This is a genomic window from Leclercia sp. UBA1284 (assembly GCF_002308415.1).
GTDB classification, from domain to species: Bacteria; Pseudomonadota; Gammaproteobacteria; order Enterobacterales; family Enterobacteriaceae; genus Enterobacter; species Enterobacter pneumoniae.
Genome location: NZ_DBUS01000006.1, coordinates 1,465,431 through 1,522,507 on the forward strand (window position 1 = coordinate 1,465,431; position 57,077 = coordinate 1,522,507).

52 protein-coding genes and 2 pseudogenes are annotated in these 57,077 nt (G+C 53.7%); 25 read left to right on the plus strand and 29 right to left on the minus strand.

The genetic code is table 11. From position 1 onward, the window contains the following. Nucleotides 1-103: 103 nt before the first annotated feature. Nucleotides 104-2,470 carry a glucose/quinate/shikimate family membrane-bound PQQ-dependent dehydrogenase gene (locus tag B3511_RS10305; protein WP_286782198.1) on the plus strand — a complete coding sequence of 789 codons (2,367 nt, stop codon included), beginning with the start codon at nt 104-106 and terminating at the stop codon, nt 2,468-2,470. Between the two features lie 42 nt (nt 2,471-2,512). Here the strand turns inward: B3511_RS10305 and B3511_RS10310 are convergent, their stop codons facing one another. The 5 genes from B3511_RS10310 to B3511_RS10330 all read right to left on the minus strand — a co-directional run bounded on the left by B3511_RS10310 (nt 2,513) and on the right by B3511_RS10330 (nt 7,366). After that, nucleotides 2,513-2,953, minus strand: a complete 441-nt coding sequence (locus B3511_RS10310; protein WP_286782200.1) for an energy transducer TonB — start codon at nt 2,951-2,953, stop codon at nt 2,513-2,515. Nucleotides 2,954-3,063: 110 nt separating this feature from the next. Further along, nucleotides 3,064-4,764 (minus strand): methyl-accepting chemotaxis protein, encoded by a 1,701-nt coding sequence (locus B3511_RS10315; protein WP_286782202.1) that lies wholly within the window; start codon nt 4,762-4,764, stop codon nt 3,064-3,066. Nucleotides 4,765-4,924: 160 nt separating this feature from the next. Next, nucleotides 4,925-6,043 carry an S-(hydroxymethyl)glutathione dehydrogenase/class III alcohol dehydrogenase gene (locus tag B3511_RS10320; protein ID WP_040075519.1) on the minus strand — a complete coding sequence of 373 codons (1,119 nt, stop codon included), beginning with the start codon at nt 6,041-6,043 and terminating at the stop codon, nt 4,925-4,927. A gap of 29 nt (nt 6,044-6,072) precedes the next feature. Continuing rightward, nucleotides 6,073-6,348, minus strand: coding sequence for a metal/formaldehyde-sensitive transcriptional repressor (locus tag B3511_RS10325; RefSeq protein WP_040075518.1), 276 nt, complete (start codon nt 6,346-6,348; stop codon nt 6,073-6,075). 466 nt (nt 6,349-6,814) lie between these two features. Further along, nucleotides 6,815-7,366, minus strand: coding sequence for a GNAT family N-acetyltransferase (locus tag B3511_RS10330; RefSeq protein ID WP_286783676.1), 552 nt, complete (start codon nt 7,364-7,366; stop codon nt 6,815-6,817). 235 nt (nt 7,367-7,601) lie between these two features. On the opposite strand from B3511_RS10330, the gene B3511_RS10335 reads away from it, so the two are divergent. From B3511_RS10335 to B3511_RS10355, 5 genes are all read left to right on the plus strand, one after another. Further along, on the plus strand, nt 7,602-8,579 hold the full coding sequence (locus B3511_RS10335; protein ID WP_212475898.1) for a DUF1852 domain-containing protein: 978 nt from the start codon (nt 7,602-7,604) through the stop codon (nt 8,577-8,579). Between the two features lie 27 nt (nt 8,580-8,606). Then, nucleotides 8,607-9,638 carry a methionine synthase gene (locus B3511_RS10340; RefSeq protein ID WP_046885335.1) on the plus strand — a complete coding sequence of 344 codons (1,032 nt, stop codon included), beginning with the start codon at nt 8,607-8,609 and terminating at the stop codon, nt 9,636-9,638. Nucleotides 9,639-9,759: 121 nt separating this feature from the next. Then, the gene (gene yajD, locus B3511_RS10345; RefSeq protein WP_040075514.1) at nt 9,760-10,107 is read left to right on the plus strand and encodes an HNH nuclease YajD; all 348 of its coding nucleotides are present in this window, start codon (nt 9,760-9,762) and stop codon (nt 10,105-10,107) included. A 17-nt stretch (nt 10,108-10,124) separates the two neighbouring features. Then, nucleotides 10,125-10,748 (plus strand): glutathione S-transferase family protein, encoded by a 624-nt coding sequence (locus B3511_RS10350; protein ID WP_046885334.1) that lies wholly within the window; start codon nt 10,125-10,127, stop codon nt 10,746-10,748. Between the two features lie 1,107 nt (nt 10,749-11,855). Then, nucleotides 11,856-12,071: a transposase gene (locus B3511_RS10355; protein WP_286782207.1), complete on the plus strand. Its 216-nt coding sequence runs from the start codon at nt 11,856-11,858 to the stop codon at nt 12,069-12,071. A 459-nt stretch (nt 12,072-12,530) separates the two neighbouring features. Here B3511_RS10355 and B3511_RS10360 read toward each other — a convergent pair whose 3' ends face one another. After that, a complete protein-coding gene (locus B3511_RS10360; RefSeq protein WP_040075496.1) occupies nt 12,531-12,716 on the minus strand; it encodes a general stress protein in 186 nt (61 codons plus the stop codon). Between the two features lie 502 nt (nt 12,717-13,218). Here B3511_RS10360 and B3511_RS10365 point away from each other — a divergent pair. Next, nucleotides 13,219-14,412 (plus strand): zinc-dependent alcohol dehydrogenase, encoded by a 1,194-nt coding sequence (locus B3511_RS10365; RefSeq protein ID WP_040075495.1) that lies wholly within the window; start codon nt 13,219-13,221, stop codon nt 14,410-14,412. Between the two features lie 110 nt (nt 14,413-14,522). Here B3511_RS10365 and B3511_RS10370 read toward each other — a convergent pair whose 3' ends face one another. Together B3511_RS10370 and B3511_RS10375 are read right to left on the minus strand one after the other, a co-directional pair. Next, a complete protein-coding gene (locus B3511_RS10370; RefSeq protein WP_046885326.1) occupies nt 14,523-15,785 on the minus strand; it encodes a Y-family DNA polymerase in 1,263 nt (420 codons plus the stop codon). 1 nt (nt 15,786) lies between these two features. Next, entirely contained in the window at nt 15,787-16,206 is a 420-nt protein-coding gene (locus B3511_RS10375) for a translesion error-prone DNA polymerase V autoproteolytic subunit (protein WP_286782210.1), read from the minus strand. 636 nt (nt 16,207-16,842) lie between these two features. Here B3511_RS10375 and B3511_RS10380 point away from each other — a divergent pair. Continuing rightward, on the plus strand, nt 16,843-17,025 hold the full coding sequence (locus tag B3511_RS10380) for a general stress protein (RefSeq protein ID WP_040075491.1): 183 nt from the start codon (nt 16,843-16,845) through the stop codon (nt 17,023-17,025). A gap of 146 nt (nt 17,026-17,171) precedes the next feature. Continuing rightward, complete coding sequence (locus tag B3511_RS10385; protein WP_207291795.1) at nt 17,172-17,369, plus strand: hypothetical protein; 198 nt, start codon at nt 17,172-17,174, stop codon at nt 17,367-17,369. A gap of 76 nt (nt 17,370-17,445) precedes the next feature. Here B3511_RS10385 and B3511_RS10390 read toward each other — a convergent pair whose 3' ends face one another. Together B3511_RS10390 and cybB are read right to left on the minus strand one after the other, a co-directional pair. Beyond that, the gene (locus tag B3511_RS10390; protein ID WP_052452747.1) at nt 17,446-18,771 is read right to left on the minus strand and encodes an MFS transporter; all 1,326 of its coding nucleotides are present in this window, start codon (nt 18,769-18,771) and stop codon (nt 17,446-17,448) included. Nucleotides 18,772-18,993: 222 nt separating this feature from the next. Beyond that, nucleotides 18,994-19,524, minus strand: coding sequence for a cytochrome b561 (gene cybB / locus B3511_RS10395; RefSeq protein WP_040075490.1), 531 nt, complete (start codon nt 19,522-19,524; stop codon nt 18,994-18,996). A gap of 185 nt (nt 19,525-19,709) precedes the next feature. On the opposite strand from cybB, the gene gap reads away from it, so the two are divergent. Both gap and B3511_RS10405 read left to right on the plus strand, forming a co-directional pair. Then, complete coding sequence (gene gap, locus B3511_RS10400) at nt 19,710-20,711, plus strand: type I glyceraldehyde-3-phosphate dehydrogenase (RefSeq protein ID WP_286782212.1); 1,002 nt, start codon at nt 19,710-19,712, stop codon at nt 20,709-20,711. A 103-nt stretch (nt 20,712-20,814) separates the two neighbouring features. Continuing rightward, nucleotides 20,815-21,741, plus strand: a complete 927-nt coding sequence (locus B3511_RS10405) for an alpha/beta hydrolase (protein ID WP_286782214.1) — start codon at nt 20,815-20,817, stop codon at nt 21,739-21,741. A 168-nt stretch (nt 21,742-21,909) separates the two neighbouring features. Here the strand turns inward: B3511_RS10405 and aldA are convergent, their stop codons facing one another. Both aldA and B3511_RS10415 read right to left on the minus strand, forming a co-directional pair. Then, entirely contained in the window at nt 21,910-23,349 is a 1,440-nt protein-coding gene (gene aldA, locus B3511_RS10410; RefSeq protein ID WP_040075488.1) for an aldehyde dehydrogenase, read from the minus strand. Nucleotides 23,350-23,547: 198 nt separating this feature from the next. Beyond that, nucleotides 23,548-24,351, minus strand: a complete 804-nt coding sequence (locus B3511_RS10415) for a YdcF family protein (RefSeq protein WP_040075487.1) — start codon at nt 24,349-24,351, stop codon at nt 23,548-23,550. Between the two features lie 217 nt (nt 24,352-24,568). On the opposite strand from B3511_RS10415, the gene B3511_RS10420 reads away from it, so the two are divergent. After that, nucleotides 24,569-24,841 carry a CsbD family protein gene (locus B3511_RS10420; RefSeq protein WP_040075486.1) on the plus strand — a complete coding sequence of 91 codons (273 nt, stop codon included), beginning with the start codon at nt 24,569-24,571 and terminating at the stop codon, nt 24,839-24,841. A 39-nt stretch (nt 24,842-24,880) separates the two neighbouring features. On the opposite strand, the gene B3511_RS10425 is transcribed toward B3511_RS10420, so the two are convergent. Further along, on the minus strand, nt 24,881-25,702 hold the full coding sequence (locus tag B3511_RS10425; protein WP_286782215.1) for a hypothetical protein: 822 nt from the start codon (nt 25,700-25,702) through the stop codon (nt 24,881-24,883). A gap of 1 nt (nt 25,703) precedes the next feature. Next, complete coding sequence (locus tag B3511_RS10430; protein WP_040075485.1) at nt 25,704-25,901, minus strand: hypothetical protein; 198 nt, start codon at nt 25,899-25,901, stop codon at nt 25,704-25,706. A gap of 250 nt (nt 25,902-26,151) precedes the next feature. Between B3511_RS10430 and B3511_RS10435 the strand changes: the two genes are divergently transcribed. The 6 genes from B3511_RS10435 to B3511_RS10460 all read left to right on the plus strand — a co-directional run bounded on the left by B3511_RS10435 (nt 26,152) and on the right by B3511_RS10460 (nt 32,578). Next, nucleotides 26,152-27,804: an MFS transporter gene (locus tag B3511_RS10435; protein ID WP_040075483.1), complete on the plus strand. Its 1,653-nt coding sequence runs from the start codon at nt 26,152-26,154 to the stop codon at nt 27,802-27,804. Nucleotides 27,805-27,847: 43 nt separating this feature from the next. Beyond that, nucleotides 27,848-28,927, plus strand: coding sequence for an HlyD family secretion protein (locus tag B3511_RS10440; protein WP_046885320.1), 1,080 nt, complete (start codon nt 27,848-27,850; stop codon nt 28,925-28,927). Further along, nucleotides 28,924-30,306, plus strand: a complete 1,383-nt coding sequence (locus tag B3511_RS10445; RefSeq protein ID WP_286782217.1) for an efflux transporter outer membrane subunit — start codon at nt 28,924-28,926, stop codon at nt 30,304-30,306. The genes B3511_RS10440 and B3511_RS10445 overlap by 4 nt, the downstream gene beginning before the upstream one ends. An 11-nt stretch (nt 30,307-30,317) precedes the next feature. Then, nucleotides 30,318-30,977, plus strand: a complete 660-nt coding sequence (locus B3511_RS10450) for an O-methyltransferase (RefSeq protein ID WP_286782219.1) — start codon at nt 30,318-30,320, stop codon at nt 30,975-30,977. A gap of 15 nt (nt 30,978-30,992) precedes the next feature. After that, nucleotides 30,993-31,589: a DUF1349 domain-containing protein gene (locus B3511_RS10455; RefSeq protein WP_286782221.1), complete on the plus strand. Its 597-nt coding sequence runs from the start codon at nt 30,993-30,995 to the stop codon at nt 31,587-31,589. Nucleotides 31,590-31,729: 140 nt separating this feature from the next. After that, on the plus strand, nt 31,730-32,578 hold the full coding sequence (locus B3511_RS10460; RefSeq protein WP_286782223.1) for a DMT family transporter: 849 nt from the start codon (nt 31,730-31,732) through the stop codon (nt 32,576-32,578). Nucleotides 32,579-32,747: 169 nt separating this feature from the next. On the opposite strand, the gene hrpA is transcribed toward B3511_RS10460, so the two are convergent. Next, nucleotides 32,748-36,650, minus strand: a complete 3,903-nt coding sequence (gene hrpA / locus B3511_RS10465) for an ATP-dependent RNA helicase HrpA (protein ID WP_286782225.1) — start codon at nt 36,648-36,650, stop codon at nt 32,748-32,750. Between the two features lie 204 nt (nt 36,651-36,854). Between hrpA and azoR the strand changes: the two genes are divergently transcribed. Continuing rightward, nucleotides 36,855-37,460, plus strand: a complete 606-nt coding sequence (gene azoR / locus B3511_RS10470) for an FMN-dependent NADH-azoreductase (protein ID WP_040075472.1) — start codon at nt 36,855-36,857, stop codon at nt 37,458-37,460. A 49-nt stretch (nt 37,461-37,509) separates the two neighbouring features. On the opposite strand, the gene B3511_RS10475 is transcribed toward azoR, so the two are convergent. Continuing rightward, the gene (locus B3511_RS10475) at nt 37,510-37,782 is read right to left on the minus strand and encodes a hypothetical protein (protein WP_040075470.1); all 273 of its coding nucleotides are present in this window, start codon (nt 37,780-37,782) and stop codon (nt 37,510-37,512) included. A 90-nt stretch (nt 37,783-37,872) separates the two neighbouring features. Beyond that, nucleotides 37,873-37,986: pseudogene (locus tag B3511_RS20735) on the minus strand (DUF523 domain-containing protein); the annotation flags it as partial. Nucleotides 37,987-38,273: 287 nt separating this feature from the next. Between B3511_RS20735 and B3511_RS10480 the strand changes: the two are divergent. Beyond that, nucleotides 38,274-38,780, plus strand: coding sequence for an AAA family ATPase (locus B3511_RS10480; RefSeq protein WP_286782228.1), 507 nt, complete (start codon nt 38,274-38,276; stop codon nt 38,778-38,780). A 95-nt stretch (nt 38,781-38,875) separates the two neighbouring features. Here B3511_RS10480 and B3511_RS10485 read toward each other — a convergent pair whose 3' ends face one another. Further along, nucleotides 38,876-39,871 carry an alpha/beta fold hydrolase gene (locus B3511_RS10485; RefSeq protein ID WP_286782230.1) on the minus strand — a complete coding sequence of 332 codons (996 nt, stop codon included), beginning with the start codon at nt 39,869-39,871 and terminating at the stop codon, nt 38,876-38,878. 677 nt (nt 39,872-40,548) lie between these two features. On the opposite strand from B3511_RS10485, the gene B3511_RS10490 reads away from it, so the two are divergent. Further along, entirely contained in the window at nt 40,549-41,022 is a 474-nt protein-coding gene (locus B3511_RS10490) for a hypothetical protein (RefSeq protein ID WP_286782232.1), read from the plus strand. Between the two features lie 186 nt (nt 41,023-41,208). Here the strand turns inward: B3511_RS10490 and asd are convergent, their stop codons facing one another. Beyond that, nucleotides 41,209-42,327: an aspartate-semialdehyde dehydrogenase gene (asd, locus tag B3511_RS10495; protein WP_212475856.1), complete on the minus strand. Its 1,119-nt coding sequence runs from the start codon at nt 42,325-42,327 to the stop codon at nt 41,209-41,211. 410 nt (nt 42,328-42,737) lie between these two features. Between asd and B3511_RS10500 the strand changes: the two genes are divergently transcribed. Then, nucleotides 42,738-43,280 (plus strand): GNAT family N-acetyltransferase, encoded by a 543-nt coding sequence (locus tag B3511_RS10500; RefSeq protein WP_286782234.1) that lies wholly within the window; start codon nt 42,738-42,740, stop codon nt 43,278-43,280. 565 nt (nt 43,281-43,845) lie between these two features. Here the strand turns inward: B3511_RS10500 and B3511_RS10505 are convergent. From B3511_RS10505 to B3511_RS10515, 3 genes are all read right to left on the minus strand, one after another. Next, nucleotides 43,846-44,436, minus strand: coding sequence for a TetR/AcrR family transcriptional regulator (locus tag B3511_RS10505; RefSeq protein WP_286782236.1), 591 nt, complete (start codon nt 44,434-44,436; stop codon nt 43,846-43,848). Between the two features lie 123 nt (nt 44,437-44,559). Continuing rightward, nucleotides 44,560-45,441 carry an NmrA family NAD(P)-binding protein gene (locus B3511_RS10510; RefSeq protein ID WP_286782238.1) on the minus strand — a complete coding sequence of 294 codons (882 nt, stop codon included), beginning with the start codon at nt 45,439-45,441 and terminating at the stop codon, nt 44,560-44,562. 240 nt (nt 45,442-45,681) lie between these two features. Further along, complete coding sequence (locus B3511_RS10515) at nt 45,682-46,593, minus strand: LysR family transcriptional regulator (protein WP_286782240.1); 912 nt, start codon at nt 46,591-46,593, stop codon at nt 45,682-45,684. A 121-nt stretch (nt 46,594-46,714) separates the two neighbouring features. Between B3511_RS10515 and B3511_RS10520 the strand changes: the two genes are divergently transcribed. Continuing rightward, nucleotides 46,715-48,025: a serine hydrolase domain-containing protein gene (locus B3511_RS10520; protein ID WP_286783677.1), complete on the plus strand. Its 1,311-nt coding sequence runs from the start codon at nt 46,715-46,717 to the stop codon at nt 48,023-48,025. Here the strand turns inward: B3511_RS10520 and B3511_RS10525 are convergent. From B3511_RS10525 to B3511_RS10535, 3 genes and pseudogenes are all read right to left on the minus strand, one after another. Beyond that, a pseudogene (locus B3511_RS10525) lies at nt 48,022-48,210 on the minus strand (CDP-diacylglycerol diphosphatase); the annotation flags it as partial. The gene B3511_RS10520 and the pseudogene B3511_RS10525 overlap by 4 nt on opposite strands. Nucleotides 48,211-48,519: 309 nt before the next feature. Next, the gene (locus B3511_RS10530; protein ID WP_286782242.1) at nt 48,520-49,194 is read right to left on the minus strand and encodes a DUF2625 domain-containing protein; all 675 of its coding nucleotides are present in this window, start codon (nt 49,192-49,194) and stop codon (nt 48,520-48,522) included. Between the two features lie 365 nt (nt 49,195-49,559). Continuing rightward, nucleotides 49,560-50,012, minus strand: coding sequence for an acyltransferase (locus B3511_RS10535; RefSeq protein WP_046885275.1), 453 nt, complete (start codon nt 50,010-50,012; stop codon nt 49,560-49,562). A gap of 237 nt (nt 50,013-50,249) precedes the next feature. Here B3511_RS10535 and B3511_RS10540 point away from each other — a divergent pair, with 237 nt between their 5' ends. After that, complete coding sequence (locus tag B3511_RS10540; RefSeq protein WP_286782245.1) at nt 50,250-51,206, plus strand: sensor domain-containing diguanylate cyclase; 957 nt, start codon at nt 50,250-50,252, stop codon at nt 51,204-51,206. A gap of 96 nt (nt 51,207-51,302) precedes the next feature. Here the strand turns inward: B3511_RS10540 and B3511_RS10545 are convergent, their stop codons facing one another. Together B3511_RS10545 and B3511_RS10550 are read right to left on the minus strand one after the other, a co-directional pair. Beyond that, nucleotides 51,303-52,304, minus strand: a complete 1,002-nt coding sequence (locus B3511_RS10545) for an alpha/beta hydrolase (protein ID WP_286782247.1) — start codon at nt 52,302-52,304, stop codon at nt 51,303-51,305. Then, nucleotides 52,301-53,212, minus strand: a complete 912-nt coding sequence (locus B3511_RS10550; protein WP_286782249.1) for an MBL fold metallo-hydrolase — start codon at nt 53,210-53,212, stop codon at nt 52,301-52,303. The genes B3511_RS10545 and B3511_RS10550 overlap by 4 nt, the downstream gene beginning before the upstream one ends. 109 nt (nt 53,213-53,321) lie before the next feature. Between B3511_RS10550 and B3511_RS10555 the strand changes: the two genes are divergently transcribed. After that, nucleotides 53,322-54,284 (plus strand): LysR family transcriptional regulator, encoded by a 963-nt coding sequence (locus B3511_RS10555; protein WP_286782251.1) that lies wholly within the window; start codon nt 53,322-53,324, stop codon nt 54,282-54,284. A 65-nt stretch (nt 54,285-54,349) separates the two neighbouring features. Here B3511_RS10555 and B3511_RS10560 read toward each other — a convergent pair whose 3' ends face one another. Beyond that, nucleotides 54,350-56,305 carry a putative bifunctional diguanylate cyclase/phosphodiesterase gene (locus B3511_RS10560; protein WP_286783678.1) on the minus strand — a complete coding sequence of 652 codons (1,956 nt, stop codon included), beginning with the start codon at nt 56,303-56,305 and terminating at the stop codon, nt 54,350-54,352. A gap of 16 nt (nt 56,306-56,321) precedes the next feature. Continuing rightward, the gene (locus tag B3511_RS10565) at nt 56,322-56,816 is read right to left on the minus strand and encodes a molybdopterin-dependent oxidoreductase (RefSeq protein ID WP_286782253.1); all 495 of its coding nucleotides are present in this window, start codon (nt 56,814-56,816) and stop codon (nt 56,322-56,324) included. Between the last annotated feature and the right edge of the window lie 261 nt (nt 56,817-57,077).

Consider the following 57,077-nt stretch of genomic DNA (forward strand, 5'->3'; position numbering starts at 1 on the left):
CTAATAGTGCATTATTTATGATAAACCTCCACCTCTGCTATCCATTTGGTACGCAAGTCACTGGCAATGGTTTAAAGACGTTGAGGTTGTTCAGGAGATAGAAATGGCTTTAGGTAACACGCCACGCGGGATCCCCCGATTCCTGCTGTGGTTACTGGTCGGACTGATGGCAATTATCGGTCTGGCCGTAGGGGGGCTGGGCTTAAAGCTCGCCACCGTGGGGGGAACGTTTTACTTCCTGATTATGGGCGTGGTGATGCTTATCGCCGCGTTCTTAATTGCACGCCATCGCGTCAGCGGCATCATCCTGTACGCTGTGGCATTCATCGCCTCGCTGTTCTGGGCGGTAAGCGATGCGGGCTGGGACTTCTGGCCGCTCTTCTCACGCCTGTTCACCTTCACGGTGCTGGCGTTCCTCGCGGCGATTGTCTGGCCGTTCCTGCGTGGTAGCCGTAAAGGCCCGGCTTTTGCGATTGCAGCCATGCTGGCAGTGGCGATGCTGGTCAGTTTCGGCTGGATGTTTAAACCACAAACGCTGGTCGCGGCCAACGAGCCGGTACCGGTGAAACCGGTCGCCGAAGGGCAACAACAGAAAAACTGGGCGCACTGGGGCAATACCACCCACGGCGATCGCTTTGCGGCGCTCGACCAGATTAACAAGCAAAACATCAGTGAGCTGAAAGTCGCCTGGGTCGCCCATACCGGGGATATCCCGCAGAGCAACGGCTCTGGTGCCGAGGACCAGAACACGCCGCTACAGATTGGCGATACGCTTTACGTGTGTACCCCATACAGCAAGGTGCTGGCGCTGGATGTGGATTCCGGTAAAGAGAAATGGCGTTATGATGCCAAAGCGACCGCGCCAAACTGGCAACGTTGCCGTGGTTTGGGTTACTTTGAAGATAACTCTTCTGTGACAACGTCACAGAACGAGTCGCAGCCGGCCGCCTGTTCACGCCGTCTGTTCCTGCCCACGACCGATGCGCGCCTGATTGCCCTTAATGCCGATAACGGCAAGGTGTGTGAGGGGTTTGGCGAGCACGGTGTGGTTGACCTGAGCGTGGGCATGGGTGAGATCAAACCGGGCTACTATCAGCAAACCTCGACGCCGCTGGTTGCGGGTAATGTCGTGGTGGTAGGCGGCCGCGTGGCGGATAACTTCTCTACCGGCGAGCCGCCGGGTGTTGTGCGGGCCTATGACGTGCATACGGGTAAACTGGCGTGGGCCTGGGATCCCGGAAATCCGGACATTACCGGCCTGCCGCCGAAAGGCCAGACCTATACGCGCGGTACGCCGAATGTCTGGTCGGCGATGTCTTACGATGCGAAGCTGAACCTGATCTACCTGCCGACCGGTAATGCCACCCCCGATTTCTATGCGGGTGAGCGCACCGCGCTGGACGATAAATACAGCTCCTCCGTGGTGGCGGTAGATGCCACCACCGGTAAAGTACGCTGGCATTTCCAGACCACGCACCATGATCTGTGGGACTTTGACCTGCCCGCTCAGCCGCTGCTGTACGATCTGCCTGACGACAAGGGCGGGACCACGCCGGTGCTGGTGCAGACCAGCAAGCAGGGCATGATCTTTATGCTCAACCGCGAAACCGGCGAACCGGTGGCGAAAGTGGAAGAGCGTCCGGTTCCGGCGGGCAACGTCGAAGGCGAGCGTTACTCACCTACCCAACCGTACTCCGTGGGTATGCCGATGATTGGCAACCAGACCCTGACCGAGTCCGACATGTGGGGCGCAACGCCGGTTGACTTGCTGCTGTGCCGTATCCAGTTCAAAGAGATGCGCCATCAGGGGGTCTACACCCCGCCTGGCCTCGATCGCTCCCTGCAGTTCCCGGGATCGCTCGGCGGCATGAACTGGGGCAGCGTGTCGGTTGACCCGAACAACGGCCTGATGTTTGTGAATGATATGCGTCTGGGGCTGGCCAACTACATGGTGCCGCGCGCCAACGTTGCGAAGGACGCCAGCGGTATTGAGATGGGCATTGTGCCGATGGATGGCACCCCGTTCGGTGCGATGCGGGAACGCTTCCTCTCGCCGCTGGGGATCCCGTGTCAAAAACCGCCATTCGGGACCATGTCGGCGGTGGATCTGAAGTCCGGCAAGCTGGTGTGGCAGGTTCCGGTCGGCACGGTGCAGGATACCGGTCCGCTGGGTATCCGAATGCATATGCCCATCCCTATCGGGATGCCGACCCTGGGCGCATCGTTCTCTACCCAGTCTGGCCTGCTGTTCTTTGCCGGCACTCAGGACTTCTACCTGCGGGCGTTTGATACCGCCACCGGTAAGGAGATTTGGAAAGATCGTCTGCCAGTGGGCAGCCAGTCCGGCCCGATGACCTACGTTTCGCCGAAGACCGGCAAACAGTACATCATCATCAATGCAGGCGGCGCACGTCAGTCTCCGGATCGCGGCGATTACATCATCGCCTACGCCCTGCCAGATAAGTCGTAATCCGTTTCAACCCGCAACCGGCCACCTTTGTGGCCGGTTTTTTTACAGCGAATTCTCCTGCCAGGTAACCTCTTTGCCATTGCTGTAGCTCACCACCAGATTCTGCCTTACCCCCTCTGGCCAGCAGCTGCGAAGCACGGCGCGTTTCGTCTCCTCGAAGAAGGCCTTATCTCCTGCCGCGTTGTAGTCTGCCGCTCGCCCGTTCAGCTTGACGTTGAATGACACCGTGACCCGGCCCGAAAACTGCTGCGCCGCGGCCTGCTGCGGATAGCGTGGAGTGATCCGGTAAACGTCTCCCTCGCAATCTGCCAGGGCATCGTTATCCGCCGTGCTGCCGCCCACCGGAAACGAGAGCCCGACGCCCACCCCGCTACTGCCGCCGCCAATGCCAACGCCGCCGATCCCGACGCTGCCTCCTGACGAACAGCCCGCCACCAGCAGCGCCATACAGGCAACCTGCGTAATTTGTATTGATAGCTGCATCTTTGCGTTCCTCATCATCTCTTACACAGAGCATAGCTGTTGCTGACCGCAGGCGAAAAAAAAGGGCTCATACTGACGCATGAACCCTCTGGCGACTTACCGCGATGGGATTAGAACGTTTCCCAGTTATCGCTGGAAGTGGCGTTCACCGCCGCCGGGCGTAACGGCGTCGATGGCGCGCTGGGGGTGAAGGCGGTGCTGCTGCGCGTTTGCGCCGCGCCGTTAAGACGGAATGCGCCTACGGCTTCGGTCAGACGCGCGCCCTGCTCTTCCAGCGAGGCGGCGGCGGCAGAAGCTTCTTCCACCAGCGAGGCGTTCTGCTGGGTGACTTTATCCATCTCGGAAATGGCCTGGCTTACCTGCACAATGCCGCGGCTCTGTTCATCGGATGCGGCGGCAATCTCCAGCATGATGTCGGTGACGCGTTTCACCGCCTCAACGATCTCATTCATGGTGTTGCCTGCGGCAACGACTTCACCCGAGCCCTGATCGATCAAGGTAACGGACTCGTTAATCAGCCCTTCAATCTCTTTGGCCGCATTCGCGCTGCGGCTGGCCAGGGTACGGACTTCGCTTGCTACTACGGCAAAGCCGCGCCCCTGTTCACCGGCACGCGCCGCCTCTACCGCCGCGTTCAGCGCCAGGATGTTGGTCTGGAAGGCAATGCTGTTAATCACCGCGGTGATCTCAGAGATTTTCTTCGAGCTGGTGGAGATGTTACCCATGGTTTTCACCACCCCGGAGACCATCTGGCCGCCACGGCTGGCTTTACCTGAGGCATCTTCCGCCAGTTTGCTGGCGTGATGGGCGTTGTCCGCGTTCTGTTTCACGGTGGCGGTCAGTTGCTCCATGCTGGCGGCGGTCTCTTCGATTGCCGCAGCCTGCTGTTCAGTACGGGAGGAGAGATCGGTATTGCCGGCGGAGATTTCGCTGGTACCGCGATAAATCTCTTCTGCCCCCTGACGCACGGTGCCGACGGTTTTCACCAGGGAGTGCTGCATGGTTTGCAGATCCTGCGTCAGACGACCAATCTCGCTGCGCCCGGTCAGGTCGTCGGCCAGCGTCAGATCGCCTTTGGCGATATGCGCAATACGATTAGCGGCGCGCTGCAGCGGATTGATTACCGTGCGGCGCAGCACCAGGAAGGTGATGGCGGTTAAGATCAACGCCAGCGCGAAGGCACCCACCATAAACATCAGCCCGAGCTGCGTACGGGAATGCGCCTGTTCGGCAAGCTGATTCGCGCGATCGGTACGGATTTTAATCGCTTTCAGCAAGATTTCGTTGTACCCGTCATCCAGCGGGCGGGCGCTTTCATTTTCATGATTGATGATGGCTTCAAACATGCCATTTTTGGCAAATTTCAGCATCGGCTGCAGCCCATTAATATAGGCCTCGTAACGTGCTTTGAGGTCGTTATCCAGCGCCTGGTCGGCAGGAGTACGCACCGCACGGTTCATATAGATTTTAAAGCTCTCTTGCGACTGCTTAATACGGCGCTCTGCTTCCGCGATGTTTTGCTTCATTGCGTCCATTTCAGCGATACGGCTGGCCGCACCCGCGTGGATCATATTAATACGCGCGGTGCGCAGATGGTTCGAGCTGTTCGACAACCCGGTGCGCACTTCGATTTCTGATGTCACGTCCTGCTGGTCGGTATCAGCCTGTAACAGGAAATAGCCAGCCAGACCTGAGCTCAGGGCAAACAGCAAAATAATGCCGCCGAGAATGGAGGAAAACAGCGGAAGCAACCTGATGTGATGCAGGAAGCTCAACTTGTGTTGCGCCCGCATCGTTGATGAAGTATCCATGACCGTCGACTCTCTTATAAGTAAGATGCGCAAAAAACACGCCCGTAATAGAGTCATCGGCACGGCAGAGAATTAGCTTATGGCTAAAATCGCCAGCCACGTCACACTTTAGAAAAGATTATTAAAGAAATGCCAGCGGCAGAAACCGCTGGCAGAATAATCAGTTATCGCCGAAATGGATAACCGTACGGATGGATTTACCTTCGTGCATCAGATCAAAGGCCTCGTTGATCTGTTCCAGCGGCAGACGGTGAGTGATGAACGGGTCGAGATTGATTTTCCCCACCATCGCATCTTCAACCATGCCAGGCAGTTGCGTACGGCCTTTTACCCCACCGAAAGCGGAACCGCGCCAGACGCGACCGGTCACCAGCTGGAATGGACGGGTTTTGATCTCCTGACCTGCGCCCGCCACGCCAATGATGATGCTCTCGCCCCAGCCTTTGTGGCAGCACTCCAGCGCCGAACGCATCACGTTGACGTTACCGATACATTCGAAGCTAAACTCCACGCCGCCGTCGGTCAGTTCTACGATCACATCCTGCACCGGCTTGTCGTAGTCTTTCGGGTTGATGAAATCGGTCGCGCCCATTTCACCCGCCAGCTTGAACTTCTCTGGGTTGGTGTCCACGGCAATAATGCGCCCCGCTTTCGCCTGGACTGCACCCTGAATCACCGCCAGACCGATACCGCCCAGGCCAAAGACTGCGACGTTATCACCCTCTTTCACTTTTGCGGTGTTGTGAACCGCACCGATACCGGTGGTCACGCCGCAGCCCAGCAGACAAACTTTATCCAACGGTGCTTGTGGGTTCACTTTTGCCAGCGAGATTTCAGCCACCACGGTGTATTCGCTGAAGGTACTGGTGCCCATGTAGTGGTAAATCGGCTCACCATTATAAGAGAAACGAGTAGTACCGTCCGGCATCAGCCCTTTACCCTGGGTAGCGCGAACCGCCTGGCAGAGGTTGGTTTTACCGGATTTACAGAACTTACACTCACCACACTCCGCGGTGTATAACGGAATAACATGGTCGCCCGGCTTCAGGCTGGTCACCCCTTCACCCACTTCCACCACTACGCCGCCGCCTTCATGCCCCAGCACCGCCGGGAAGACCCCTTCCGGATCTTCGCCCGAGAGCGTGAACGCATCGGTGTGGCAAACGCCGGTATGGGTGATTTTGATCAGCACTTCGCCTTTTTTCGGCGGTGCGACATCAATCTCAACGATTTTCAGCGGCTGACCAGGGCCAAATGCAACAGCAGCACGTGATTTCATAACGCTTTCCTTTTAGTGATGTCTGATTTTTATTTTAGATAAGAGCGCAGCAAATGGCCGACTTCTGCCATCCGTACTGCCCGCTGGTCCGGGGTGGTTTCACCCGTGACCAGCTCATCTTTGAGGTGAATTTCGACCATTTCGCCCATCAGCCCGTTCGCAGCACCGCGCACCGCGGCAATCTGTTGCAGGATGGACAGGCAGGGCTCCCCGGATTCCAGCGCGCGCTCAAGGGCATCAACCTGCCCACGAATGCGGCGAACGCGGGTAAGGACACGTTTTTTATCTTCGGGTGAATGCGGCATACGCCCTCCATATACTGTAGGGGGGTATACTATATAGGTTATGAACGGCTGTAAACCGTAACTTTCTACCGGTTTTAATGTGGGAGTGATGATTTATGAGGGGGAAGATGACGTTCCAGAGAGGCCTCTCGTGAGGCCTCCATTTACGGCACTTGTTTTGGCCACCGCCGGCGGCGGAGTTTCGGCACACATGAATGCGTGGTGAGTCGGGTTCCACAGATGGAGCACACTGCACCATGAGGTTGGTTATGTAACGAGCCGCCAAAAGAGGTGAAATAGAATCTCTTACTCGTGCAAACCGGACATTCAAACTTGATGTTGGGGATAGGCCCCTCCAGTCAGGCGTATTGAACCTCTACCTTAACGTAAATCTATGGCGTTGAGGGATATATCGTCTGATAGCGCGGCCATCATCATAAATTCCATGAATATTTAGTGGGGGCGTGGGGGCCTTATTATTACTGTTTTATCCGAGTAGACGCCTGGCGTTCCACTCATCGCGGGTAATTTCCCATATTTCTGAGTTCAGAAGTCCGCTGACATACTGTTTCTTTTCGGTTTTAATCAGCCGCATACCGCTTCGAATTGATATTTGCCTTGAGCGGCTATTAACTACGGCTTTTGGTGCACGTAATACCGGCCCATTCAAGATATTAAACCAGTAATCCGTTGCGGCCTCGCTGGCTTCACGCATATATCCCTGCCCTTGCCATTCAGGGACCAGCCAAAAGCCCCGGTTATTATCCTCCACATCATATAAACAGATCAGCCCGATAAGCGTATCGGGATCTTCACGGCGGCGGATTGACCAGAACCAGGCAATACCCTTTGCCACGTCAGGGAGGGCAACCTGATTCACATAATACTCCGCGCCATTATCGGGGTAAGGCCAGGGCACCGTTGAGACCAGATACTGCACAATTTCCCAACGGGGAAAAGCGTGCTGAATTTGCCGGGCATCATCCTCGACCAGCGGTTTTAATAGCAAACGCTCTGTGGTTAACGCGGGTATCTGCATGCGTGTTCTCCTTGATGCTAAACATTGTCCGGATGAGACCACCCTACACCTTTCCCGAACATGAAGAGAACTCATGTTGTCGTGAAATTTAGTCGCTTTCACTCCTCCCGAGGCTCTGGCATAAAATATCCCTATTAACCAATTAATAACAAGAAGATCGCATTGAGCTAACTTGCGCACAGTCAAGGCTCTTCTCAATGTCCTTTTCTTATGACGTCCAGGATACCGAATTGCGATGAATACTGATTTCACCTTTACGATTAAAAGCAGCCGTTTCGATGAGAACTATAACCCCTCTGAGAATACGCGTATTACCACTAACTTTGCCAATCTCGCCAGAGGGGATAATCGTCAGGAGAATCTGCGCAATACGCTGGTGATGATGAATAATCGTTTTAATACCCTGGCGCACTGGGATAATCCAAAAGGCGATCGCTATTCCATCGAACTGGATATTATTTCCGTTGAGATGAATCTGGGGCCAAACGGCGAAAGCTTCCCGGCAATCGAAGTTTTGAGAACCTGGATCCTCGACCATAAAACGCATGAACGCACAGAGGGCATTGTGGGGAATAACTTCTCCTCGTATGTCCGCGATTATGACTTCAGCGTCGTGCTGCTGGATCACAACAAAGACAAGCCCGGCTTCAGCATTCCGGATAATTTTGGCGATCTGCACGGCAATATCTTTAAGCACTTTATTCATTCAGACGCGTATAAAGCGCACTTCAAAAAGGCGCCGGTGATCTGCCTGAGTGTATCGAGTAAAGATATTTATCACCGTACGGGCAATGAACATCCGGTTCTGGGTCATGAATATGCGCAGAATGGCGTGTCACTCACTGAACAATACTTCAATAAAATGGGGCTGCAGGTTCGCTATTTCATGCCCAAAAATAGCGTCGCGCCGTTAGCCTTCTATTTTACCGGTGATTTACTGCGTGATTACACCAATCCGGAATTGATCGGCACCATCAGTACGATGGAGACCTTTCAGAAAATCTACCGCCCCGAAATTTACAATGCTAACTCCGCGGCAGGCCAGCTCTATCAACCCAGCCTGACTCACCAGGATCACTCATTAACGAAAATTGTTTATGACCGGGAAGAGCGGAGCCAACTGGCTATTGAGCAAGGCAAATTTACTGAAGAGCACTTTATCAAACCCTATAAGCATGTTCTTGAGCAGTGGTCTGCGCATTACGCTCTTTAATTAACCGAAAGTACAAGGCGATTTATTATGACAATCTTGCTTCCCACTTCAACGGCTGGCAGCTTACCGAAACCTTCCTGGCTGGCGGAGCCCGAGAAACTGTGGTCCCCCTGGAAATTGCAAAATGAAGAGTTAATCGAGGGGAAAAAAGATGCGCTGAGCCTGGCCCTGTTTGATCAACTCCGTGCCGGGATTGATATCGTCAGCGATGGTGAGCAGACGCGTCAGCACTTTGTCACGACCTTTATTGAACACCTGAGCGGCGTAGATTTTGAAAAACGCGAAGTCGTGAAAATTCGTAACCGCTATGACGCAAGCGTTCCTACCGTGGTAGGGGCTGTTGCGCGCCAAAAACCGGTTTTCGTGGAAGATGCCCGTTTTTTACGTCAGTTAACCCATAAGCCCATTAAGTGGGCTCTGCCCGGCCCGATGACCATGATCGATACGCTTTACGATGCCCATTATAAAAGCCGCGAAAAGCTGGCCTGGGAATTTGCGAAGATCCTGAATCAGGAAGCGAAAGAGTTAGAAGCGGCTGGCGTCGATATTATCCAGTTCGATGAACCTGCTTTTAATGTTTTCTTTGATGAAGTAAATGACTGGGGTATCGCGGCATTAGAAAGGGCCGTTGAAGGGCTGAAATGCGAAACCGCAGTGCATATTTGCTACGGCTATGGCATTAAAGCCAACACCGACTGGAAACAGACGCTGGGTTCTGAGTGGAGACAATACGAAGAGGCCTTCCCTAAACTGCAAACCTCCAGCATCGATATTATCTCCCTGGAATGCCATAACTCGCGCGTACCAATGGATCTGCTCGAACTGATCCGCGGTAAAAAAGTGATGGTCGGGGCAATCGACGTCGCAACCCATACGGTCGAAACGCCGGAAGAGGTGGCGGATACGTTGCGAAAAGCGCTGCAGTTTGTTGATGCCGATAAACTTTATCCTTCGACCAACTGCGGGATGACTCCCCTCTCCCGCCGGGTTGCCAATGGCAAACTCCATGCTTTAAGCGCAGGTGCCGACATCGTGCGCGCTGAGCTCGCCGGAAGATAATTAGCCACCATCGTGGGCAAAGGTGAATTAAAAGCGGTTTTCTCTACCGCACAGCATTCTCCTTCTGCCCCCTTTTCGGTTATCGTGGTCAGCAAATTTATTACCACAGGTAACATCTGCCATGGCGCTGATCCCAAAAAACTACACGCAGCTGGAAAGCGGCTACCGCGAAAAAGCCTTAAAAATTTATCCCTGGGTATGTGGACGCTGCTCGCGCGAGTTTGTCTACTCCAACCTGCGCGAATTAACCGTCCACCATATCGACCACGACCATACCAATAACCCGCCCGATGGCAGCAACTGGGAGTTGCTGTGCCTGTTTTGCCATGATCATGAACACTCGAAATACACCGAGGCGGACCAGTACGGCTCCACGGTAGTGGCGGGTGAAGATGCGCAAAAAGATATCGGGGCGGCAACATACAATCCCTTTGCCGATTTAAAAGCGATGATTGGCAAGAAAAAATAGTCGAGGAGGCTCGCAGCATGCTCAGAATTTTGGGAAAAAAATCATCCATCAACGTGCGTAAGGTGCTCTGGACCTGTGAAGAGGCGGGCATCGATTATCTTCAGGAAGATTACGGCAGCGGTTTTGCCTCAACCCAAACGCCTGAGTTCAAAGCCCTTAACCCCAATGCCATGGTGCCGGTCATTGTTGATGAGGGGTTCGTGCTGTGGGAGTCCAATTCGATTTGCCGCTATCTGGCGCGCAAAGCCAGCCGCGATGACCTGCTTCCTCTCGAAGCGCAGGCGGCAGCGAATGTTGAGCACTGGATGGACTGGCAGGCGTCGGAGTTTAACAACGCCTGGCGCTATGCCTTTCCGGCGCTTGCCCGTAAAAACCCCGCCTTTAACGATCAAAACGCGATTGCCAACGGCATTACCGAATGGAATCACTGTATTGATATCGTTGAACAACAACTTCAGCGTACCGGCGCCTGGGTCGCAGGTGACACCTTTACCCTCGCGGATATTGTGCTCGGGTTATCGGTGAATCGCTGGAAAATGACGCCCTTCCCCCATCCTGATGTGCCCGCTATCGACGTATGGTTTGAAAAACTGAATCAACGTCCGGCCTTTTTACGGCATGGTAACAATGGCATGGTGTAAATCCGACCGCTATGGCGATGAGGTCGTGGTTTAGCTGTGTAGTAGATCGGTGTTGAGCGGGGAATGGGTGTTTCTCATAAGATAAGCTGAATCCCTTTTGAGAAAGCCCCGCCCCCTCGACAGTCAACAACTTCCCTTGCTCACGCTATCCCCTATTAACCATTTTGCCCGGGGCACATGACGACGAATACGGTACCGATGAGTTGTAACTCAGAGAGTATTTCTTCCAGAATTGTTAATTTTCAAAGAATAATAACTCACTGCGTTGTCCCTCATGAGTCCAAAGGGGCAATGTTTAAACTGGCACGGCAATTCACGATCGCATACCTGACCCACTTCCCGGCGGTTACCCGGACATTCATTCTTCATCCGAAAACCCAGCCAACGTATTGATGAATAAGGCATTGCATGTGAAATCCATACGCGTTTCCGTCGATTATCAATCAGGATCCCTTTTCAGTCATCGTGACGACTTCCCCGGTACTTACGTAATAATCCCCTTTGAACCACAGGATATAATTCAGACCATAGGGTGTCTCTACCTTTGCAAAAATCGTACCCGTATCCGGGCTGGCAACAATCTCAACTATCTTCCACTCCATAAAACCCCTTTCATTGCTGTTCTGATACTCTTTTGTGCCTGTCATAAGGCTTCTATGAGCCCCTGAGTAATTTCGCGATGAAAAATAAGAGTAGATTTAAAAGCCGTGAACTTCAAATAACCTTACAAAGAAAATATGAATATTTACAATTGCGATTTGCGTTATGTAAACATCCCTCGCGGGATGGGGGTTCTGTGGATAGGCGTTCGGGAAAGGGATTGCAGTACGTTATGGGGTTGCGCGCAGGGGTCTTTTGAATCCTGGCAGTAGTTACTCTATTTTGGCTGAGCCAGAAAGGGGCTCTCTCTCGAAGGGAGGTAAATGTTCCGTAATGAGCGAGGAGCGAGGAGCGAGGAGCGAACATTATTAACATAGCGGTGTATTAATCAACGGGCAGCAGGTCAAAATATCATTAGCCCCTGCTTTTCGTCCTGTAGCAAATATAAAGTTTTTTTCAATGATGCCGATAAATGCAGCAATGTACTCCCTACAATGGAGTTCGGGTATGGGTTTCTGGAAAACGGCAGGACAGATAGCCAAGGGTGCTGCAAATGCACTCGAAAAGCAGGTCAATGAAATGCAGGCAACTAAGATGCGTCTTGAAAGTAAAAACAGTGACGATATCAAACGCCTAATCAAGTCAGAAGGATTTTTTGGCTCAGCTAGCAGCATAGAGAAGAGTGTTGCTGTGAAAATCCTCAAAGAGCGCGGCGACGCATAAGGAGATAATCATGACTGGAACAGTAAAGCTGCCTCATACATGCCCTAACTGCAGGTCTGTGACAGCACACACTGCAGCGCAGCTTGCTACATTATTTGGTTTCAGGACCATTCCCAGCGGTGCCACGAATCAAAGCTGGTGTCGCAAATGCCGATCCTCAAATTGATATAAGCCGCTTAGCGGCTTTTTTCCCCTAACTACTCTAGCCTGGACAGAACGGCTAAAACAAAGGTTACACATACCAACGGCCGGGCATTTTTAATACAAATGCACTTTCAGTATACGCACACCCTTTATAAATTTTATTTCCGCACCCGGTTATAAGTGCCCTGCAGGCCTTATTTATTAAAAATACTTACACCATTGCCAGCCTGGCTCTTCAGCTCTGCCTGCACAAAATAAAACTGCGAGCCAAAAGACTCGCAGTATTTTATCTGATATCACTATCAGTTCAGGGAATTATGACTTACCAGAGCTACGGCCACCGCTGTGGCTGTTCTGCCCCCCTTTTTTCCCTGCTTCCGACGCACGTTGCGGATCGTTCTTGAAACTCCCGCCGCTGTGCTGACCGCCTTTACGTCCGGCCTCAGAGGCCTTTTCACGGTCTTCAGCGAAATTACCGGAACCACCACGATGTTCTGCCATATCTTAAACCTCTTTCGTTTCGTTTATGTCAGTAGATACAAATAGGCCTTCTCATTTGTATCGCTCGTCGTTCGATAGTTAAATTTAGCCCCTATCTATAAACAGTCAACTCTATATTTCGCTAAGGCGCACCAGACTTTTCTTATTATATCTCGCCTTACCGCATCGCTTTAATGAAATACCACCATAAAGGTTCGCTCGTTGCCAGAATATTAGGATTACTCTCATGGCTGGAATACTTAAATTAAAAGGGAAGCGGTAATAGCCACAAACTCAATCTGCGCTTCGCTTAATACTTCCATATTACCGCTGCGTTAATAACCGATTATTTACGCTGCAGAAAGCCATTGAATACAAAGAGGTTAATCTCTCCCGTCAGGTTTTTTAGGTGAATGCGTGACTTTTGCTCTAGGCTTTATAGTTAATAAGATTCATTCTGCCAGCATCCCTGAATGAATATTCCTCCTGAACTCGCAATCGAATATTCACTGGAGAATCATTAATGAAAGCACTTACCTACCATGGTCCTCATCATGTCAGCGTCGACAATCAGCCCGATCCTGGGCTGCAGGCAGCTGATGACATTATCCTTCGCGTGACGGCGACGGCCATCTGCGGTTCAGACCTTCACTTGTATCGCGGAAAAATTCCCGGCACCCACCATGGCGATATCTTTGGCCATGAATTTATGGGTGAAGTCGTTGAAACCGGGTCGCAGGTCACTGCGGTGCGAAAAGGCGATCGGGTGGTGGTGCCGTTTGTTATCGCCTGCGGCGATTGCTTCTTCTGCCATCTGCATCAATACGCGGCATGTGAAAGTACCAACAGCGGCAGGGGCGCAATCCTAAACCGTAAGGGCATTACCCCGCCCGCCGCGCTGTTTGGCTATAGCGATATGTATGGTGGCATCCCCGGCGGCCAGGCGGAATATGTCCGGGTGCCGAAGGCTAATACCGGGCCATTTAAAGTCCCTGACACCCTGTCCGATGAAAAAGTGCTTTTCCTTTCAGATATTCTGCCTACGGCCTGGCAAGCGGTTAAGAATGCCGAAGTCACACAGGGTTCAAGCGTGGCGATCTATGGTGCCGGGCCTGTCGGGCTCTTAAGCGCAGCCTGTGCCCGCCTCAGTGGCGCAGAGCAGATTTTCATCATCGATCATAACGACTACCGGCTCGAATTTGCGAAACAGCGTTATGGTGCCATTCCTGTCAATTTCGATAAAAACGACGATCCGGCCCAGTGGATTATTGAGAACACCGCGGGCCATCGTGGCGTCGATGCCGTAATTGACGCCGTTGGTTTTGAAGCGAAAGGCAGCCTCACCGAGACGGTGCTCAGTAACCTGAAAATTGAAGGCAGCAGCGGGAAAGCGATAAGACAGTGTATCGCCGCGGTTCGCCGGGGCGGGATCGTCAGCGTGCCGGGCGTATACGCCGGTTTCATTCATGCGTTTATGTTTGGCGATGCGTTCGATAAAGGGCTGACCTTCAAAATGGGGCAGACGCATGTGCATGCCTACTTACCGGACTTATTGAATCTGATTGAGCAAGGCTTGCTGACGCCAGAAGAGATTGTTACCCATCATCTTCCTCTGGAAGAGGCGGCACGCGGGTATGAGATCTTTGAAAAGAAAGAAGAGATGTGTCGCAAAATCATCCTGGTGCCGGGCATGGCAACCGGAAAGGCGACAGTCTGAGGCCTGTCGGCCCTGTCATGGATAAGCCCTACGCCAGTACCGGGCGTAGGGCTTTGAGTATCGTCTTCTTACGTCCGCCTTTACGGCGAACCTGGATGGCACTCATCGGTTTAACGACAGCGCAGCAAATCCCCTATTCGGGTCGTATACCGCGGTGAGAGCATCTCCCGCTTCATCTGCCACTGCTGCTGAATCCCCTGCCCGGCAAAATAGAGCGTGCCGCGCCCTTTCTCATTCATCTTATCCATTATCGTCATTAACGCTTCGCTGTTATGCCGGGGCGGCGCTTCATCAAAGAGATTCAGTTGCGCCACACCCACGCTGAAAAAATCGCCCAGCATCACCCCCGCTTTTTGATAGCGATGCCCTTCTCGCCAGATTTTATCCAGACAGCGGGTCGCCGCGTTGATGATGTCACGGCTGTCCTGGGTGGGCGTCAGCAATTTTACCGAGGCGCTGTTCCCGTAATAGGGCTCGTTCAGGGCAAAGGGCGAAGTTTTCACAAAGGCGGAGATAAACCGGCAGTACTGATGCTCTTTACGCAGCTTTTCCGCCGCGCGAAAGGCATAGCTGCATATCGCCTGGCGCATTGACTCATAGTCGCTCACCCACTCACCAAAGGAGCGCGAGCAGACGATCTCCTGCTTGTCGGGAACAAATTCTTCAAACCCCAGACACGATTCCCCGCGCAGTTCCCGCACGGTACGCTCCAGTACCACGCTGAAATGTTTGCGGATCACCCCGATGTGGGTATCGGCCAGATCCAGCGCCGTGCGGATCCCCATCGCCTCCAGCCGCTTGCCGATGCGTCGCCCCACGCCCCAGACCTCCTCGACCGGCAGCGCGGCCATTAGCCTGCGCTGACGATCAATATTCGACAGATCCAGCACGCCGCCCGTCTGGGTCTGCCATTTTTTTGCCGCATGATTCGCCAGCTTGGCGAGCGTTTTCGTGGGTGCAATTCCGACCCCGACGGTCAGGTGAGTATGCTGCTTCACGGTGGCGCGGATCTCCTTGCCAAATTCCGTGAGGTCACGGCAGTTACGTACCCCCGTCAGGTCGCAAAAGGCTTCGTCGATGGAGTAGATCTCTACGCGCGGCGTCAGCAGCTCCAGGGTATCCATCACCCTGGCGCTCATATCGGCATACAGCTCGTAGTTGCTGCTGAAGGCCACAATGTTATGCCGGCGAAAAATCTCTTTCTGCTTAAAGTACGGCGCTCCCATTGTTACCAGCCCCTTTGCTTCGGCGCTGCGGGCAATCACACAGCCGTCATTATTCGACAGCACCACCACCGGCCGTCCCTGAAGATCCGGGCGGAAGACGGTTTCACATGACGCGTAAAATGAATTCACATCACAGAGGGCAAACATGCTAGTGGGTCGCTTTGATGATATAGGTGACCACGCCGAAGATATCGAGCGACGCTTCGCTGCCGAACACAATCGGTGAGTAGGCACTGTTCATGGGGTTGAGCTGGATCCGGGGGCGCAGCTGCAGGCGCTTCACCGTAAATTCGCCTTCAATGGCGGCAATCACGATATCTCCGTGGTCCGCCTTTCTGGCGCTATCAACCACCAGCAAATCGCCGTCGCCAATCCCGGCGTCAATCATCGAATCCCCCGCTGCTTTCACAAAATAGGTCGCGCTGGGGTGCTGGATTAAAAGTGCATTCAGATCGATACGCTGCTCGACATAATCTTGCGCCGGGCTGGGGAAGCCACACTGAACTAAATCACTAAAAAGGGGGAGCGCTATTACTTCGCGCAACTCTGCGGGTCTGTACAACATCATTATACACGCCTCTTATACTGTTTTTATATACAGTAGTTTCAATGACGAAGACGAGCAAGCAGCATTTTTGCCGCGGCTGGTTATGCTTTCGCCAGGCCGCAGCTAACTGTTTCTCTTTGCAGAAAATTAAAATTTGTAAATCCGGGGCAGAATAAAAAAACAGCAGGCTAATCATGACAACTGAAATGAATAAGAAAACGGCTATAAAGGGTAGCAAAGAGAAATTGCCTCCTACGCATTTATCAATCCGTTCAGATTTTCTGACAGATTTATCCATGCGTCGTACACCGCGGCCTGGCGCGCAATTGACAGTTCAACCGCAGAAAACGTCACCCTGCGTGCCTCCGGAATCGGCGTTAGCACATCCAGGACAAATCTTAATTTCCCACAAAACCTTCACTTTTGTCAGGTTTTTCACTCCTCCCCCAGGGCGGTAAACCAGGCGAAACTTATATTTCCCACGCTAACTCCTTTATCTACAGCGATATATTCTTAGAATATTTAATGCGCACTAAAATAACGCTCCGGCTGGCTTACTTGATCATTTCACCGTTCGGTCTACATTTATTTCTGCAACCTTGCGGAGTGTTTCATTCCCTACACTGGAATATCTATATTGAAATCAGGAGAACGTTTATGACAACACATCGAGGCGGTTCCGGTAATTTTGCAGCAGACCGTGAGCGTGCGTCCGCGGCCGGGCGCAAAGGTGGACAGCGCAGTGGCGGCAACTTTAAAAACGATCCACAGCGCGCATCTGAAGCGGGCAAAAAAGGCGGACAAAATAGCCGCGGCGGTGGTCGTAAAGCTGCAGAATAACAGTTCCAATATATTCTTTGGCCGCTCTTAATGGTAGCCAGAAATAAATTAAGCACCGTGCGTAAATATGCGTAAATAAATGCCCTGAGACCTGATTGAATTTGCGGAGGTTGATTATGCTGCATTTAAGACGACGAGTTCGTAATGTGCGTAACAGTCATCGTTGCGGTGACGATGTTGGCTGGATGATGGCGGGTGATAGCGAGTTGCTCCGTTCGCCGGAAAGTGGCCCCGGGATGCAGGTCGCCAGAAAGCTGGACGACCCTACCCACGAATCTACGCTGGAGCTCGACCCGCTCCAGAACTGGCTGGTAGACACCATGGCCAGACGTGAAATCAAGTAATCAGCTGTTGAGTAGTGAAATGCGTTTTGTGTTTTTTGCTTAGCCCGGAGCGTCACTCCGGGCTTTTTTTATGGCCTTAGCGGCGCAGCGGCAGCCCTGCCGTCTCTCTGGCGCGCAGTACCGTCAGGAAGGTGATAAGCGCCGCGCCCATCACATACAGCGCTGGCGAGAATGGATTGCCGGTCGCGGTCATCAGGTAAGCAGAGAACCACGGCGTGATGCCGCCAAAGAAGGCCACCGCCAGGTTGTAAGCAATCGCCATCCCACCGTAACGAATACGGGTAGGAAACAGCTCAGCCATTGCCGCGCTGCAGGCGCCATCGAAGGCGGCGATAAAGGCCCCCAGCAGCAGCATGGCCAGCACCGCAGAGAGCATATCGCCATTGGCCATTACCATCATTGCCGGGTAAGTAAAGAGGATAAAACCGGCGCACCCGGCCAGCATTAGCGGCTTACGGCCAAATTTATCCGAGAGATACCCCATAAAAGGCACCATGACCGCAATGCCAAACAGCCCGAGGGTGGTGATGGCATAAGAATCCAGCTTCGAATAGTGCATCTCGGTAGAGAGATAGCTGGGCATAAAGGTTTGCAGCGTCCAGTGCCCTACCGCTTTGATCACCACAAAACCGACGCAGAAGAAGAGCGCGCCCCAGGCTTTGGTTACGGCAGCATGCAGCGGCGCGGCTTCGGTTTTACCGCTCTTGAGCGTTTCGAGAAATTCGGGGGAGTCTTCAAGCTGGTTTCGCAGGTACAGCCCCACCCAACCCAGCGGCCCGGCGATCAAAAACGGAATGCGCCAGCCCCAGTCGTTCATTGCCGCCTCACCCAACCCTGCGGTAAGCAAGAACACCAGCCCGGAACCGGCAACAAAGGCCATGAATCCAAAGTTGTCTATCCAGCAGGTAAAGTAACCGCGGCGCGCGTCAGGCGCATATTCCGCAAGGAACGTGGTCGCACCGGCGCTTTCGCCCCCGGCGGCAAATCCCTGAATCAGGCGGGTGATCACCAGCAGCACCGTGGCGGTGATGCCAATCTGCGAAAACGTGGGCAGCAGCCCCATTACAAAGGTCGCGCCAGAGGTCAGCAGGATCACCGTCGCCAGTACCTTGCGTCGGCCTATGCGATCCCCAAGCGAGCCGAAATAGAGTCCCCCAAGCGGGCGCATGACAAAGCCGGCACCGAATACCGCAAACGACGACAGCAGCGCCACCGCGGGGCTCTCCGCATGAAAGAACTGCAGGCCAATAATCGCGGCCAGCGTACCGTAAAGCCCAAAATCGAACCATTCGACAAAATGGCCAACGCCGGTGGCGAGCAGCACCTTACGGAGTTTGCGGGCCACGGGGATCTCCTTTTCGGATACCGCGCGATCTAATGAGGGCTGAGCTGAGGGGTTCATACTCTCTCCTTTGCAGGGTGCCGACTGGCGGGCGGTGGAACGCGAAGCGGCCTGACGATCATACCAGCAAATGCCGGACAGGATGAACGCGCGACAGTGTTTCTATTATAGATATACCCTTTAGGCGTAAAATACCCAGCGCGAAAGATGAAAATGTGAACTGGCGCGAGAAAAACAAAAACCCGCTACGGGGAGCGGGTTTGAACGGCGCCTGGTGTGCGGTCAGGAACGCTTTTTCGGCATCATACGCAGCAGGGTGTTGTCTTTCCAGTAATAGTGGTGCAGCAGCGCGGCAAAGGCGTGAATGCCAATAATAAAGTAACCCGCCTTCGCGAGGGTGACATGCCAGCTCTTCAGCAGATCCACCACCTCAAAATTGGACTCTGCCGCGTGCGGCATACCCAGCCCAAAAGCAAACCAGGTATTGCCACGGTTATACATCATCACCAGCCCAATCAGCGGCAGCGCAATAAACAGCAGATAAATGAGGAGATGCCCCAGATGCGACAGCCCGATATACATCGATTTCGGCTTCGGCACGATAGGCGGCGCCGGGTATTTCAGGCGCACCAGCAGGCGCGTCACCATCAGCACCAGAATAGAGATGCCGCAAGAGACGTGAACCATGTTAATGACCGGGCGGGCCGAGCGCGGAAACAGGCCGCGGAACTCCATGGCGCAGTAGGCCACGATCACCAGCAGAAAGACCAGCCAGTGAATGCTGATTTGCAGGCCGGTATATTTATTGCGCATACATTTTCCTGAACGAAACGTCGAAAGCGTCAACATAACCACCTTTACTTAAAAATTCATTAAGTTTTCTCTATGGATTTTCAAAAACTTCCCGTCACATGAAGCATATTCAGTTGCCCTGGCAAGATTCATAGTCTAATCCTGGAGAGGTTCAACGTATCGTTACGTTCATTCAGGAGCACACCATGAGTAAAATTGGTATTAACGGATTTGGACGCATTGGACGCCTGGTACTTCGCCGCCTGCTGGAGACGAAAGACAGTAACACCGTAGTCGCAATTAACGATTTAACCTCCCCCAAAGTTCTGGCCTACCTGTTAAAGCACGATTCAAACTATGGCCCCTTCCCCTGGAGTGTGGATTTCACCGAAGATTCGCTGATTGTCGATGGAAAATCGATCTCGGTGTATGCCGAAAAAGAGGCGAGCCATATTCCGTGGAAAGCGGCCGGGGTCGATCTGGTGGTGGAGTGCACCGGTTTTTACACCTCTCAAGAAAAATCACAGGCACATATTGATGCGGGCGCGAAAAAAGTGCTGATCTCTGCGCCGGCCGGGGAGATGAAAACCATCGTCTTTAACGTTAATGACGACACCATCGACGCCAGCGACACCATTATCTCCGTCGCCTCCTGCACCACCAACTGCCTGGCGCCGCTGGCCAAAGTGCTGCATGACGCATTCGGCATAAAGGTGGGCACCATGACCACCATCCACGCGTATACCGGCACCCAGGCGCTGGTGGATGGCCCGCGCGGTAAGGATCTGCGCGCTTCCCGGGCGGCGGCAGAGAATATTATTCCCCATACCACTGGCGCGGCGAAGGCCATTGGGCTGGTGATCCCGGCGCTAAGCGGCAAACTGAAGGGTCACGCCCAGCGCGTACCGGTGAAGACCGGCTCCGTGACTGAACTGGTCTCGATTCTGGAGAAAAAAGTGACCGTGGAGGAGATCCACCAGGCGCTGAAAAAAGCCACCGAGGGCAATGAGTCCTTCGGCTATACCGACGAAGAGATTGTCTCTTCCGACATGATCGGCTCGCATTTTGGTTCGGTATTTGATGCCACCCAGACCGAAGTGACCGACGCCGGTGATGTGCAACTGGTAAAAACCGTTGCCTGGTATGACAACGAATATGGCTTTGTCACCCAGCTGGTGCGCACGCTGGATAAATTTGCCGCACTGTAATCGCATCGCGGGCAGCCCTGCTGTCCGCGCCTTGTGAATAGGTGCAAGTTTTCCCTTTCGTGACTCTGTTATAACAACCACTTACTTCAGAAGGAGCGTTGTTATGGAATCACTCAGCCGCGAAACACTTGAACGCCAGATGGCGCAGGCCGTCAGTCAGGCTACGACCTTCCACATCTGGCCCGAAGGCGAAGCGCCGGGTGCCGCCGCCAGCGATGCGGTCTTTACCCCCGAACCGAAACATACTGGCACCTCTGACTACGATCGTTCCGTGACCGGGGTGCGCGCTCCGCAGATCACCGTCTATGCCCCTGCCCGGCCGAACGGCGTGGGGATCCTGGTTGCACCGGGTGGCTCTTATCGCCGCGTGGTGCTGGATAAAGAGGGCAGCGCCCTCGCCTCGTTCTTTAATCAGCGCGGTTATACCCTGTTTGTGATGACCTACCGGATGCCCGGCGACGGCCACGAGGAGGGTGCCAATGCGCCGCTGGCCGACGTGCAACGCGCCATGCGCACCCTTCGCGCCAGAGCGGCCGAGTGGAAGCTCGACGCAAGCCGCATCGGCGTACTCGGCTTCTCGGCGGGGGGGCACGTCGCCGCGAGCCTCGGTACGCGGCATGATGAACCGGTCTACACACCGCGGGATGCCATCGACGAGCATGACGCCCGCCCGGCCTTTATGGCGCTGGTCTACCCGGTGATCACGATGCACGCAGATATCGACCATCCCGGTTCGCGCCATGAGCTGATTGGAGATACGCCAACCGCGGAACAGATTCGCCATTACTCGCTGGAAGATCGCGCCAGTGCCGACGCCCCGCCCACGTTTTTGCTGCATGCCGTGGACGATCCGGCAGTAAAAGTGGAGAACAGTCTGGTGATGTTTAACGCCCTGCGTCGGCTGGGCGTACCGGTGGAGATGCATCTGTTTGAGCGCGGCAAGCATGGATTCGGCATACGCGATGCGCAGGGATTGCCGGCGGCCATCTGGCCGGAATTGATGATGAACTGGATTGGGACAAAGGTATAGGTAAAACGGCCACCTGGTGGTTGTCATGCCCGTCAGTTAAGCAATCCGGTATTTCTACGTCACTCAAGTGGAAAGATTCCGTTCACTCAGCCATCTCTTCTGGGGTGAACGGAACCCTTCCACCGTGCTTAACTGCCAGGCATAACTAACTTCGGGTAGCCGTTGCTATCAGGACTGCAAATAGACCACCTGCGTCTGCAGATACTCATGCAGACCATGTTTGCCATCCGCCCCGCCGATCCCCGATTTCCGCCAGCCGGCGTGGAAGCCCTGCATCGCCTCGAAGTTTTCGCGGTTGATGTAGGTTTCGCCGAACTTCAGCCCTTTGATGGCTTTCATCGCTACGTTGAGATCCTGGGTGTAGATAGACGAGGTCAGACCGTAGTCGCTGTCGTTCGCCATGGCCAGCGCATCGTCCAGGGTGTCGAACACCACCACCGGCAGCACCGGACCGAAGGTCTCTTCGTGCATGATGGTCATCTCCTGGCGCACGTCCAGCAGCAGCGTCGGCGGGTAGTAATAGCCCTTGCCCTCTACCGCTTTACCGCCGAGCACCACTTTCGCCCCCTCCTGCACCGCGCGCGCCACTTTCTGCTCGACGCGCTCCAGCGCCGCGGCGTTGATCAGCGGCCCCATAGCAATATCGTTGCGCTCGGCCGGATTGCCGAACTGCACGGCTTTCATCGCCTCGCCCAGGCGATTGACAAAGCGGTCGTAAATCCCTTTCTGGACATACACGCGCTCGGCGCAGTTACAGACCTGCCCGGTGTTGATCACCCGTGAATCGACGATAGCTTTTACCGCCAGCTCCAGGTCAGCATCATCCATCACGATGGCCGGGGCTTTACCGCCCAGTTCCAGGCAAACTTTGGTGATGTTTTTCGCCGCTGCGGTCATGATCTTCTCGCCCGCTCCTACGCTGCCGGTCATGCTGACCATCGCCACTTTCGGGTTGCCCGCCAGCTCCTGACCCACGGTTTCACCGCGACCCAGCACCAGGTTAAAGACCCCTTTCGGCAGGCCGATCTCATCCACAATTTTAGCGAAGGCGATGGCGTTATTCGGCGTGAACTCGCTCGGCTTGATGACAATGGTATTACCGGTCAGCAGCGCCGGCGCCAGTTTGCGGGCAATCAGGAAGAACGGGAAGTTCCACGGCAGAATGCCGGTGGTGACACCGAGAGCACGTTTGAACAGCAAAATGTTCTCACCCGGGCGATCGCTTTGCAGGATCTCCCCTTCGTAGCGACGCGCCCACTCGGCCATATAGTCGATATAGTCAGCGGTAAAGTTTACTTCAACGTCGGCCAACTGCTGGATCTTGCCGCCCTCGGCGACAATCAGGGCGCTAATTTCGCTGGCGCGCTCACGAATGCCCGCTGAAATTTTACGTAACCAGCCAGCGCGTTCGATAGCAGGCAGCGCTTCCCAGCCAGCCTGAGCGCGTTCAGCCGCGTCGATCGCCTTGCGGGCATCTTCAGCGCTACCATCGGGAATACGGGAAATGACCTCTTCGGTAGCCGGGTTGATCACATCAATCCAGGCATCACCCTGCCAGGCTACAAACTGTCCATCGATATACATAGGATGTTGTACGGGTACTGTCATGACCTGCTCCTGTAATTACACTGTTTTTAACTAGTAAAATTATTGTTAAAAACTACAGATACAGACCCGCATTCCTACTGTATCGCGCTGTTTTTGTGAGACATCTCAAAAAAGAATCGCGTCAGCAACCCATTGTCATTACATCACGGTAACAAAGAATGCCCGTTTGCGAAAAAGCCATCGCAAACGGGCAGAAAATTACAACAGTGAGCGACTGGTCAGGGCGTCGGTGAGAACGGCGTCGTTACGCAGGATCTGCCAGGCCGCCTCCACATCCCGGGGAATATCAACGTGCGCGATAAAGTCGTGTCCTGCCGGGCCATAGCCATTGATATCATCGCGCAGGCGCGGCAGCTCGCCCAGTACCAGCGATAAATAGCGCTCTACCGGCCACAGCCCTTCGCCACCGCCGCTGAATACCAGGCCATCTTCACTGTTCTGCAGCTGCGGTACGAGGCCCGGATGGCTGATCCACTGCGGCGCAGCCGGTTCATCCCGACAGACGCGAGCGAAGGTCGCCATGGTGCGGCGCTGCATAGTGGGGTCCTGCACCACAATCACCCGGCTCGCCGGCAGCGGATGATGCTGCATCAGCGCCCAGCTAAAGCGCGCATTCTCACCGCAGTTGGTGGACTGATCTTCTATCACCACCCGTTCAGCCGGAATATGCCAGAACTGCTGAGCGATCTCCGCCAGGATGGCGGCCTCGGCCTTACCGGTGGTCCGCACCCTGTTATAAAGCGGGTGCTGCGCAATGGCGGCGTATAAAAAGGTGGTGGAGTGACCAATACCGCCGCTTATCAACAGCGGAACGTTGAGATCGGCCGCCAGACGGCAGGCCGCATCGATTGACGGGATCACCGCATTCCCTGCCAGCACCACCAGATCGGCCTGTGGAGGCGCCGCCGAGTGCGTTAAGTGCTCTTCCGCAAGCCACACGCCAAGGGTATTTACCGCTGCCAGCGTTTTATCCGGCAAACACGGGAAGATTGTTAGCGTCATCGTTACCTCCTTCCATCTCTTTAGCTCAGGGTAACGTGCAGGTCGGCCATGAACAGAGGATCTCTCTGAAAGCCGAAACGAGGGTTACCTTATAAGGATAGTGGAACGGGCATAGCTCCGGCTTATTTACCTGAGTTGCTCCAGGTATGATTCTCATTCTTCGATGCTAATCTAAATTCGGGTCTATGCTTAATCCTGAACATCAAAGGAGAACGCTATGTCAGACCAAAATATCGATAATGACGCAAAGTATGCGGGCGAAAAAGCCAAAAACAAACTGGATGAAGCAGCCGGCGCTGCGCAGCAGCAATTTGGTAAAGTTTTCGACTCCCCTGAGCATGAGTTCAAAGGCGCGGGTCGTAAATACGCTGCGAAAGCCAGCGATGTCCTGACTGACGTGACGGATACCGTGAAAAATAATCCACTGAGTGGCTTAATTGCCGCGGGTGCAGTGGGTGTCGTGCTGGGCCTGCTGTTGGGCCGTAAGTAAGACTAAGGGCCTTCGGGCCCTTTTTTATTTATTCGTTAGTCATCTCTCCGCCATATCAGGCTTTTCTTCCTCCGCTGGACCTTCTGACTCTTCATTATTGACGCCGGCACGCTGCGCCAGCTCCAGCGAACTCGCGCTGGCAGGGTCAAAAAGCGCCAGACTCTCAACCTGATCGAGCATAATCACCCTTCTGAAGGCCATCGCGCTTTCGGGTTCTGAATCCAGGGTAATGTCATGATCGGCATACCAGCGACTGTAGTTATGCTCAATACACAGACTCATCGTCTTGCCATCGCGGTAGCCGCTTAACATCGGGATCAGAACGATATTGGCCGTTTTTTCATATTCCAGACTCGCGGTATGCACCATCCCGACATAGATTCGGCGCGACTTGAGGGTCACCAGCGCCAGCTCCCCCGCCTCCATACATTGATAAAGCAGCTGCTCAATCCCGCTGGATTGCGCCAGCCGTTTATAGAGCAATTTCCTGCCTTCGCCATCGAGCCGGGCGCTACCGGCCCAGTTTGAGCGGTAGAGACAAAAGAGGATGGCAAAAGCCAGCATCACCACTACCGGCGCCTGAATACCGAGAAAACTCCAGTTCATAAAGTCCACTTGCCAGTCGGCATAGCGTTCAGCTGCGAAGTGGAATTTGTTGGCGAGGAAGGAGAGCATCAGCAGCAGTAACCAGAGCAGCCCTGTCGCCAGAACCCCTTGCAACACGAAAATACAGCCGTAAAGGGCGACAAGGAAATAGACATCCCAACCGAAAGAGCGTTTGATCTTAAATCGGGTAGAGAGGTCGCGGCTGGTGTACCAGTATCCACAGACCATCAACACCATAAATATCGCCGTTCCCACGTTACGCCCTCTTCAGCGCAGCCACATGACGCAGAAAATCCTCGCGCACCGCTTTGCTTTTGAAGTTAACCGAGGCGTTACCATCTTGATCGATAATAATACGATCGCCGTCTTCGACGGCTTCGATGATCTCTTGTTGGCTCATGACCTGCAGTAAAGATTCCGGACTGGAAAAGAGGGAGCTGAATATGCGTCTCATATTATGGCTATCCTTATAGTGAAAAAGATAAGCGTGGTAGAGGCTTGCCGCCGCTGCATTAAGGATATGCTGAAAATGAGGGGAAAAGCGTGCCTGGAAGAGAAATAGCGGCAGACCGGCCCGCTAATCATGTAAATTGCAGCACATTTGATTAACTGACTCGTATCATCTTCACTTGAATTTGTAATTGCGTCAGACATAGAATCATTAGCCCTCTAACTATTCAACAAAACTATAGGTAACAACCCTTATGCGCCTGCCTCAACGCGACCCCTATGCTCCTCGCGAGTGGCAGCCCCATGAAAAACCGATGCTGCTGGGGTCGCCGTCAACTCCCGTGCACAGCACCCCCAAACGCGTGGCTTACGGCATTGTCGGGCTGCTGGTCTGCCTGACCGGGGCGCTGGGCAATGCGATGGTTTCGGCAAACCTGCAAAACCTGCAGGGCACCTTTGCCGCCTGGTCAACGGAGATCGCCTGGCTACCTGCGGTCTACGTCATGACGAACGTCTCGATTAACTTGCTGCTGGTGAAGTTTCGCCAGCAGTTTGGCTTGCGCGCATTCACTGAAGGTTTTTTGGTGCTCTATGTGCTGGTGACATTCTTTCACCTGTTTGTGAATGATCTTAGCTCTGCGCTGATGGTGCGCGCCGCTCACGGCATGGTGGCGGCGGCGCTGAGTTCGCTTGGGATCTATTACCAGATTCAGGCCTGGCCCGCCAAACACCGCTTAAAAGCCCTGACCATCGGCATCACCGGTTCGTCACTGGCCATCCCTATCGCCCGCCTCTTCTCTACCGAGCTGTTGCAGCTAGAAGAGTGGCGCGGCCTGTATCTGTTTGAACTGGGACTGGCGCTGATTTCGCTGGGCTGCGTTATCGCCCTGAAGCTGCCCCCAGGCGATCGACGAAAAGTGTTTGAGAAGAAAGATTTCATCACCTTTATTTTGCTGGCGCCGGGTATGGCGCTGCTGTGTGCGGTGCTGTCGCTGGGCAGGCTTGAGTGGTGGTTTGAAACTCCCTGGATCGGCTGGTCTCTGGCGCTGTCGCTGGTGCTGATCGTGACGGCGATTGTCTTTGAGCACAACCGCAGCAATCCGCTACTGAACACGCGCTGGCTCTCCAGCGGCAGCATTGTGCGCCTGGGACTGATTATGCTGCTGATCCGCATTGTGCTGGCGGAACAGAACACCGGTGTGATTGGCTGGCTGCAATATGTGGGACTGCAAAACGAGCAGATGACCCACCTGGCCTGGTCGATCTTCGCCGGTATCGCCTGCGGCATCACCGTCAGTTGCCTGACCATCAAACCTACAAAGCTCGCCTGGCCGATTGTTACCTCGCTGGTGTTGATGATTGTGGCCTCGCTGCTCGATAGCCAGTCCACCAGCCTGACCCGCCCGGATCAGCTCATGCTGAGTCAGTTCCTGCTCGGTTTCGGTAGCGCCTTCTTCCTTGCCCCTGCGATGCTGGCTGGCATTGGCGGTGTCATTGCCGATCCACGTAACCTGGTGAGCTTTTCGGTGCTGTTTGGAATGAGCCAGAACATTGGCGGCTTGCTGGGCTCGGCGATCCTCGGGACCTTCCAGACCTGGCGCGAGAAGTACCACTCCAGCATGCTGGCCGATCAACTCACGACCCTGAATCCGCTGGTGAATGAACGGTTGCAGCTCTACAGCCAGATGTATCGCAGCCTGATTGGCGACAGCGCATTGCTGAGCACCCAGGCCGCCACCCAGTTACAAACTGTCAGTACGCTGCAGGCAAATATTCTGGCTTATAACGATACTTATCTTCTGACGGCGGGAATTGCGACCGTCACCCTGCTCTGGATTTTATGGCGATTGCTGCGGCTGCGTATTACGGCCAGGCTGGCGCTGAAAAGGGCAACAGGCAGTAAATAATGGATGTTAAAACAATGATCAATGCGTTATTTCAGGAGTGGTTATGAGTCAGCAGGATGCCGCCAAAGAGCAGGCCAATACCCGTAACAATTTGCGCGTGGTATCCGTGTTCGCCGCCGCCGCCATCGTCATCGTTGGCGTGCTGGTGATTCTCTACGCGTGGCAATTACCCCCTTTCACTCGCCATACGCAGTTTACTGATAACGCCTACGTGCGCGGGCAGACCACCTTTATCAGCCCGCAGGTCAACGGCTATATCACCGAGGTGCATGTACAAGATTTTGACCGGGTAAAAAAGGGTCAGCTCTTGCTGCAGATTGATGACCGCATCTATCGTCAGCGCGTACATCAGGCCGAGGCGCAGCTGGCGATGAAAATCGCGGCGCTGAAAAATAACCAGCAACAGCGTAAAAGTGCCGAAGCGGTGATCCTGCGTAACGACGCGGCGCTGAAAAACGCCCGGGCGCAGAGTCTGAAAACTCAGGCCGACCTGAAGCGGGTGAAGGATCTGACTGCCGACGGCTCGCTCTCGATTCGTGAGCGAGATGCTGCCCTGGCGAGCGCGGCACAGGGCAGCGCCGATATCGACCAGGCCAAAGCGACGCTGGAGATGTCACGTCAGGATTTGCAGACGGTCATTGTGAATCGCGGCTCGCTGGAGGCCGATGTCGAAAACGCTAAAGCGGCGCTGGAACTGGCGCAAATCGATTTACAAAACACCCGTATTGTCGCCCCGCGCGATGGTCAGCTCGGGCAGATTGCGGTGCGGCTGGGCGCCTACGCGACGGCCGGCACCCACCTCACTACCCTTGTCCCACCGCAACACTGGGTCATTGCCAATATTAAAGAGACGCAGCTGGCCAACCTGCGGGTGGGTCAGTCGGTGAAGTTCACGGTGGATGCCCTGAATGGCAAGGCCTATGAGGGCCGCGTCGAGAGCATCTCCCCGGCGACAGGGGTCGAGTTCAGCGCCATCACGCCGGATAACGCTACCGGCAACTTTGTGAAGATTGCTCAGCGGATCCCGGTGCGCATCGAGGTGCTGGGTAAACCGGAGGCGTCTGCCCTGCTGCGCCCGGGAATGTCGGTCCAGGTGACGATCAATACGGAGGAGGAGAAATGACTCTTCGTCCGATGGCGGCGCTGACGATCGCCGTGGCCCTTGTTGCCTGCCAGTCGGTGGACGTCACGCCGGCCAAACCCTCGCTGCAGATCCCGGCCCAGTGGCGCGCCACGGCTGGCCCCGCCAGCCCGGCAGAACAGCTCTGGTGGCGCAATTTTCATGATAATCATCTCAACCAGTATGTGGATCAGGCGCTGCGCAATAATAGCGATGTGCTGATCGCCAGAGAGCGGATCAATGAGTATCAGGCGCAGGTGTATGCCTCCGAAGGAAGCCTGTTCCCGTCGCTGGATGCTGGCGTCAGCGGCACGCGGGCGCGGTCACAATCTGCCGCGACCGGCCAGCCTGTTTACGGCGCGCTCTATAAAGGCAGCCTGACGGCCAGCTATGACGTGGATATCTGGGGCGTAAACCGTAACAACGCCCGGGCTGCCGAAGCGTCGCTGGCGGCGCAGAAAGCAGCGGCTGCAGCCGCCGATTTGACAGTCGCCTCGTCGGTCGCGTCGGGGTATGTCACCCTGCTGGCGCTGGATGAACAGCTGCGGGTGACGCAATCTACGCTGAAATCCCGCGAAGAGGCGTACAACCTGGCGAAGCGGCAGTTTGAGACGGGCTACAGCTCGCGGCTTGAGCTGATGCAGTCGGACTCCGAGTTGCGCTCAACGCGGGCGCAGATCCCGCAATTGCAACACCAGATAGTGCAGCAGGAGAACGCGCTGAGTTTGCTGCTGGGGGGAAATCCGGGAGAGGTGGCCCGCAGCGCAGAGTTCGACACGCTGACGCCCCTGCGCCTGCCGTCGCAGCTTCCTTCAACCCTGTTAAATCGCCGCCCGGACATTGTGCAGGCCGAGCGTCAGCTTATTGCGTCTGACGCAACGCTGGCCGCGTCGCGCGCCAGCCTGTTGCCATCCATCAACCTGACCGCCACCGGTTCAGTACAGGATCGTACCCTGCCCGGCCTGCTGGATAATCCCCTGCAGCTGTGGAGCATCGGCGGCAGCATTCTGGCACCGCTATTGAACCGCCAGGCGTTAAATGCGCAGGTGGACATCTCCCAGTCTCAGCGTAACCAGGCGCTCTATCGCTATGAGAAAGTGGTCCGTAACGCCTTTGCCGAGGTGAATGACAGCCTGGACGCCATTACCCGCTATCGCGAGCAGCTGCAAGAGCTGCTGGCACAGCAAGAGGTGGCGCAAGAGACGCTGCGCATTGCCCGGAACCGCTATCGCAATGGGTATTCCTCGTATCTCGACGAGCTGGATGCCCAGCGCACGCTGTTCTCGGTGCAGACCAGCGTGGTACAAGCCAAAAATAACCTGCTGCTGGCGCAGATCGATTTGTATAAAGCGTTGGGCGGCGGATGGTCTGATAAAAACTAAGGGGTCAGTCTATGCAGCAGCAGTGGTCGGCAGTAGATAATTATATGATTTCTGAGCTTATGCCTCAGGATGAGGTGCTGGAGAAAGTGCTTGAAAACAACCAGCGCGCGGGCTTGCCCGAACACGATGTGGCCGCCAACCAGGGGCAACTACTGGCCCTGTTTGTGCGCATGACGCAGGCCCGGCGCATACTGGAAATTGGCACGCTGGGGGCGTACAGCAGCATCTGGATGGCGCGCGCCCTGCCCGCTGACGGCAAGCTGACAACGCTGGAGGCCGACCCGACCCATGCCCGGGTAGCCCGGCAGAACATCCACCTGGCCGGTCTGGACGATCGCATTGAGCTCATTGAAGGCCCGGCGTTACGGTCCCTGGAACATTTCGGCGATGTTGCGCCCTTCGACATGATCTTTATCGATGCCGATAAACCTAACAACCCCGGCTATCTGGAGTGGGCGTTGCACTACTCGCGTCCTGGCACGTTAATCGTCGGAGATAACGTGGTGCGCGACGGCGAAGTGATTAACCGCCAAAGCGACGACGCGCGCGTACAAGGGGTGAGGCGCTTTATTGAGATGATGGGCGATAACCCTCGCCTGAGCGCCACCGCGCTGCAAACCGTAGGGGTTAAAGGCTGGGATGGATTTACGCTGGCACTCGTGAACGGTTAATGAGGAGAGGCCCTTATGCAGAGCATTGAATCCCTGAGCGCGCCGGGCGGAGTCTGGATTAACCCGCCAGTTGAACACCACCTCGACGGTGAGACATTACGCCTGACCAGCGACGCCAATACCGACTTCTGGCAAGGGACCTGGTATGGCTTTCACCGACACGGCGGGCATGCGTTCGGCTTTTATCTGTCGGAAGATTTCACGGTTCAGGTCAAGATCGAGGGTGAATTTTCCCGGCTGTACGATCAGGCTGGGCTGTTCATCGGTGAAAGTGAAACCTGTTGGGTGAAAGCGGGCATTGAGTTTAATGACGCCCAACCGGCGATCGGCAGCGTTGTAACCCGCGGCACCTCTGACTGGTCGACGGGCCTCTTTCCAGGCGATCCAACGACATTCTGGATGCGCGCCACCGTACAGAATGAGGCCCTGCGCATTCAGTACTCTACCGATGGTCAAACCTGGCCGCTGCTGAGACTCTGCCCCTGGCCACGCGGTAGAAAACAGTTCGTCGGGGTAATGGCCTGCACCCCGGAAAGAGCGGGTCTGGAGGTGATGTTCAGCGATTTCATACTGGGCCCCCCTAACGGGAAAGCGCTTCACGATTTGACGTAGCAGCCCGCGAAGCGGATCGCGTTCAGGCAATGAGCCTGGGCGCCTGTCTGGACGAGGTGACGAAGTCCGGCGCGGAACGGTATCGACTCGCTGGCTGAGCATTTTTGCGCAGACCAAAAACCTGTCCCGAGCGAAGAATAATGAAAAAGATTGTGCTGGTTCTCTTTGTATTGGCCGCCTTTGCGGCCAACTCTGTGCTCTGTCGTATCGCCTTAAAACAGGGCTACGCCGACCCCGAAACCTTTAGCCTGCTGAGATTAATCGGGGGGGCAGCCGCGTTGTCTCTCTGGCATGGTGTTCTGGGAAGAGTCAAAGAGATCCGCTGGAACATCACCGATGCACTACTGCTGTGCGCCTACGTATTATTTTTCTCCATCGCCTATGTCCGGCTCAATACGGCCACCGGCGCATTGCTGCTATTTGGCGCGGTGCAGGTCTGCATGATCGGCTGGAGCCTGTTAAAAGGGGAAAAAGTTAGCCGTTTCAAATCTGTCGGGATCGTGACTGCCGTCGGCGGGCTTATTATGTTGCTGCTTCCTGGCGCCACCGCCCCTCCCCTTATTCCCGCCTTAACGATGGTCGTTTCAGGCATGGCCTGGGGGGCATACTCTGTGCGCGGGAAAAATATCACCTCTGCGGCCGGGAGTACGGCGGGCAATTTTATCCTCAGCGTACCCATTGTTTTGATTTTGAGCCTGTTCCGACAGCAACCCGCTCATATCGAGAGCCACGGTGTTTTCCTTGCGCTGCTCTCAGGGGCCCTGGCGTCGGGTATCGCCTATGTACTCTGGTATCAGCTGGTGGCCCGCCTCTCTTCTGTCACCGCCAGCACCCTGCAGTTAAGCGTCCCATGCCTTGCGGCACTCGGCGGCGTGCTGTTTCTGGGGGAAGTGCCGGACGGGCGCCTCTTACTCTGCACCCTGATCGTGCTGGCAGGCATCGCCATGGTGATCGCGTCCGATCAAAAAACGCGTAGCAGCGTCGATTAACAAAAAAAGAGCCGCTATGTCAGCCGGGGATTTATCAAGGATGGGCAGCGCTGTATAACGACCAACCCCCCCTCTTCCTGACTGGCTGGATAGCGTCGTTAAGATGCTCTGATAATGCAGCGCACAAGAAAGCGAAAAAGGGCGAAATGCCCTTTTTCGCTTCGCATGCTTAAGGTGTGATTTGCTCCATCGCCTGTAGGATACGCTTATCGGATATGGGATAAGGCGTTCCTAACTGCTGGGCGAAGAAGCTGACGCGTAGCTCTTCAATCATCCAGCGGATCGCCTGCACGTCTTCATCATCGCGGCGCGCTGGCGGCAGCTTGTTCAGCCACTGTTGCCACGCCTGCTGCACGCTCTCCACTTTCAGCATCTGGGCGCGATCCCGGTGCGGATCGACGGCCAGCTTCTCCAGGCGCTTTTCAATCGCATTGAGGTACCGCAGCGTGTCGCCCAGGCGCTTAAAGCCGTTGCCGGTAACGAAGCCACGATACACCAGCCCTGCCATTTGCGCTTTCACGTCAGACAAGCCCAGCGCCATGGTCATATCCACGCGGCCCTTCAGCCGCTTGTTGATATTAAAGACCGCGGTGAGGATCTGCTCGACCTGTTTCGCGATCTCTACCACGGTGTCGTTCAGCTCTGCGCGTACTTTTTCGTGCAATTTCGCAAAGCCCTCTTCGCTCCAGACCGGGCCGCCCGCTTCGTCGATAAGCTTATCCACACCACAGGCGATACAGTCATCGATCAGGTCCAGCACTTTGCCGTAGGGGTTGAAGTAGAGCCCCAGCTTGGCCTTGTTAGGCAATTTCTCGTGCAGGTACTTGATAGGCGACGGAATGTTCAGCAACAGCAAGCGACGCAGCCCGCGCCACATCTGCTGCTGCTGTTCCTGCGGATTATCAAACAGCTTGATGGCCACGCTGTCACGCTCATCCACCAGCGCCGGCCAGGCTTTTACCTTGTAGTTACCGCGTTTCTGCTCGTAGCTTTCCGGAAGCTGACCAAAGCTCCAGATATGCAGCCCGCTCTGCTCGATACCGTCGTCGGCCACCGCAGAGAGCGTCTCCTGAACCTTGCCTTTCAGCGCCTCTTTCAGCGCCGTCAGGGAGCGACCTTCCTGCAGCTTTTTGTTTTTGTCGTCGACCACGCGGAAGCTGATTTTCAGGTGATCGGGCACCTGATCCCAGTTCCAGTCTTCCCGGTCGATGGTGGTACCGGTCATGCGGCGGAATTCACGCTCCATGGCATCCAGCAGCGGCAGCTCCAGCGGCGTGACGCGGCCTAAAAACGCCTCGGCGTAGTTTGGCGCAGGCACAAAATTACGCCGTACCGGTTTTGGCAGCGATTTAATCAAGGCAATCACCAGCTCGCGGCGCAGGCCAGGGATTTGCCACTCAAACCCGCTCTCTTCCACCTGGTTTAACAGCGGCAGCGGAATGTGGACGGTGACACCATCCGCATCCGTGCCCGGTTCGAACTGGTAGGTTAAGCGCAGTTTGAGATTGCCCTGATGCCAGAAGTTCGGGTAATCGAGCTTGCTGACCGACTCCGCCCCCTCTTTGATCAACATGCTCTTCTCAAAGTTGAGCAGGTCCGGCGTCTCTTTACTCGCCTTCTTCCACCAGCTGTCGAAGTGGCGGGCAGAGATCACGTCGTGGCTGATGCGCTGGTCGTAAAACTCAAACAGTGCCTCGTCGTCCACCAGAATGTCGCGGCGACGCGATTTATGCTCCAGCTCTTCCACTTCGGCGCGCAGCTTCAGGTTCTCGCGGAAGAACGCATGGCGCGTCTGCCAGTCGCCTTCCACCAGCGCATGACGGATGAACAGCTCGCGACTGAGGGCCGGGTCAATCTGGCTGTAGTTCACCTTACGTGCAGCGACAATCGGCAGGCCGTAGACGGTGACCTTTTCGGTTGCCATCACCGCCCCCTGCGCCCGCTCCCAGTGCGGCTCGCTGTAGGAGCGTTTCAGCAGGTGCTGAGCGACTGGCTCAACCCATTCCGGGTCGATGCGCGCCGCGATGCGCCCCCACAGGCGGCTGGTTTCGACCAGTTCTGCCACCATGGTCCATTTCGGCGGTTTCTTGAATAAACCAGAACCCGGGAAGATGGAGAAACGCGCATTGCGGGCACCGGTAAATTCTTGCTTATCCGCATCCTTCATCCCGATGTGGGACAGTAGCCCGGTCAGCAGCGCAATGTGAATCTCACGGTACTCCGCCGGCTCGCTGTTCACCGGAATGCCCAGCTCTTTCACCACCTGACGCAGCTGGGTATAGATATCCTGCCACTCGCGCACGCGCAGATAGTTGAGGAAATCCACCCGGCACTGGCGGCGGAACTGGTTCGAGGAGAGCGCTTTTTGCTGCTCACCCAGGTAGTTCCACAGGTTCACGAAGGCGAGGAAATCGGACTCTTTATCGTGGAAGCGGCGATGTTTTTCGTCGGACGCCTGCTGCTTATCCATTGGGCGTTCGCGCGGATCCTGAATCGACAGCGCCGAGGTAATAATCATTGCCTCACGCACGCAGCCATGTTTTTGCGCTTCCAGCACCATACGCGCCAGACGCGGGTCGACCGGCAGTTGGCTGAGCTGGCGGCCCAGCGGCGTCAGTTTATAAGCGGTTGCCTGCTCATCGGTGGTAATGGCGCCGAGCTCTTCCAGCAGGCGCACGCCATCCTGGATGTTGCGTTTATCCGGCGCTTCAACGAACGGAAACGCGGCGATATCGCCCAGCCCCAGCGCGGTCATCTGCAGAATAACGGACGCCAGGTTGGTGCGCAGAATTTCCGGGTCGGTAAACTCCGGGCGCGAGAGGAAATCGTCTTCCGAATAGAGACGAATACAGATCCCTTCCGACACACGGCCGCAGCGGCCCTTACGCTGGTTGGCCGACGCCTGGGAGACCGGCTCAATCGGCAGACGCTGCACTTTGGTGCGGTAACTGTAGCGGCTGATGCGCGCCGTACCCGGATCGATAACATATTTAATGCCCGGCACGGTGAGCGAGGTTTCCGCTACGTTGGTAGCCAGCACGATGCGGCGCCCACTGTGCGACTGAAACACGCGGTTTTGCTCGCTGTTCGACAGGCGGGCATACAGGGGCAGAATCTCGGTATGGCGCAGGTCGCGCTTGCTCAGCGCATCGGCGGTGTCGCGGATTTCGCGCTCGCCGCTCATAAAGATCAGGATATCGCCCGCGCTTTCGTTACCCAGTTCGTCAACGGCGTCGAAAATCGCCTGCAGCTGGTCGCGTTCGGTATCGTCTGCCTCTTCAACAATGGGGCGATAGCGTACTTCGACCGGATAAGTGCGGCCCGACACTTCGATGATGGGCGCGTTGTTAAAATGCTTTGAGAAGCGCTCCGGGTCGATGGTCGCGGAGGTAATAATGATTTTGAGATCCGGACGACGCGGCAGCAGCTCTTTCAGGTAGCCGAGCAGAAAGTCAATGTTCAGGCTACGCTCGTGGGCTTCATCGATGATGATGGTGTCGTACTGCATCAGCAGGCTGTCCTGCTGGATCTCCGCCAGCAGGATACCGTCGGTCATCAGCTTGACCATGGTGTTATCGCTGACGTGATCGCTAAAGCGCACCTTATAACCGATGCAGCCGCCGGGCTCCGTTTGCAGCTCTTCGGCAATACGGTTCGCCACGGTACGTGCCGCCAGACGGCGCGGCTGGGTGTGGCCTATCAGCCCTTTTACCCCGCGCCCCAGCTCCATGCAGATTTTCGGCAACTGGGTGGTTTTACCGGAGCCCGTCTCCCCCGCCACGATCACCACCTGGTGGTCGCGTACGGCCTCGAGGATGTCCTGTTTCTTCTGGCTGACCGGCAGATTTTCCGGGTAGGTGATGGTCGGACGCGCGGCTTCGCGCAGCACGACCTTCCCGGCCGCCTGTTCAATCTCTTTCGCCATCTCCTGATAGATGGCCTGTTGTGCATCAGGATTTTTAACCTTTTTCACACCGTGCAGGCGTCGCGCGAAGCGCTGCTTGTCGCGCAGCGTTAAAGCGTCGAGCTGTTGCTGGAGCATCGGGAAGGTCAATTTCTGTTGTTCTGTCATAGCGTTAAGGGGCAGTGCACTGCCGGATAAAATCTCATTTTAATGATTGTTATAGAGTACCACACCGAGGCATTACGCGCCTTATTCAAAAAATTCGAACATAGGCTTCGATATATTGCGCTATCCCTATGGCAGGATTGTGAATAAAGTGTCATCAAGCAACGGGGTTACCCCCCTTCAATCAAACAAAAACAGGAATCACCCATGAGTAAAGTATTAGTTTTGAAATCCAGTATTCTGGCAGGGTACTCTCAGTCTGGTCAGCTTTCTGATTACTTCGTTGAACAGTGGCGTGAACAGCACACCGCTGACGAAATCACCGTGCGTGACCTGGCTGCAAACCCGATTCCTGTGCTGGATGGCGAACTGGTGGGCGCACTTCGTCCGAGCGATGCCCCTCTGACGCCACGTCAGCAGGAAGCGCTGGCGCTGTCTGATGAACTGATTGCTGAACTGCAGGCCCACGACGTTATCGTGATTAACGCCCCAATGTACAACTTCAACATCCCAACCCAGCTGAAGAACTACTTCGATCTGGTGGCGCGTGCTGGCGTAACCTTCCGTTATACCGAGAGCGGCCCGGAAGGTCTGGTGAAAGGTAAACGTGCGATCGTGCTGACCAGCCGCGGCGGTATTCACAAAGATACCCCAACCGACCTGGTTGCTCCGTACCTGACCGTGTTCCTGGGCTTTATCGGTATCACCGACGTGAACTTCGTGTTCGCTGAAGGTATCGCTTACGGTCCGGAAGTGGCGACCAAAGCGCAGAATGACGCAAAAGCGGCAATCGACGGCTTTGTCGCAGCCTAAGTTTCTCCCCTCTCACCGCCCGGTGGGAGGGTTTTCTTTTCTGCCTGATTTACTTCAGACCCTCTGATAACCACGCGATAACAAAGCACACGAGCGCCACAAGCGAGACGACGACGGGCCATGTCATAAAAGCATGCACTGTCATCTCTTCTTCTTTTTTAATATCCGCCAGACGGGCAAGCGCCCTCTTCTCATCCCGCGCATTGACCTCTTCAAACAGTTTTTGATATCCCTGCTGCTTTAATTGCGTCGCGCCCTGAAGATCGCTTTTTGGCAATGCTTTAACGGTATTCCCTTTTCTGAAAAAGAAAAACTCAGGCATCTCTGTTCCTTTATTGCAAAGCTGCGTGACCTTCAACATTACGGGGGGCGGCGTACTATTTCCATCATTTTCAGGCGAGCAACAGCTACCGCTGCCCTGGTAGGTTTCAGCACACGATTTGAACTGAGGGCTTCCGTCAGTTAACAACGCAGCATGATAGCCCGATTCCTGAGTCGCTTGTAGAGCTAACCAGGCGGCAAGTTGAGTGACGATTTTGCTTTAGCCGTTCCTTTATAACGAACCTGAAATCTTATCAGGGTCCGCAGAATGTAGTTGAATAATGTCAGCTTAGAGTGAAACACCCACGTTATGTGTATAAATGAAAAAAATCTGTTTTCCCCTTCAAGCTCTGTTAACTTGAATGAATATGAAAACACACTCCGCTCTATTCCGTTCAATTATTATCACCTGTCTGACTCAGGTGGGATAACGTTCGCCATTTTCCCGCCGGTAAGGCGGGCCTTACCGGAAATTAACCAGTGAGGTAAACAATGGACACCGCTACAGTAACCCCATCAGAACAACCTACTTTGCATCTGTTATGTGGAAAAATTGCATCAGGTAAATCCACACTGTCAGCAAAGCTGGGAGCATCACCCGGCACCGTCGTTGTCAGTGAGGATCATTGGCTGGCTGCCCTCTTTGCTAAAGAAATGCACTCCATATCTGATTATGTCCAGTATTCCTCAAGGCTGAAAAATGCTATGAAGCCTCATCTGGTATCACTTCTCAAAGCAGGGTTATCGGTTGTTCTGGATTTTCCGGCAAACACACAGGCAAATCGTGAATGGATGATGCACATCATTAAGGAGTCAGGTGCCAGGCATAAGCTGCACTATCTGAACGTATCAGATGAGGTATGTAAATCCCGGTTACGCGTGCGTAATATGGAAGGCGGGCATGAATTTTCGGCTACAGATCAACAATTTGAAACTATAACGCGTTATTTTTCAGAGCCAACGGCAGATGAAGGTTTTGATATTGTTGAATATCACTAAATTTACCTTTCAACTATTAAGCCGCCCACTGGCGGCTTATTAGTTTTCCCTCTGTTTAGATCACATACGGTATTAAAGCGAACTTAACTTCCGGTCTATGATACTGCATCCTCGGGATCGCCCAATGTGGAGACAAAAGCAAGGATAAGCTCATTCACCTTTTCAGGCCGTTCTTGCTGTATCCAGTGCCCCGCGCCTTCAATGATGACCGAATCACGCAGGCGCGGAACGAGCCCTGGCATATCGGCGATGATTTGATCCATACCGGGCATCGCAAGCCCGACATCGCGAGACCCAACGGCAAACAGCGCTGGTATTTCGATTCGCATACCTTGCAGACAGGCCTGAAGTTGCCAGTTGCGATCCAAATTTCGGTAATAATTCAGGCCGCCACGAAAACCACTTCGTGTAAACGAGGTAACGTACGACTGAAAATCACTTGTCGAGAGCCATTCGGGCAGACTGCCTGGCTCGGGAAGGTCTTCCAGCATTCCACGCGCAGGCGTGATCATGCCAAAAGGATTTGGAGTGCCGTCTCCCGGCAGGCGTTCACCTGCCTCCCCTGACGCAGCATGGTATATCTTGCGCAACGACGTAGTCACATCCTGTTCTAACTCCTTCTCAGCGACCCCTGGCTCCTGAAAATACAGCGTATAGAACAGCGCGTCGGCCGTGCGTGGAAAAATCTGCGTTGGGGGCATGGGCGGGCGCGCCATCATTGGCACTCCAAATGCGACAACGCCACTGACACGATCTGGCCGCATGAGTGCTATCTGCCATGCGATGGTAGCGCCCCAATCGTTACCGACAATAACGGCACGTTTAATCGAGAGCGCATCCAATAAGCCAATCAGGTCACCCACAATATGAAACAATGTGTACTCGTCCGTCGCGAGATGCGTGGATGAATCACCGTAACCACGCATGTCAGGCGCAATGGCGCGGTAGCCTGCCGCTGCCATTGCTGGGATCTGGTTATGCCATGAATGCGACGTCTCTGGAAAACCATGACAAAACAGTACAACCGGCCCTTCACCTGCTTCGAGATACGAAAGTGTTATTCCGTTCACATTGACTGATTTGCGCTGCATGACATTCTCCCGAGTTAATAAAGTGTTCAGGGGCTTTGTAAGCGTACAAGTAGCATACACGTAGTATTACAGATTCCGTCAATGCACGAAGCAGACTGTTTGAAGAGACGGGGGGACTGCTAAAAGCGAAACGCGGACATTCAGGTTTTTATCTGCCCACGTTCAGCCACCCTGGCCATCGTATCCATGGTCAGGTAGCCGTTTGTCAGTCCCTGCGAAAATGCGGCCGGCGCCGACGAACAGGGCAAAATCATGAAACCCAGGATAACAATATCTCTGATACGAAATGTGTTCATTTTTATGACAATGAGATAGTTGTTCATAACCAGCCAGTATTGCCCTGATTTGCAGAGAATAGTGGCCGGGCTGCAACGACCTGTTCCAGGGCAGTGTTTAGTACACTCTCCGCTCCTTGCACATAGCGGAAATCAAGAGCAAGCGAAGACACCCCTACACTCAAGGCAGGCATTGCACAGCCCCTCCCGCTTGCGCTATGGCTGCTCTCTCGTGCCGTTCATCTATACTGACTATTGCAGCGATCATTGGCCTACCCGTGCTCAACAGAAAACGCTTAAATCAGGTGATCGTATCGATGCGTTAATTAAACAGCGGGTCCCTGGTCTACACACTCATCAGGCTTAAAATTGAAAAGCGTCTATTTCTCCGGGAGATAATTAATGAAAGTCACTGAGTTTGTCTATTCCGCCTTAATCGGCATTGTTGCCAGCTGCCGTTCCATGACGCCGATGGCATCCATCGCTGCAGCACGCATTGCCGGGCGCAACACGTCGGGCCGTCTTTTACTGCTGGATCGTCCGCTATTCAAATTCGGTGCGTTAGCGATGGGTATAGGTGAACTTTTTGGCGACAAGATGAAGTCAGCGCCAGACCGCACCGTGTTTTTGGGCTTGTCAGCACGCGTAGCGAGTGCCGGGATTGCAGGCGCCGCATTGGCACCACGCGGAAAAGAGAAAACCGGCGCAGCCGTCGCTATTTCTGCCGCTGTGCCGCTTGCGTATGCCACCCTTGCGGCGCGTAAAAAGGCCATCGCCGGGATAGGTCAGACCAGAAGTGGTCTGATTGAAGATACGCTCATCGTTGCTCTCGGAGCCGCGGTGGTCTTCATGGCAACGCGCCCAAATCGCCATTAAACACCCTCCTGCTTCAAAAGATGAGATCGGCAAACCATCATGAAGGTGTCGGTTATCGCTTTTGGCAAAAGCGGACGATGAGGTGAGCCATTTATGCTCATCAAATTTGCGGCGGAGCAGAATATAACGCGACGCCACATAACAATAGCACCTACCGGGTAGGTGCTTTGGTCTGCATAAAATGAATCAAACTCTGCCGAGCAGAATATTCAACATGCGGCGTAAAGGTTCGGCCGCGCCCCACAAGAGCTGATCACCTACCGTTAAAACCGAATAAATCGGGTCATTGTTCAGCGACATTTTCTTGTAACGGCCAATGCCCACCTGGAGCGAACCGCTGATATAGGCAGGAGTCAATTTGCTGACACTCTCCTCCTTGTTATTAGGCACATAGTTAACCCAGGGATGAGCATGCGCCACTAAATCTGCAAATTCCGCTTCGCTAACTTCTCGCTTGAGCTTCAGGGTTATGGCAGCACTGTGGCAGCGGATCACGCCGACCCGTATACACAAACCGTTTACCGGGATCGTTCCGGGAGACAGGCCAAGGATTTTGTTCGTTTCTGCCTCACCCTTCCACTCTTCACGGCTGTTGCCATCGCCTAAATCGCTGTCAATCCATGGAATGATGCTACCCATTAGAGGCGCGCCGAAGTTCTGAGTCGGCATTTCAGCGCTATTAATCAGTTCACTGACCTTATTAACTAACGGAAGTACTGAACCTGACGATGCCAGTTCATCGGCGGACAAATGGCTGCTTATATAGGCGCATTGCGTGATTAATTCCCGTACATACTGAGCACCGGCACCCGATGCGGACTGATAGGTCATCACGCTCATCCATTCAATGAGATCTGCCTTTATCAGCCCGGCGAGCCCCATCAGACTAAGCGTGATCGAACAATTGCCACCGACAAAGAGCTTGATACCTTCTTTGACGGCCCGATCGATATGGGTGCGATTCACGGGATCGAGAATAATGCAGGCTCTTTCATCCATCCGCAGCGCTGAGGCCGCATCAATCCAGTAGCCCTCCCAACCATGAGCCATCAAGGCCTGATAAACCGCTTTTGTATAATCGCCGCCCTGACACGTTATGATGATGTCCATTTCCGCAAGCGCATCAATGGAGTACGCATCTTTAAGCGTATAGCTTATGCCATCAATGACAGGTCCCGCAGCCCCCACGCTGGAGGTACTGTAAAAATGCGCAGAAATGTCCTTAAAATCATTTTCTTCCAGCATCCGCTGCAGCAAAACAGAACCGACCATTCCTCGCCAACCCACAATGCCAACTTGCTTCATATGCTTAACCTCAACAACGTTACGAGAATGTTAATTATTTTCGAAGCTCGTTATATCTCATCCCTAAATAAAGGTCATTACGAAGTGCATGGGATCAGGTGATTATTAAAATGTTTCATAAGGCATCAGCTTTTTTTATTCCTCTCGCAGATAAAAAACCTTATTAACGACACGATATTTATTAGGAATTATGTTAGAGCCAATCTTAAGATTTTAAGCAACCCTATGTCCGCTCCTGCCACATAGCAGACAGCACTAGTGCCGTTGAGCGGGCGTTAACTCTATTAAGGTTAAATCTGAGTAACTTTATGAATAAACAGAGTGAAATTATTAGAAAAAATCAACTAAGTCGTTTGTAAGAGACATGACTTGTTAATATACGCCCCCAAATTCTTGCGTGAGGATGAATTATGAAACTTTTTTCGACAGAGCGAACCGATGTACATTTGCTGGTTGGTGAATACGCAAAAAATCTTCAGCTTTATTTAGTGAATAATAGAGCTCATCTGGCGCCATACGAACCTCTACGCGATGATGAATATTTTGCATTAGAGAATATACAAAATCGAATAATCAACTCTCTGAATGATTACCAGGAAAAAAGTAGTCTGCTTCTTGTTGTTACTTTGAAGAATGACCAGAAAATTATAGGCAGTATCAACTTTACTAACTTTGTTTATGGCGTTTTTCAGGCATGTTACCTTGGGTTTTCATTAGATCATGCTAGTCAGGGTAAAGGCTTAATGTATGAATCTTTAGAAAGTTCGATAGAGTATGTTCGTGAGAATTACGGAATACATAGAATTATGGCGAATCATCTTCCTGATAACTTACGTAGTAGCAATACACTGAAAAAGCCAGGATTTAAAAAAGAAGGATATGCCCAATCCTACTTGAAAATTAATGGGGAATGGCAGGATCACATCCTGAACTCTCTGGTATTCCTGGATTAAACATTTTAATAACAGCTCCGCTGTTGGCATTGAGCGGGCTGGCTATCGCGCTTAAAGTCTGCAGTGAGCGGCCGTCTCATGCAGCGTAAGAATGTAAAAAAACCGCCGTGAGGCGGTTGAGCGGGTTAGTCAGCATTAATGAAAACACATCACTGCCGCTTTCTATTCAGCCAACGTCCGCTCCTGGCACAAAGCGGATGGACAAAGTTGCAATGTTCCCTCTGGGTGGAATCATGGAAAAGTTGATAATGCGCAACATTTCCCCCCATAGAGATTGAATGGTCAAGATACTAGGAGTATCAAAAGAGACGGCAACTTTGCCATTCTTTTAGGAAACGCATATATGGCTGACAGAAGACCACTTAATCCAGGCGTAGTTGTTCCTAAACCCGGCGGTGGTACACAGCCCCGTGATCGTAACAATGATGGTAGAGTTCGAGAAAAGCGCTCGGATGCTGGTAAACCACGCAAATAATTAAAGCCGCCTACGGGCGGCTTTTTTCTAGAATGATCAGGATATAGCCTGATTTACCGTTGTCCGCTATGAGCGAAAAGCGGACATAAGTCACTCAACAGAAGGGAGGGGATTTATCAGGACATGAGGCTTCATTGCGGTCATGAGCTCTGAGAATACTTTCTCAGACACTTTTACTGAAGCACCGCTTTGCGAGGACTGCAGGCAGGCAAAACCAGAGCGGATAACTGCGTTAACAGTTTGCCTGTTGAATGAAGTGTCGACGTTGCGTTCTGTCAGATATAACTCAGTTGTTTCTTCAAGCAATATTTCAATGATTTCGAGTTGCCGCGCCAGTAAAGCAGGCGTTTTACGAATAAAAGCCTGTACTTCTCCGCCTCCGGTTTCAGCGCAGTTCACCGCAAATTCATTAAGCGCGTGTTTGAGCGCTTCCCATATGTCTTCTGAAGCCAAAAGCTCGCTGAACCGCTCCAGAAAGCGGCTTTTAAAAAGATGAACAGAATCAAGAAGTACGTCCTCTTTGGTAGGGAAGTACCTGAAGTAGGAACGCTTTGACATCCCCACAGCATGAGCAATCATTTCTACCGTGGTTTTTTCGTAGCCGTATTGCTGAAAAAGCTCAAATGCAGAAACAGCAATTTGTTCTTTTATGGCCTTTCGGGCCAAAGCGCGAGTATTCATTTTTTTATTTATCTGGATTAAAGTTAGCTCAGTTCGGTACAGGTTAAGGAAAAAGTCCACCTGATCTGTCCGGTGGACTCCAGAATATCACAGGGTAAAAAGGCTCAGGCAAATTACAGCCGTTTAACTCAGGTTCTGGCGGACCCATTCATCCATTTTGGTGCCCGGCCGCCCCAGTACTTTCTGAACATCATCCTTGACCACAGCCTGATAGGACAGTCGCCCTTCGGCCGCCAGTTCCATCGTAATGGCAGCACTCTGCATGTAGTAACGGGATCCTGTATCCTCAATTGAAGAAAGATAAGCCCGCTGGCCTGCCGGTTCAATTGACTCGTATTTTATTTCCTTTCCAAGATGTCTGGACAAGATATCTGCCACTTCTGTTCCACGAAGAACTTCAACGCTCAGGTGGTAATCCTGCCCGCCATGCTTCTTCGGACCTTCACGCAGGACCGCCGCGGCTACGGCGGCGATATCGGCGGTACAAACCCAGCCTACGGGAACGTCACCAGGATAGCCCATAAAGGACCCCGTTTCTTTAACTGATGGAGTTCGGGCCAGTATCGTGTCCGTGATAATGTTCGGGTGGAGGTGAGTCCAGGCTATGCCGCTTGCCTGAATGTAGGTTTCGATTAGGTCATGCCATACGAAGTGTGGCTGAATATCCCGACGGGATGTGAACACACCAAGGTGGACAATGTGTTTTACGCCCGCATCAACCGCAACATCCACGAATTTTTTGCTCTGATAGAGCATATCCGCCGTATATCCCGTTAACAAAAATACCCTGTCAATGTTTTCTAAAGCAGGAGCAAATGTCTCGGGATCGTTAAGGTCCAGCGTTACCGCATTTCGCCCCTCGTTCTGCCATTTTCTGGTTGTTTCCGGTCGGCTGGATGACAGTATGACCTCAACGCCATCGCTATTTTTGTCAAATTCAGCCACTACCTTTGAACCCACGGAGCCGGTCGCTCCTAAAATTAAAACCCTCGTAACCATAATCATGTCTCCATTAACGTAATGTAGTTCAGCACTTACATTACAGCATGGATTGTCACTAAATGCACATTGTGACACCAGGTGACATTTTTGGGTATTTTCTCACCCTTATTGCTAAGGTATAGGGGTTCCTGATGCTGTACTCCCCTAAGCAACGTCCGCTCCTGCCACAAAGCGGACATTCAATTTAACAGCCTGTGGGCCTCCTCCAGCTTCCCGATATAGCCAGGTCGTCAGCCCCATCCGCTAACCTGCATGATCGGCAAGCGTCACGGCTGACTCCGCCCAGACGTCGGGAACGATCTTCATCGCCTCGCTGACGGCGAAATTCATCGTCATGCCGGGCTTCCATAGCATCACGATCATCTGGCTCAGCGCCAGATTGCCCACCTCCACATCAATCGCTTTCACGTCACGCCAGCTGGCGGCAGCAAAATGCTTCGGCAGAAAAGCCCATCCCTGACCGCTCTCGAGCATATGGCGCAGCAGCGTTCGGTCATTGGTGTAGAAGGTACGATCGGCGATGCGTCCCTGCTTCGCCGCCACGCCGTCGGGCGCCGGATGCATCACCAACTGCGGCTGCGAAGCGAGATCGAACAGCGATACCGGCTGCTCGCCCGCGAAGAGCGACGCGGCGGCGTAAAAATCGAGTTCGACCAGCCCCACCGAGCGCCACGCCATCTCGCTGCCCAGACTGCGGTGGCGCGCCTGGCAGAGGGCCAGCTGCACCTCGCCGCTGGCGAGTGCCGCTTCCGCCTCTTCGCGCGACGCGCTCCAGGCGCTGACGCGAATATTGCTCTCTGCCAGCGTCTCAATCAGACGGCAGAGAAAAGGGCGCGGCACAAAGGGATCGTAGACCAGGCTGATTTCGTCGGAGATACCTTGACGGACGTGGCGCGCCGCCGCGTCGAACGCCTGCGCCTGGCGCATCAGCAACGCCGCCTGCCGCTTCAGCCGCTGACCCTCTGGCGTCAACGCCAGCGTGCGCCCCTGTCGCGAAAAGAGCGCATAGCCCAGCGCCGCCTCCAGAAACTCGATTAGCTCGCTGACCGTGGCGCGATCCTTGCCAAGCTGTTTCGCCGCCTGCGAAACGGTGCCGAGCGCGGCGACGGTCGAGAACGCCTCTATCTGCGCAAAGGTAAAACTGAGATAGGCCATATCTGCTCCCTGATGCAACTGGTTGAGGGGATTTCCCCACATATGCTGATTTTTGCACAGAGCAGGCCAAATCTATACTGCGGCTTGTCAATTTAAGGCGTGTTACGAAGGAGACAGAATGATGAAAAGTAAAAAAAACCTGCTAATGGCAGCATCGCTGGCGACGGCTGCGCTGCTGTCGTGTTCAGTAACAGCCGCTGAGTCTGCGCCCTGCGGCGGCGTACCGCTGAGTGTTTGTCCGACGCCGTTCGATCGCACCCTGCCCGATCCCAAAACCATGCTCAGCTGGGATCAACAGGATCGCGTGGTGGGCTTTCGCAACGACTACCGCAACTACCCCGCCGATGTTTTTCATCACGGTACCGCCCAGCCGCTGCCGCTGGCAAAGCATCAGCTCGGCGAGGTTAGCTACCGCGTCAACGGCCACCGCTACAGCATGGCGGACTACCTGAAGCGTCAGAACGTGGCGGGGATGTTGGTACTGAAAAACGGCCAGATCGCCTACAAATATCTGGCGCACGGCAACAGCGATAGCACCCTCTGGACCTCGCGCTCGGTGGGTAAATCAGTGGTGTCGACGCTGGTCGGCGTGGCGCTGAAACAGGGGAAAATCCACTCGCTGGATGACAAGATCACCGATTACGAGCCGGAGCTGAAAGGTACCGCCTGGCAGGACGTGACGCTGCGACAGCTGCTCACCCACACCTCCGGCGTGGCGTGGAATGAAGATTACACCCAGCCCGACTCCGATTTTGCGCAGCTGACCCAGTGCGAGGCGCGGCCTGGCACCTATGATTGCGTGCGCGAGCTGATTACCGGCCTGAAGAAGGCGCATCCGGCGGGCCAGCACTGGTCCTACTCGTCGGGCGGCGCCTGGCTGCTGGGCGACGTGCTGGAGCGCGCCACCGGCATGTCGCTCGCCGCGTATCTGCAGCAGAGCATCTGGCAGCCTTACGGTATGGCGAATGACGGTGTCTGGCACGCCTATCAGCCCGGCAAACATGACGTCGGCGCGCACGGCTTCAACGCCACGCTGGAGGACTGGGGGCGCTTCGGCGAGTTTGTACGCCATGAGGGGCGCCTGCCGAATGGCGATAAAGCGCTGCCGGACGGCTGGCTGAAGCTCGCCTCTGACTGGACGCAGGCACAGGGCTCGGTTTCCGCCGCGCATCCGCAGGGCATTTACGGCTTCCAGTGGTGGAACAACGAGGTGCCAGCGAACGCGAAAAACGTTGAGCCTACGCCGCAGCAGTCGCTGAAGGGGTCGCTCTGGGCGCTGGGCATCTATGGAGAGATGATTATGGTTAACCCCGACGAGCAACTGGTAATTGTGCAGTGGTCGACCTGGCCGCAGGCGGAACCCTCGTTCAGCGCCCAGCCGCTGGAGGCGTCGCTTATGTTTAGCGCAATCGCGCAGCAGCTGCGCGACTAAGAAAAATCGGGATGGGGGCTGTCAGCTGACGGAGCCGTAAGGATAAAGCAGCGTTTATCAAGCAGCGATTCAACGGAGGCGCGATCGCCCTTGTCCCCGCCGCGCCGCGTGGTCAGCAGGACATATTCTTTCTCGCCCGAGAAAGTAGTGTGTACCAGTGCCACGTCATACTCCGCCAGCTGCGGCGTAATACCGTTAGCCTGCATCAGTGGGTCTTCGTGAAGAAAACTGCCTGGCAGAGCATGGCTTACTGCTCCGGCTCAGCGCCCTTCACAGCGCAGCGCGCCGGGATTGGAGATTTCCCCTGCTCACTCCTTTGCTGTATTTGCGCATTAGGCAGCCGACTTCTCTGGCTCGTGACTGCTCTGCGGAAGCCGATAACGATTAGGTGGAAACCGAAGGTCCGCTTTGTGCGAGGAGCGGACGTTCAAAGTTGTTCTCACAATGTTAAAAGTATTACCTACATTGTGGTGTCTTAATCTGCACGGAAGAGGTTATTCGCCCTGCATTTTGGTTAATTGATGTTGTAAGTTCATGCTTAACGACCAGTGCTCATCAACAGACACAACAGCTCGTGAACGCTGCTCTATAGCCAATTGTGGCTCGGTCCACAGGAAGGGATAAAAGGAGTAAACCGCGTCACCATTCATTTCAGATGTTTCTTCACGCCAGCCTGTCCAGCGTACGCTTTGATAGAATCTTTCCAAATTGCCGCAGAGAGCCCAGTGCAGAAAACCTGAATAGTTAGTATCAAGGCTCTCCCATTCCAGAGAATCTGGTGCGAAATAATATACGCCGCCTCGATCTTCACCGAATTCACCACCGTTAAGTGCAAAAAAGCCCCCCGATACATCATCAGCAACCAAGAGCGCCTGAAAATTCCGGCCTGTTGTTACAGATTGCGTCCAGGAAGCAGGAGCTCGTGCCAGCCTGGGATGACCAGAGCCTAAAATCCGCAACCAGCCATTATCAACCAGGATGCCACCCGTTTCGTATAACACAGCGCCTAGCGGGGAGAGCGTTGTAACCTGAAGCTGATGTAAGGCAGATCTTGCGAGCGTTGGGTCACAGGGAAGCACTTCATAATTATTGTTCGCTTCTTTCAGCCATTGCTGCACCATAAGCCAGCCAGAGCTTTGCTGATCAATTAATTCAGTCAGTTCCCTCATACCTTATCCTTTATCGCACTTCGCATCTTAAGCATATATATCGGACGACTAGCCGATAACCTGAACATGGTCAATTACATGCTCCGCAAGATAAACATAGCATTAGATTAGCAACGTCTGCTTTTGGCAGAAAGCGGGCATTTAGCCACGGCAGAAATGTCATAAAAGAAAAGAGTTGTGCAGCGCAATGCTACAGGCAGCCTGATTGAGATAAGGAAAGCAGATCCAGGGTACAAATATCAGGCTGAAGAAATACCGGGGCAGTTAATCCAGGGCAAAAAGCATTCCTCTCGGCCCGAGCAAAAAGAGGCCATAATCACCCAAAGGAGACATGACTCCGGACCCGATAGTGACAGAGATAGAACTTAAAGATTTCTCAAAAGCCTGGCGGGATTGCCCGCGTACACCCCTTTTATAAGCACAGGTTTGGTCACCACGCTGCCTGCACCAATCACCGCCCCACTGCAAATCTCCGTGGTTAAAATGGTTGCTCCACTGCCGACTGTTACTGCGTCGCCTAAGACGATATCTATCCAGCTTTCTGCAGACGCATCCGGACCGCCACGCTTGAAAAGATCATTAGCAAAGGTTACACCATGGCCAATAAAGCAGTCGCTGCCTAAGGTAACGTTCTCACAGATGAACGAGTGGGACTGTACCCGGGTTCTGTCGCCTATAACGCATCCCTTTTGTATTTCGACAAAGGGTCCCACGAAAACATCGTCTCCCAGTTCACATTCATAGATGTTTACCGGCATAACGACTTTCACATTTTCACCGTATTTTACGTCACGAATGCCGCTTTCAAGCACTTTCATATCCGCGGGCTCCTTTCTCAAAATGATTCGGCACAGTATGAGCAATGGCTCGTCCCTCTCCTGTTCAAACCTGCCGGGCGTTGTTATCACTCAAAACAGGAATAAACCCTAAGGCAATAAAGCCTTAGCGTCCATTCACGCAGGTCGATTCTGCTTATCCTATACTCAGTAAAAAATGGTTAGACTGAATTTCGGCTATGTACCGCCTGCGAAATTCACAGAAGTTATTGAGGTCGTATGAAATTCCCCGGCGTACCGGAAAATGAAGAAGAAAGATTAAAATCGCTTTATCTCGCAGACCTGCTTGATACCCGAGACGATGAACGTTTCGACCGTCTGACCCGTCTTGCCCGAAAAATCTTTCAGGTGCCGGTGGTGCTTATCAGTCTGCTGGATCGCGAGAGACAATGGTTGCTTGCCTGCGAGGGACTCGGCATCCGGGAGACGCCACGTAATATCTCATTCTGCGGCCATGCCATTTTGCAGGATGGGGCATTCATCGTAAACGATGCCACCACGGACGATCGTTTTCACGATAACCCTCTGGTCACCGGTGAACCTTACATCCGGTTTTATGCCGGCTATCCGGTGCATCTGCCCTCCGGTGACGTTGCGGGCACGCTTTGCCTCATCCATACCCACCCTCGCCCCTTTAGCGATGATGATATTGCTTCCCTGAAGGACCTGGCATTCATTGTTGAAGATGAATTTCAGGTCATTGGTATGGCAATGACCGACAGCCTGACGGGCATAACCAATCGCCGGGGGTTTTACCGAACAGGAGAAAAACGCTTCCGTAATCTCAATGAGCGTAATGCGGCGTTCAGTCTTATCTTCTTTGATCTGGATAAATTCAAACCTATCAACGATCTCTGGGGACATGGTGAAGGCGATGAGGTGCTGAAAGTCTTTTCAAAGTTGCTGCTACAGTTCCTGAAACCCGGTGATATTGCAGGTCGACTGGGTGGCGATGAATTTGCCGTGCTCATTACTCACCGCAGCGATACGAAAGCCTTTCTGCATGCCCTGCGTCAGGGGGTGGAGAAATACAACGAACATTCCGGTAAACCGTACAATATCAACTTCTCATCGGGCGTTCTGCACAATGACCCGGATAAGTACGCATCGCTGGATGAAATGATTAAGAAAAGTGACGAAGTCATGTACTCCGTGAAGCGCAGAAGACAGCTTTAAACGCCCTGCCGACCTTTGCTCACTCTCTCTTCTGGCGGCTGGTCGTAATGAGCGAAAAGCGGACATATAACTATGTCCGCCTGTTTGTCGCCTGTTTTAGCGGCGCCCGCCTCCCCTCTGAGTCAACGAAGAGGACGCCTTCAGAAAGTTGATGATTTCATCAAAGGCCTGCCAACGGCCAGGCTCCATCAGAATCATGTGCGTGCCGCCGCCAATCTCAATCCAGCGTCTATGGGCGGCGTTATCGAAGCGCCCGAACAGATCCTGCATCATATCGACTCGCACGTCCTGATCCCACTCGGCGCGCAGGAGCAGTACCGGCGCAGTTATGGCGCTCGGGTTATAGAGCGGACTATTGGCGAGCCAGTTTTCACGGACATCCTGAAGGGCGCCACCCGGCGCCCGGATGATGCCAGGCTCCGCAGCATCCGGATCCGTGGCGGCAGTGATGGCGGCCCACTGTTCGAACCAGCCGTGTGGCAATACGCTTTCGTGTCGGTCAGCCGGAACACCGGCTAGCCACGCCTCGCGAAAGGCGCCGACACGTATCTGGCGCCACGCCGCGAGCGGCTGCCCTGTATCGATGCGTAGGGGACGATTCGATAACCATAGCGGAGCGATAAGCACCAGTTTTTCAACATATTTGCCATGCTGCTCTGCATAAATCCCCGCGACCGAGCCACCCCAGGACATGGCGACCACGCTGAGGCGTTCGATGTCATTCTCGGCGAGCACGTACTCAACGGCGGAAGCCAGATCCCGTGCCGCGACCTGTGCTCGCGTCAGGGGTGATGCGTTATCGGGCGACGCCGCCATTTCAGCGGGTCTGGTCGAACCGCCATAGCCGCGGGCATCTACCGCCCATACGTCGAAACCCGCCATGGCAAGGACATCCATAAACGATGCGCCATCCACCGGAACATCGAACAGACTCTCACTGGGGAAAGTGGCACCGTGTATCAACATCAGCGTTGTGTCCGAAGTGGCACGGCCGGTGTCGCGCCGACGCCGGCGAAGTAGCTGCAACTGGACGTCAGCGGTATCACTGTTAATGAGGTAAGTTTCGCGAAGCAGTAAGCTGGACATAGTGTCGTTCATGGCTGGACTCCCTGAATGAATTGCCAGGCGAAGCTTTGCTTCTGTTGGCTGACTTTGCCAACGGAGCTGTCGCCAAAGTGAGTAGTGAAAACCAGTGCATCGAGATCGACAGCAAGCTGCATGGCCTTGTGACGGGACTGCGCCGCCGCCTCCGGAAACTCGCAATAGACTGAGTTAGTCTCCGGATGACGAACCTGGAGCGGATGATGCATGACATCGCCCCAGAACAACGCAGTTTCCCCCCGGGAGGTGACTGAAATGGAGGCATGATCGATGCTGTGACCAGGCGTAGCGTGGAAACGGAAGCCTTCGATCAGGGTATTATCAACTTCGATGCGTTGATCCAAACCGGCCTCGACGATGGGCATCACGCTATCCTCGAAAACGCCGTCGAGTGGCTGATGACGCGGTATGCCTATTTCGGTCTGCCGCAGAATGCTTGCCACCGCTTCCGGCTCGCGAGAAAGCGCCAGGTTGTAGTCATATTCACGATCAGAGAAGACGTAGCGGGCATTCGGAAATGTTGGAACCCATTTTTCGTCTTGTAACCGGGTGTTCCATCCCACATGGTCAGCGTGAAGATGGGTAAGCAAGACCAGGTCCACCGCCTCAGGCGACACCCCTATCGCCTGCAAACGCTGCAGAAAAGGCTCTTTGAGCTGGTGAAACACCGGTGCCGTTGGCCGGAGCTTGTCATTGCCGGTCGCGGTATCGATCAGGACGGTATGGGTTGGCGTCTGTACCACCCAGGCATGAATGCTTTGCCGCAGCAGGCCGCTCTCAACATCGTAACTTCGCTTACCCCAGTGGCCAGCATCGCTGAGCAGCCCCTGTAAATCACCCTCCGGGAAGAGTTGGGACGCATCAACAGCATCGAGCGCCAGCTCAGGTACCTTGATGATCCGCATATCCCCGACGAGAAAGGTTTCCTGGTTCGCCATAATGTTTTCCGATTGACTAAAGAAGAGTATCAGCGTACTACTGGCCTATTCATTAACCAAATCGATTCAAATAATAATGCAGATTGACCATTTCGATTTAAGAACGTTTGATCTCAATCTTCTGATTGCCTTTGATGCGCTAATGCGCGAGCGGAGCGTAACCCGGGCGGCAGAACGGCTGAAAATTCGTCAGCCAGCCATGAGCCACAGCCTCTCATTATTGAGAACGCTCTTTCAGGACGAATTGTTTGTCCGCGTCGGCACAGTTATGCAGCCGACGGTACGCGCATTAGCGCTGGCCGAACCGGTGGAGCAAGCGCTTGGAATGATGCAGAAGGTTATTCACGTCACTTCGGTGTTCGAACCCTCGACCGATCACCGAATCTTCCGCATGGGGTTCTCAAGCGAAGTAGAGCTACTGCTGATGCCGGAGCTCGCCTTACGTATGCGGCAACTCGCGCCGGGGGTAAAGCTACATGGACGCCCGGTGCAACGGGGCGATGTCTACCGCATGCTGGATGATCGGGTGTTGGATTTGGCTATAGGCTGTTTTGACAGCCAGGCGATGCGTTATCGCCAGCAGTTCTTGTTCGAGCAGTCGTTAAGTTGCGTTTTCCATCCTGACCGGATGGCATTCAAATCAGCAATTTCCCTCGAAAATTACTTAAGCGTGCCGCATGCGCTGGTAAGCCTCAGCGAAAGCTTGCATGGTTGTCTTGAGTCGGCACTGGATGAGATAGGCAGAAAACTCAACGTGGTTGCCACGTCGTCGGAATTTCTCAGTGTGCTGGGTATGGTTGCGAGTGCGCCAGTGATTGCCACGCTACCCACCCGGATGGCAAGGCGCTACGGTAAAGCATTTGGCCTGCGGATCGTCCCGGTGCCGTTGACACTAAATTTACCGGACGTATCTCTGATCTGGACGGCACAGGAGGATAATAATCCCGCATCTCAATGGTTGAGAGGGGAAATCGGCAGCATCCTCAGCGAGGCTGTCACGAATACAGCCAGCCCCAAAGAGAGTAAACCGCTAACCTGAACTAGTTTCCCGCAGCAGGTTCAACACGGAATAGAATGATTATTGGTGCCCCTCCCCCCTGCCCCTCAGGACTGCACGCTTAACAGCCGCGATTTGCCGATCCGGATAGCATCATCGATACAGGGTTGAGGCTTGCCAAACAGATATCCTTGTGCGAAGTCGCAACCCAGCGCCTGCAGGCTTTCCAGCTGCTCCTGGGTTTCAACCCCCTCTGCCACCGCTTTCATATCCAGTGATTTGGCCATGCCGGTGATGAGCTTGATGATATTCAGCGCATCCTCCTGGGCAGAGAGTGAGTGTACGAAGGATTTATCAATTTTGATCTTATCAAAGGCCAGCCGGCTCAGTCGTGAAAGAGAGGAGTAACCCGTACCAAAATCGTCGATGGAGATTTTCACCCCCAGGGCTCTGAGCTTTTTAAGGGTATTCATCGGCGTATCGTTCTCTGTAAAGAGAGACGACTCCGTCACTTCCAGTTCAAGGCGCTCGGCCGGAAGCCCTGTCTCTTTCAGAATAGCGAGCACAACCGAGGCAAAGCTTTTACTGCCAAGCTGGACCGGTGAAACATTGACTGAAATTTTAGCCGGAACCGCCCAGGAAGCCGCTTCCCGGCACGCCATTTCCAGCACGGACTTGCCCATCTCATTAATCATTCCCGTTTTTTCAGCCAGCGGAATAAAGGTATCCGGCGACAATAACCCTTTCTGCGGATGTATCCAGCGAATAAGGGCTTCGTAGCTGTATATTTCACGGGTGAACGAGTCAACAATAGGCTGGTAATAGACCACGAACTCTTTATTGGTTATCGCCAGCGCCATATCATGCTCAAGGGTTCGGCTTTCTTGCAGCTTATCTAACATGCGTTGGCGGAAAACTTTAATCTTACCTGAGCCCTCATTTTTAGCTTCATACAGGGCGAGATCGGCAAATTTGTAGAGATAATCAGAGCGGCGTTCCGTTTCGGAAATAACAATACCGACGCAGGAGGTAATATTGATAATCGTGTTATAGATCGTGTAAGGCTGATTGATAGACTCACTTATTTTTTGCGCACGCGATATCGCACGGCTTTCCGTCAGGCCACTCGAGAGCAAGGCAAACTCGTCTCCGCCCAGGCGATAAAGTGTATCTGTCGTGAGGCTCATCGACATCAGACGGTGAGCGATCTGGCGTAATAACATATCGCCCGCATCGTGGCCGTAAGTATCATTGACCTCTTTGAAACGGTCTAAATCAAATAACATTACCGCCACCGGAATATTATTTTTCTGCGCCAGTGCGATCGCTTCATTTAAATTTTCCCAAAAACACAAACGGTTATTCATTCCCGTCAGTGAATCATGGTAAGCGTCATATTCCAGCTTCGCATTCTGGATTTGCAATTTTTCTTTCGATTTTTGCAACTCTTCCGCCAGGGTCTGCACCTGAAGATGCGCCTTATGAATATTCCTGTTCTGAATGAATATCAGCCCCCCCAGGATCGCACTTAGAATGATCAGAAGTACGGATGTCGCGGAGTAAATATAATAGAGCGTTTGAATTTTGCTGTTGGTGCCATTAATGGAGTTAACATCCTTATCTAAGGCACCGGAGGAGAGACGACTGAGCGGCGCGTCAAGCGCATGCATCCCTTTCAGGTAGGTTTCGAGCTCTGAACGCGTCATTTTCTCAAGATGCGCATCCAGATAATTGAGACTCGCTTCAAGTTGAAAGGCGAGCGCCTGATGCGCTTTATTACTTTTTATATAGTGCGCTAAATCGCCCTCTTTCAGGAGATTACTCTGGCTGAGCATAATATCGAGACGCATACGCACCTCGTCGATCGGCATAGCTTCATCAAGTGCGTAAAGACCGAGCCACGATTCGAATCGGTAGTATTCAGAAACCATCTGTGCAGCAGACCATGAATCGGTGTAGTGAGTCAGCTTCTGTAACTCTTGTTGCCTTTCATGCACAAGAAAAGAGACATACCCGGTAGATATAAAAAGAAAAAAAATGATGCCAGCCAGTATTCTATTCATGATGCTCCTTGAACCACTACTCAATGCTCATTCTGCTGACCTGCCATGCCGATCGAGAATAGAAAATCTGATTATTTAGTTCAGGCAGGCTGTCATAGGGATACACCACAAAGAGCGGGCCTTTATCACGGATACGCATGTACTCGCCGTTAACTTTCATCGCCAGAATAACATTGTATTTTTTGAAATCACTGAGCGGGATTTCGGTGGTGTAATCATTGAGCGCCGTCACCTTAACAAGCGAACCTTTCGCCCCGACATAATCCATTAGCTTCTGCAGAGAGATGCCCGTAAAGGTCGTACGCCCGTTATACCAGGGTGAGGTGGTCTGGAAAGTAACCATGCCCAGCTTCTCAAGGCTGGCCACATCGAAAACAGCTTTCCCGTCTTCGTTGGTGTTCTCAATATTACCGGACAGTGTCAAAAGCACTTTTCCCGTCGGTTTGGGAAGTTCACCCGCCCAGACCTGGCTTGAGACCATTAAACTTAACAACATCGCGATCAACCGCATCCTAACCTCACCTCACAGACAGACAGACAGACAGACAGACAGACAGACAGACAGACAGACAGACATAGTAGAATTATAATTAAGTAAACATGCTATTAATATATCCTGCCTGGCTATTCTTAACGCAACAGATTACTCAACACCATAACCCATTGAAATCAATAATTTAAACTCTTTTGATTTTTAATTATAGGTTAGGTGAAAATCCTTACTATTAATTAAGGCTCGCTAAACTTTATTGTACGCAGTACAAATTAAAGC

Bases quoted from the DNA above. Each gene is read 5' to 3' on its own strand.
- B3511_RS10450 (WP_286782219.1), top strand. From the start codon at position 30,318: ATGCAGCAGCAGTGGTCGGCAGTAGATAATTATATGATTTCTGAGCTT.
- B3511_RS10415 (WP_040075487.1), bottom strand. From the start codon at position 24,351: ATGACGCTAACAATCTTCCCGTGTTTGCCGGATAAAACGCTGGCAGCG.
- B3511_RS10365 (WP_040075495.1), top strand. From the start codon at position 13,219: ATGAAAGCACTTACCTACCATGGTCCTCATCATGTCAGCGTCGACAAT.
- B3511_RS10555 (WP_286782251.1), top strand. From the start codon at position 53,322: ATGCAGATTGACCATTTCGATTTAAGAACGTTTGATCTCAATCTTCTG.
- B3511_RS10535 (WP_046885275.1), bottom strand. From the start codon at position 50,012: ATGAAAGTGCTTGAAAGCGGCATTCGTGACGTAAAATACGGTGAAAAT.
- hrpA (WP_286782225.1), bottom strand. From the start codon at position 36,650: ATGACAGAACAACAGAAATTGACCTTCCCGATGCTCCAGCAACAGCTC.
- B3511_RS10445 (WP_286782217.1), top strand. From the start codon at position 28,924: ATGACTCTTCGTCCGATGGCGGCGCTGACGATCGCCGTGGCCCTTGTT.
- B3511_RS10510 (WP_286782238.1), bottom strand. From the start codon at position 45,441: ATGATTATGGTTACGAGGGTTTTAATTTTAGGAGCGACCGGCTCCGTG.
- gap (WP_286782212.1), top strand. From the start codon at position 19,710: ATGAGTAAAATTGGTATTAACGGATTTGGACGCATTGGACGCCTGGTA.
- B3511_RS10405 (WP_286782214.1), top strand. From the start codon at position 20,815: ATGGAATCACTCAGCCGCGAAACACTTGAACGCCAGATGGCGCAGGCC.
- B3511_RS10370 (WP_046885326.1), bottom strand. From the start codon at position 15,785: ATGTTTGCCCTCTGTGATGTGAATTCATTTTACGCGTCATGTGAAACC.
- B3511_RS10545 (WP_286782247.1), bottom strand. From the start codon at position 52,304: ATGAACGACACTATGTCCAGCTTACTGCTTCGCGAAACTTACCTCATT.
- B3511_RS10485 (WP_286782230.1), bottom strand. From the start codon at position 39,871: ATGCAGCGCAAATCAGTCAATGTGAACGGAATAACACTTTCGTATCTC.
- B3511_RS10305 (WP_286782198.1), top strand. From the start codon at position 104: ATGGCTTTAGGTAACACGCCACGCGGGATCCCCCGATTCCTGCTGTGG.
- asd (WP_212475856.1), bottom strand. From the start codon at position 42,327: ATGAAGCAAGTTGGCATTGTGGGTTGGCGAGGAATGGTCGGTTCTGTT.
- B3511_RS10460 (WP_286782223.1), top strand. From the start codon at position 31,730: ATGAAAAAGATTGTGCTGGTTCTCTTTGTATTGGCCGCCTTTGCGGCC.
- B3511_RS10340 (WP_046885335.1), top strand. From the start codon at position 8,607: ATGACAATCTTGCTTCCCACTTCAACGGCTGGCAGCTTACCGAAACCT.
- aldA (WP_040075488.1), bottom strand. From the start codon at position 23,349: ATGACAGTACCCGTACAACATCCTATGTATATCGATGGACAGTTTGTA.
- B3511_RS10500 (WP_286782234.1), top strand. From the start codon at position 42,738: ATGAAACTTTTTTCGACAGAGCGAACCGATGTACATTTGCTGGTTGGT.
- azoR (WP_040075472.1), top strand. From the start codon at position 36,855: ATGAGTAAAGTATTAGTTTTGAAATCCAGTATTCTGGCAGGGTACTCT.
- B3511_RS10530 (WP_286782242.1), bottom strand. From the start codon at position 49,194: ATGAGGGAACTGACTGAATTAATTGATCAGCAAAGCTCTGGCTGGCTT.
- B3511_RS10550 (WP_286782249.1), bottom strand. From the start codon at position 53,212: ATGCGGATCATCAAGGTACCTGAGCTGGCGCTCGATGCTGTTGATGCG.
- B3511_RS10480 (WP_286782228.1), top strand. From the start codon at position 38,274: ATGGACACCGCTACAGTAACCCCATCAGAACAACCTACTTTGCATCTG.
- B3511_RS10355 (WP_286782207.1), top strand. From the start codon at position 11,856: ATGGGTTTCTGGAAAACGGCAGGACAGATAGCCAAGGGTGCTGCAAAT.
- B3511_RS10490 (WP_286782232.1), top strand. From the start codon at position 40,549: ATGAAAGTCACTGAGTTTGTCTATTCCGCCTTAATCGGCATTGTTGCC.
- B3511_RS10440 (WP_046885320.1), top strand. From the start codon at position 27,848: ATGAGTCAGCAGGATGCCGCCAAAGAGCAGGCCAATACCCGTAACAAT.
- B3511_RS10335 (WP_212475898.1), top strand. From the start codon at position 7,602: ATGAATACTGATTTCACCTTTACGATTAAAAGCAGCCGTTTCGATGAG.
- B3511_RS10565 (WP_286782253.1), bottom strand. From the start codon at position 56,816: ATGCGGTTGATCGCGATGTTGTTAAGTTTAATGGTCTCAAGCCAGGTC.
- B3511_RS10435 (WP_040075483.1), top strand. From the start codon at position 26,152: ATGCGCCTGCCTCAACGCGACCCCTATGCTCCTCGCGAGTGGCAGCCC.
- B3511_RS10360 (WP_040075496.1), bottom strand. From the start codon at position 12,716: ATGGCAGAACATCGTGGTGGTTCCGGTAATTTCGCTGAAGACCGTGAA.
- B3511_RS10350 (WP_046885334.1), top strand. From the start codon at position 10,125: ATGCTCAGAATTTTGGGAAAAAAATCATCCATCAACGTGCGTAAGGTG.
- B3511_RS10315 (WP_286782202.1), bottom strand. From the start codon at position 4,764: ATGGATACTTCATCAACGATGCGGGCGCAACACAAGTTGAGCTTCCTG.
- B3511_RS10515 (WP_286782240.1), bottom strand. From the start codon at position 46,593: ATGGCCTATCTCAGTTTTACCTTTGCGCAGATAGAGGCGTTCTCGACC.
- B3511_RS10320 (WP_040075519.1), bottom strand. From the start codon at position 6,043: ATGAAATCACGTGCTGCTGTTGCATTTGGCCCTGGTCAGCCGCTGAAA.
- B3511_RS10330 (WP_286783676.1), bottom strand. From the start codon at position 7,366: ATGCAGATACCCGCGTTAACCACAGAGCGTTTGCTATTAAAACCGCTG.
- yajD (WP_040075514.1), top strand. From the start codon at position 9,760: ATGGCGCTGATCCCAAAAAACTACACGCAGCTGGAAAGCGGCTACCGC.
- B3511_RS10380 (WP_040075491.1), top strand. From the start codon at position 16,843: ATGACAACACATCGAGGCGGTTCCGGTAATTTTGCAGCAGACCGTGAG.
- B3511_RS10455 (WP_286782221.1), top strand. From the start codon at position 30,993: ATGCAGAGCATTGAATCCCTGAGCGCGCCGGGCGGAGTCTGGATTAAC.
- B3511_RS10310 (WP_286782200.1), bottom strand. From the start codon at position 2,953: ATGCAGCTATCAATACAAATTACGCAGGTTGCCTGTATGGCGCTGCTG.
- B3511_RS10520 (WP_286783677.1), top strand. From the start codon at position 46,715: ATGAAAAGTAAAAAAAACCTGCTAATGGCAGCATCGCTGGCGACGGCT.
- B3511_RS10475 (WP_040075470.1), bottom strand. From the start codon at position 37,782: ATGCCTGAGTTTTTCTTTTTCAGAAAAGGGAATACCGTTAAAGCATTG.
- B3511_RS10505 (WP_286782236.1), bottom strand. From the start codon at position 44,436: ATGAATACTCGCGCTTTGGCCCGAAAGGCCATAAAAGAACAAATTGCT.
- B3511_RS10390 (WP_052452747.1), bottom strand. From the start codon at position 18,771: ATGAACCCCTCAGCTCAGCCCTCATTAGATCGCGCGGTATCCGAAAAG.
- B3511_RS10540 (WP_286782245.1), top strand. From the start codon at position 50,250: ATGAAATTCCCCGGCGTACCGGAAAATGAAGAAGAAAGATTAAAATCG.
- B3511_RS10325 (WP_040075518.1), bottom strand. From the start codon at position 6,348: ATGCCGCATTCACCCGAAGATAAAAAACGTGTCCTTACCCGCGTTCGC.
- B3511_RS10430 (WP_040075485.1), bottom strand. From the start codon at position 25,901: ATGAGACGCATATTCAGCTCCCTCTTTTCCAGTCCGGAATCTTTACTG.
- B3511_RS10560 (WP_286783678.1), bottom strand. From the start codon at position 56,305: ATGAATAGAATACTGGCTGGCATCATTTTTTTTCTTTTTATATCTACC.
- cybB (WP_040075490.1), bottom strand. From the start codon at position 19,524: ATGCGCAATAAATATACCGGCCTGCAAATCAGCATTCACTGGCTGGTC.
- B3511_RS10375 (WP_286782210.1), bottom strand. From the start codon at position 16,206: ATGATGTTGTACAGACCCGCAGAGTTGCGCGAAGTAATAGCGCTCCCC.
- B3511_RS10420 (WP_040075486.1), top strand. From the start codon at position 24,569: ATGTCAGACCAAAATATCGATAATGACGCAAAGTATGCGGGCGAAAAA.